This window comes from Marispirochaeta aestuarii (assembly GCF_002087085.1).
In the GTDB taxonomy this organism is placed as follows: Bacteria; Spirochaetota; Spirochaetia; order JC444; family Marispirochaetaceae; genus Marispirochaeta; species Marispirochaeta aestuarii.
This window is the reverse complement of record NZ_MWQY01000028.1, coordinates 1-43292: the sequence shown is the minus strand read 5'-3', so window position 1 is coordinate 43292 and position 43292 is coordinate 1. Positions and strand designations below refer to the sequence as shown.

The 43292-nt window shown below is 53.6% G+C and carries 34 protein-coding genes; 16 read left to right on the top strand and 18 right to left on the bottom strand.

The genetic code is table 11. From position 1 onward, the window contains the following. The first annotated feature begins 137 nt into the window (after window positions 1-137). Window positions 138-1154 carry a quinolinate synthase NadA gene (nadA, locus tag B4O97_RS17765; RefSeq protein ID WP_083052861.1) on the top strand — a complete coding sequence of 339 codons (1017 nt, stop codon included), beginning with the start codon at window positions 138-140 and terminating at the stop codon, window positions 1152-1154. Here the strand turns inward: nadA and B4O97_RS17760 are convergent. The 4 genes from B4O97_RS17760 to B4O97_RS17745 all read right to left on the bottom strand — a co-directional run bounded on the left by B4O97_RS17760 (window position 1135) and on the right by B4O97_RS17745 (window position 4645). Next, complete coding sequence (locus B4O97_RS17760) at window positions 1135-1650, bottom strand: ribonuclease toxin HepT-like protein (RefSeq protein WP_083052860.1); 516 nt, start codon at window positions 1648-1650, stop codon at window positions 1135-1137. The two genes, nadA and B4O97_RS17760, sit on opposite strands and share 20 nt — an antisense overlap. Continuing rightward, complete coding sequence (locus tag B4O97_RS17755) at window positions 1634-2002, bottom strand: nucleotidyltransferase domain-containing protein (protein WP_083052859.1); 369 nt, start codon at window positions 2000-2002, stop codon at window positions 1634-1636. The genes B4O97_RS17760 and B4O97_RS17755 overlap by 17 nt, the downstream gene beginning before the upstream one ends. A 42-nt stretch (window positions 2003-2044) precedes the next feature. Beyond that, window positions 2045-3457 carry an MBL fold metallo-hydrolase RNA specificity domain-containing protein gene (locus tag B4O97_RS17750; RefSeq protein WP_083052858.1) on the bottom strand — a complete coding sequence of 471 codons (1413 nt, stop codon included), beginning with the start codon at window positions 3455-3457 and terminating at the stop codon, window positions 2045-2047. A 75-nt stretch (window positions 3458-3532) separates the two neighbouring features. Continuing rightward, on the bottom strand, window positions 3533-4645 hold the full coding sequence (locus tag B4O97_RS17745) for a PQQ-dependent sugar dehydrogenase (RefSeq protein WP_198947097.1): 1113 nt from the start codon (window positions 4643-4645) through the stop codon (window positions 3533-3535). A 129-nt stretch (window positions 4646-4774) separates the two neighbouring features. Between B4O97_RS17745 and B4O97_RS17740 the strand changes: the two genes are divergently transcribed. After that, a complete protein-coding gene (locus B4O97_RS17740) occupies window positions 4775-6784 on the top strand; it encodes an FAD-dependent oxidoreductase (RefSeq protein ID WP_083052857.1) in 2010 nt (669 codons plus the stop codon). On the opposite strand, the gene B4O97_RS17735 is transcribed toward B4O97_RS17740, so the two are convergent. After that, window positions 6781-7356, bottom strand: coding sequence for a GNAT family N-acetyltransferase (locus B4O97_RS17735; RefSeq protein WP_083052856.1), 576 nt, complete (start codon window positions 7354-7356; stop codon window positions 6781-6783). The two genes, B4O97_RS17740 and B4O97_RS17735, sit on opposite strands and share 4 nt — an antisense overlap. Before the next feature lie 15 nt (window positions 7357-7371). Beyond that, a complete protein-coding gene (speA, locus tag B4O97_RS17730) occupies window positions 7372-9294 on the bottom strand; it encodes a biosynthetic arginine decarboxylase (protein ID WP_332891447.1) in 1923 nt (640 codons plus the stop codon). A gap of 170 nt (window positions 9295-9464) precedes the next feature. On the opposite strand from speA, the gene B4O97_RS17725 reads away from it, so the two are divergent. Together B4O97_RS17725 and B4O97_RS17720 are read left to right on the top strand one after the other, a co-directional pair. Further along, a complete protein-coding gene (locus B4O97_RS17725) occupies window positions 9465-11132 on the top strand; it encodes a FecR family protein (protein ID WP_083052854.1) in 1668 nt (555 codons plus the stop codon). A 39-nt stretch (window positions 11133-11171) separates the two neighbouring features. After that, the gene (locus B4O97_RS17720) at window positions 11172-11420 is read left to right on the top strand and encodes a hypothetical protein (protein WP_083052853.1); all 249 of its coding nucleotides are present in this window, start codon (window positions 11172-11174) and stop codon (window positions 11418-11420) included. Here the strand turns inward: B4O97_RS17720 and B4O97_RS17715 are convergent. After that, window positions 11380-14496, bottom strand: coding sequence for an efflux RND transporter permease subunit (locus B4O97_RS17715; protein ID WP_083052852.1), 3117 nt, complete (start codon window positions 14494-14496; stop codon window positions 11380-11382). The genes B4O97_RS17720 and B4O97_RS17715 overlap by 41 nt on opposite strands. After that, window positions 14493-15599, bottom strand: coding sequence for an efflux RND transporter periplasmic adaptor subunit (locus B4O97_RS17710; protein ID WP_083052851.1), 1107 nt, complete (start codon window positions 15597-15599; stop codon window positions 14493-14495). The genes B4O97_RS17715 and B4O97_RS17710 overlap by 4 nt, the downstream gene beginning before the upstream one ends. Before the next feature lie 89 nt (window positions 15600-15688). Here B4O97_RS17710 and B4O97_RS17705 point away from each other — a divergent pair, with 89 nt between their 5' ends. Then, window positions 15689-16591, top strand: coding sequence for a cobalamin-dependent protein (locus B4O97_RS17705; protein ID WP_083052850.1), 903 nt, complete (start codon window positions 15689-15691; stop codon window positions 16589-16591). Next, complete coding sequence (locus tag B4O97_RS17700) at window positions 16588-18042, top strand: deoxyribodipyrimidine photo-lyase (RefSeq protein ID WP_083052849.1); 1455 nt, start codon at window positions 16588-16590, stop codon at window positions 18040-18042. Before B4O97_RS17705 ends, B4O97_RS17700 begins: the two co-directional genes overlap by 4 nt. A 21-nt stretch (window positions 18043-18063) precedes the next feature. Here the strand turns inward: B4O97_RS17700 and B4O97_RS17695 are convergent, their stop codons facing one another. The 4 genes from B4O97_RS17695 to B4O97_RS17680 form a co-directional block, all read right to left on the bottom strand. Further along, complete coding sequence (locus B4O97_RS17695) at window positions 18064-19305, bottom strand: MFS transporter (protein ID WP_158084383.1); 1242 nt, start codon at window positions 19303-19305, stop codon at window positions 18064-18066. Window positions 19306-19457: 152 nt separating this feature from the next. Further along, the gene (locus B4O97_RS17690) at window positions 19458-19727 is read right to left on the bottom strand and encodes a hypothetical protein (protein ID WP_083052847.1); all 270 of its coding nucleotides are present in this window, start codon (window positions 19725-19727) and stop codon (window positions 19458-19460) included. Next, on the bottom strand, window positions 19721-21109 hold the full coding sequence (locus B4O97_RS17685; RefSeq protein WP_083052846.1) for a TrpB-like pyridoxal phosphate-dependent enzyme: 1389 nt from the start codon (window positions 21107-21109) through the stop codon (window positions 19721-19723). Before B4O97_RS17685 ends, B4O97_RS17690 begins: the two co-directional genes overlap by 7 nt. Before the next feature lie 101 nt (window positions 21110-21210). Beyond that, the gene (locus tag B4O97_RS17680) at window positions 21211-22956 is read right to left on the bottom strand and encodes a sensor histidine kinase (protein WP_158084382.1); all 1746 of its coding nucleotides are present in this window, start codon (window positions 22954-22956) and stop codon (window positions 21211-21213) included. A 207-nt stretch (window positions 22957-23163) separates the two neighbouring features. On the opposite strand from B4O97_RS17680, the gene B4O97_RS17675 reads away from it, so the two are divergent. Next, window positions 23164-24390, top strand: coding sequence for an HD domain-containing phosphohydrolase (locus B4O97_RS17675; RefSeq protein ID WP_083052844.1), 1227 nt, complete (start codon window positions 23164-23166; stop codon window positions 24388-24390). A 6-nt stretch (window positions 24391-24396) separates the two neighbouring features. On the opposite strand, the gene B4O97_RS17670 is transcribed toward B4O97_RS17675, so the two are convergent. Further along, entirely contained in the window at window positions 24397-26103 is a 1707-nt protein-coding gene (locus tag B4O97_RS17670) for a proline--tRNA ligase (protein ID WP_233143113.1), read from the bottom strand. A gap of 136 nt (window positions 26104-26239) precedes the next feature. Here B4O97_RS17670 and B4O97_RS17665 point away from each other — a divergent pair, with 136 nt between their 5' ends. The 5 genes from B4O97_RS17665 (at window position 26240) to B4O97_RS17645 (ending at window position 32274) form a co-directional block, all read left to right on the top strand. Next, window positions 26240-26779 (top strand): DUF2147 domain-containing protein, encoded by a 540-nt coding sequence (locus B4O97_RS17665; protein ID WP_083052842.1) that lies wholly within the window; start codon window positions 26240-26242, stop codon window positions 26777-26779. 14 nt (window positions 26780-26793) lie between these two features. Next, window positions 26794-28875, top strand: coding sequence for a methyl-accepting chemotaxis protein (locus tag B4O97_RS17660; RefSeq protein ID WP_083052841.1), 2082 nt, complete (start codon window positions 26794-26796; stop codon window positions 28873-28875). Window positions 28876-29142: 267 nt separating this feature from the next. Then, window positions 29143-30453 (top strand): lysine 2,3-aminomutase, encoded by a 1311-nt coding sequence (gene kamA / locus B4O97_RS17655; protein ID WP_083052840.1) that lies wholly within the window; start codon window positions 29143-29145, stop codon window positions 30451-30453. Further along, complete coding sequence (gene ablB, locus B4O97_RS17650) at window positions 30453-31310, top strand: putative beta-lysine N-acetyltransferase (RefSeq protein ID WP_083052839.1); 858 nt, start codon at window positions 30453-30455, stop codon at window positions 31308-31310. The genes kamA and ablB overlap by 1 nt, the downstream gene beginning before the upstream one ends. Window positions 31311-31347: 37 nt before the next feature. Next, window positions 31348-32274 (top strand): 2-oxo acid dehydrogenase subunit E2, encoded by a 927-nt coding sequence (locus tag B4O97_RS17645; RefSeq protein ID WP_083052838.1) that lies wholly within the window; start codon window positions 31348-31350, stop codon window positions 32272-32274. Here B4O97_RS17645 and B4O97_RS17640 read toward each other — a convergent pair. From B4O97_RS17640 to B4O97_RS17625, 4 genes are all read right to left on the bottom strand, one after another. After that, window positions 32271-33287 (bottom strand): zinc-binding alcohol dehydrogenase family protein, encoded by a 1017-nt coding sequence (locus B4O97_RS17640; RefSeq protein ID WP_083052837.1) that lies wholly within the window; start codon window positions 33285-33287, stop codon window positions 32271-32273. The two genes, B4O97_RS17645 and B4O97_RS17640, sit on opposite strands and share 4 nt — an antisense overlap. A 30-nt stretch (window positions 33288-33317) precedes the next feature. Next, entirely contained in the window at window positions 33318-34115 is a 798-nt protein-coding gene (locus tag B4O97_RS17635) for a family 1 encapsulin nanocompartment shell protein (protein WP_083052836.1), read from the bottom strand. 17 nt (window positions 34116-34132) lie between these two features. Further along, complete coding sequence (locus B4O97_RS17630; protein ID WP_083052835.1) at window positions 34133-34498, bottom strand: ferritin family protein; 366 nt, start codon at window positions 34496-34498, stop codon at window positions 34133-34135. Window positions 34499-34652: 154 nt separating this feature from the next. Beyond that, entirely contained in the window at window positions 34653-35834 is a 1182-nt protein-coding gene (locus B4O97_RS17625) for an MFS transporter (protein WP_083052834.1), read from the bottom strand. A gap of 96 nt (window positions 35835-35930) precedes the next feature. Between B4O97_RS17625 and B4O97_RS17620 the strand changes: the two genes are divergently transcribed. The 3 genes from B4O97_RS17620 (at window position 35931) to B4O97_RS17610 (ending at window position 40891) form a co-directional block, all read left to right on the top strand. Next, window positions 35931-37013 (top strand): DUF362 domain-containing protein, encoded by a 1083-nt coding sequence (locus B4O97_RS17620; RefSeq protein WP_083052833.1) that lies wholly within the window; start codon window positions 35931-35933, stop codon window positions 37011-37013. 186 nt (window positions 37014-37199) lie between these two features. Beyond that, window positions 37200-39434 (top strand): methyl-accepting chemotaxis protein, encoded by a 2235-nt coding sequence (locus B4O97_RS17615; RefSeq protein WP_083052832.1) that lies wholly within the window; start codon window positions 37200-37202, stop codon window positions 39432-39434. Between the two features lie 248 nt (window positions 39435-39682). After that, a complete protein-coding gene (locus B4O97_RS17610) occupies window positions 39683-40891 on the top strand; it encodes a sensor histidine kinase (protein WP_083052831.1) in 1209 nt (402 codons plus the stop codon). Between the two features lie 778 nt (window positions 40892-41669). Here B4O97_RS17610 and B4O97_RS17600 read toward each other — a convergent pair. Next, the gene (locus tag B4O97_RS17600) at window positions 41670-42854 is read right to left on the bottom strand and encodes an IS256 family transposase (protein ID WP_083052829.1); all 1185 of its coding nucleotides are present in this window, start codon (window positions 42852-42854) and stop codon (window positions 41670-41672) included. A gap of 77 nt (window positions 42855-42931) precedes the next feature. Between B4O97_RS17600 and B4O97_RS17595 the strand changes: the two genes are divergently transcribed. Further along, on the top strand, window positions 42932-43279 hold the full coding sequence (locus B4O97_RS17595) for a PAS domain-containing protein (RefSeq protein ID WP_083052828.1): 348 nt from the start codon (window positions 42932-42934) through the stop codon (window positions 43277-43279). Window positions 43280-43292: the final 13 nt, after the last annotated feature.

Sequence of the window (43292 nt, the reverse complement as noted above, 5' to 3'; positions counted from 1 at the left end):
GACGAGGCTATCGACCGCCGCCTGCCTGGATGAGTTTATGTGCGTTCGCCCTGGGCCTGATGCCATTGAACAGACTTCAGCTTCCGGTATAGATTAGATACGTACTAATCTATTCGCCCATCCGAAAGGGGGTTCCCATGGTAACCGCGGATACGCTTTTTTCCCAGCTCCAGCAGGTAAGATTCTCGAGCATCAGGGACGAGGATCTGAAACAGCACATAGAAAGATCGATGCCCGTAATAGAAGAGATCGAGAGACTCAAAAGAGAGAAAAACGCGGTCATCCTGGCCCACTCCTATGTTACCCCGGACATCATTTACTCCGTGGCGGACTATTCCGGGGACTCCTACGAGCTCTCGAAAAACGCCCTGGAGGCGGAGGCGGACCTGATCGTCTTTGCAGCTGTCCGCTTTATGGGAGAAACCGCCAAAATCCTGAGCCCCCATAAAGAGGTGCTGATTCCCGGGACCGATCCCGCCTGTTCCCTGGCGGACAGTATAAGCGCATCCGACGTACGCAGACTGAAAGAGGAATACCCCGACTACGCCTTTATCTGCTACATCAACACAACCGCGGCGGTAAAGGCGGAATGCGACGTCAGCGTTACCAGTTCGAACGTCTATAAGATCATTGAGAACTACCCGTCGGATAAGATCTATTTTCTGCCCGACAGACTGATGGGCATGAATATCATCGACGAGATGCAGCGCCGGGGGATCAAAAAGGATATACGTCTCTGGAACGGCACCTGCTATGTACATGAGGAGTTCGAACCCAGGATGATCGACGAGTTCCGCTCAGCCCATCCGGACATCTACGTCATGGCCCACCCCGAGTGCAAGCCGGAGGTGATCCGCAAGGTCGATTATGTGGGCTCCACCAGCCAGATGTTCAAGAAGATCCAGGAGCTTCCGGGGGAGAAGGTGATGATGCTCACCGAATGCGGGCTCATCAGCCGCATCGAAGTGGAGAAACCCGGCAAAAAGTTCCTCGGGACCTGCCAGATGTGCAAATATATGAAGTCCAACAGCCTGGAGAATATTCTGCGGGTTCTGAAGGATCCCAGGCCGGAAGACTATGTACAGCTCGATGAAGAGCTACGCCTGCGGGCCATAAAGAGCCTGGAGATGATGTTCAAATACGCCGAGGGCTGAAAGACCTGCTACCCGAGTGCAAGCTTTTGAATTGACTCAACAAAGGTAGAATGGGCATCGGAAAAGCCGCGTCGCAGATCTGGTATTTTTTCTGAATCAGCATAATACGATCCTGATCGAGTCGGTCATCATAAAGACTCAGAAAAACATGGCGGAATCCCCGAAGTTCATCTATTGTTCGGGCAAGAGCCCTGGATAACAAACGTGGACGAATCCCCGGTAATTCAAGCTGCATTTTATCAATAAGATCTTTATGCCAGGAATCAGAGGAAAGGTCATTTTCAAAGGTTTTACTGATAAGAAGAAAATAGTGTTCCATGGCTGTATAAATTGCGTGCAGAGTATAACCCAGAGCCGCCCAATCGAGAGAGTCGTCTGCTCCCTGCTGCAGACGCCCATAAGCCTGCCGGTTCAGATCAAAATTACTTTCTATTGCACCAAATTCGAGTTCCAGTCGGGCAACCAGAGTAATGATAGATTCAGGATTTCGGTTCATATACCACTATCCCTTTACTGTCGATTTCGTTACGAATAAACGGTGCTGCTGCACGATAATCCACTAAATCAACTTTAAAAATGCTGTCAAGAGTCAAAGCAACACAACGATAGTATCCGCTCCCCTCAAAGGAAAGATCAATATCAAAATCAAGTCGATCGGAAACTCCGCTGGCCAGAGATCCAAAGAGTGCAATTCTTCCCAGGGACGGATCTTCGGCACGAAAAGACTCAATCAGACGCCTGATCTCTCTTTTTACTTCGATGGTCCTTTCATGTATCAGTATTAACTGGTCCTTCTTCCAACTGGACTGCCGTTCTCTGACCAGTTGTACAAGTTCCGGATTTATCATGAAATAATTATGCCATACTCCCCAGTCTTTACCCAGGAAGACCTACAACTCGTAAACCTTCCCGGCCTCGACAATCTCCACCGCCTGCACCCCTGCCTCGAGAAGAACCTTCTGAAGGTGGCTCTGGGCTTCGTCCTCCCCGTGGACCAGAAAGACCTTCTTCAGCCGCTTGAGGTCCAGCTGCGTTATGTAATCCTTGATCTCATTGTAGTCCGCATGGGCACTGAAGGCGTCGATCTTCTCAACCCGGGCCCTCCGGACAAAGGTCTCCCCGAAGATCTTCAGCTCCTTCTGTCCTTCGACAATACGTCTTCCCAGGGTGTGCTTCGCCATATAGCCTACCACCAGGATTGTGCTGGCGGGGTCGCCCACATGCTGCACCAGGTGGTGGCGGATTCTGCCGGCCTCGCACATGCCGTCGGCGGAGATGATGATGGCCGGACCCCTGACATCGTTTATGTCCTTGGACTCCTGGACGCTGGCGGTATAGCGCAGATTATTGAAGCCGAAGGGATTCTTGTGGTGCTGAATGAATGCTTCGTGGGTAGCCTCGTCGTAACATTCCGGGTGAACCCGGAAAATGGAAGTCGCGTTGGTAGCCATGGGACTGTCCACGAAAATGGGGATCTCGGGGATTTTTCCCTGGTCGGTCAATAAATGAAGATAGTAGATAATCTCCTGGGTACGCTCGACGGCAAAAGCGGGGATTACAACCTTCCCCCCCTTAGCGGCGGTGGAGCTGACGACCTCCGCCAGTTTCTCCATGGCATCCCGGGTGTTCCCGTGAAGCCTGTCGCCGTAAGTACTCTCCATGATCAGGTAATCCGGATCCGGGATTCTGTCGGGATCCCGTATAATGACCCGGTCTTTTCTACCCAGGTCTCCGGCGTAGACTACCCTCACAGGATCGGAAGAATCCTTGACGGAGACATTCAGTACCGCCGAAGAGGAGCCCAGGATGTGACCGGCGTCGTAAAGGCTGAGTTCTATCTGCGGCGCTATATAGATCGGTCTGCGGTAGCCGATCGTCACAAACTGGTTGACCGCGTCGACGACATTCTGCTCTTCATACAGCACCTCGCCGTCAAACTCCTGGCCGGCTTTCTGAGCCTTCTTTTTGAGGAACTCGATGTCCCGGGCCTGTATCTTGGCGCTGTCCATCATGATCAGGGATGCCAGGTCCCGGGTGGCCGGGGTAGCATAGATATTACCCCTGTAGCCGCCTTTGGACAGGAGGGGCAGCATGCCGCTGTGGTCAAAATGGGCATGGGTCAGTACGACGGCGGATACGTTTTCGATATCCCCGGGGATCGCCCGGTTCTTCTCTTCCGACTCCTTTCTGTGTCCCTGAAAGGCTCCGCAGTCTATCTGGACCCGTGTTCCGTCAACTTCGAGGTAGTGGCGGGAACCTGTAACCTCCCGGGCCGCTCCTCTGGAGTAGATTCGTATGCCCATACAATCTCCTTTGTTGTTCTCTACCCTGTAGCATAACCCATCCGGGATCAGGATGCCAGAGCATCTGTGGATTATTCAGGATTCAGGAGGTTCCAGCCGGTAGAGGCTCCCGTTCCGCTCATCAGTCAGGATACACAGAGCGCCCTCCGGTCCCTGTCGGACATCACGAATCCGGCCGACACGCTTCTCGAGCAGGACCTCCTGGGAGACTATGCGTGTGCCCTCCCGTACAAGGCGTCGCAGATGCTGTCCTGCCAGGGCCCCGACAAAGATGTCCCCCTTCCAGGATGGGAAGGCATCCCCGGTATAGACCGCCATCCCGGAAGGAGCTATGGAGGGATCCCAGTAGACAAGGGGCTGCTCCATGCCCGGAGCGGCCGTACCGATCCCGATCCTGGAACCATCGTAATTCCTGCCGTAACTGATGCGGGGCCAGCCGTAATTAGCACCCCTCTTTATTATATTCACTTCGTCCCCGCCCCGGGCACCGTGTTCATGGGCCCAGACCTCCCGGCTTACAGGATCGAAGACCATCCCCTGCACGTTCCGGTGGCCATAGCTGAAGGCCGCTCCGTAGGGATTATCCCCGGGGATACTACCGTCATCACGAAGACGCAGGAGCGTACCGGCATGGTCAGAGAGATCCTGGGCCCTCCCGGATTCTCCCCGGTCGCCCAGGGAAACATACAGGTAGCCCTCATCGTCAAAAACCAGCCGGGACCCGAAATGACGGGTGGTGCTGCCGGCATTATCTGCAGTAAAGACCCTTTCGAGATCAGTCAGTCTGTTTCCGTCAAGACGGGCGCGGCTGACCGCAGTGGAAGATCCCCCGGAAGAAGAGACAACATGGCTCATATAGATCCAGCCGTTACTGGAATAGCCGGGATGCAGCACAATATCCAGGAGTCCCCCCTGCCCCCCGGCGTCGATCTCCGGAAGCCCGCCGACTTCACTGCGCCGTCCCGAGGCAGCTTCGACCCGCCAGAGTTTTCCGGACCGCTGGGTAATCAGCACATCCCCCCTGGGCAGAAAGGTAAAAGACCAGGGATTGGGGATTCCCTCGGTTACGGTTACAAGCGCGAAAGACTCCTCCATGGAGTCGATTCTTCCTCTTTCCGGCCCCGGTGCCCCGAATCCGGCATATACGAAAATGATCGCAGAAAAAACCAGGAAAAATACTCGTTTCATGTATTGAAGGTAGTAATTGTTGAATTATATAGTCAACTTTTTCCTGGTATCGTGAGTTTATTGAAACTCCTTGACAAAAGTCTTTATATATAATATTCTCTATATATAGATACTTAGAAGGAGTTTTGTATGCAGAAATTGCTTATTATCGGCGGAGTTGCCGCAGGCGCGACTGCCGCTGCACGGGCACGCCGCCTTGACGCGAAGGCTGAGATCACGGTTCTTGAAGCAGGGCCGGATGTCTCGTTTGCAAACTGCGGACTGCCCTACTATATAGGAGGCGATATCGACAGTCGCTCCAAACTGATTCTCCAGAGTCCGGAGAGCTTTAAATCCCAGTACAACGTTACGGTAATCACTGAAACGGAGGCCCTGAGCCTAGATCGGGAAGGAAAGAAGGTACGGGCCCTGCATAAACCCAGTGGAGAAGAAAGGGAATACTCCTACGATTCCCTTATCCTTGCCCAGGGTGGCAAGCCCCTGGTACCGCCTTTGAAGGGTGTCGGGCTGGATCACGTCTTCTCCCTGTGGACCCTTCAGGATATGGACGGTATCGACGATTTTATCCGTACCAGGAATCCGGAAAACGCCGTTGTCGTGGGGGGCGGTTTCATCGGCCTCGAGATGGTGGAAGCCCTTCGCAAACGGGGACTGCAGGTGAGTGTCGTGGAGCGGCTCCCCCATGTCATGCCCGTCATGGAAGGCGAAATCGCGGGCTTCCTTCAGGAGGAACTCCTCTCCTACGGCGTGGGGGTCTATACCTCCCGAAGTGTCGAGGAGATCAGCTCCAGCCAGGTACTGCTGGACGACGGAACGCGTTTGCGGGCGGACATGGTGCTTATGTCCGTGGGGGTTCGCCCCACCCTGAAACTGGCCACCGAAGCCGGCCTGGAGCTCGGGGATGCCGGAGGACTGCTGGTGGACCAGTACCTGAGAACTTCTGATCCCGGTATCTTCGCCGCCGGTGACATGGTGGAAATAGAACACAGGATCAACGGGGCCAAGGTGCGCATTCCCCTGGCGGGGCCCGCCAACCGGCAGGGACGTATCGCCGCCAATAACGCACTGGGGGTTCCCAAGAGTTACTCCGGTTCTCAGGGAACATCCATCGTCCGGGTCTTTGAGGCCGTAGCGGGAAGCACCGGCCTGAATCTGAACCAGGCGCGGCAGGCTGGCTTCCGGGCCGAGGCGGTTACGGTACACAAGGAACACCACACCTCCTACTATCCCGGATCTCAGCAGGTTACGGTGCTGGTTATCTACGACCGGGAAACGGGACGTATCCTGGGCGGCCAGACCGCAGGCTACGCCGGAGCCGACCGGCGTCTCGATGTCCTGGCAACAGCCGCAGCCGCGGGCATGAGGGTGCATGAGCTTGCGGAACTCGACTTGGCCTACTCTCCGCCCCTGGGAAGTGCCAACGATGCCATAAACATGGCCGCCTTTGCCGCAGAGAACCGGATCTCGGGCTACAGCCCCGCCCTTACGGCGGCGGAACTGGACCAGTTTGTCCAGCGGCATAAACCGGCCTTTATCGACGTCCGGGACTATTTCGCCTTCGAACGCTCCCACGTCAACGGAGCCGACCACGTACCCCTCACTCACCTGGCCCAGCGGATCGGTTCCATCGTTAAGGACCGTCCGGTGATTGTCTACGATGATACGGGGAAAAAGGCCCACCAGGCCCTCCGTCAGCTGGTGCAGGCCGGTTTTGACGAGGTGTACAATCTGAGCGGCGGGTACACCAGCCTTGAACGCCACGCCCGGGCCCTTGGCTTCAGCCACCTGCACGTTCCCCTGCTGCAGCCGGAGGAGAAGAGCCTTGAGGGCAACGGTGAAGAGGAAGACGAGCTTGCAGTACAGGAATCCGCCGGCACCCTGAGCGGCCACGGAACCCTTGTAATCGATGTCCGGACTCCAGAGGAGTTCAGTTTTGGAGCCTATCCCGACTCAGTAAATATTCCCCTGGACGCCCTGGGATATCGGGCTGAGGAGATTACCGACAAGAACCGGGAAATCATAGTCTACTGCGCTTCCGGCGCCCGGAGCGCCTACGCATCCCGCATGCTGAGGCAGATGGGCTTCTCCGACGTGAAGAACGGCGGAGGACTCATGGACATGATGGAGAACCTGGCCTAATAGGCGGGACCGCACAGATCGATCTGTCCCGCGGGCCAGTCAAAACCTGCGGGATAGATCATGACCACATCGTCCCAGAATACAGAACGGCGCAGGGCTTCCGGATCCGCCTTGTCCGGGGTCAGGGAGTTGATAAAGGGGTTATCCACCCGGCGGCAGCCGAGACTTTCGTAAAACGGGGCCACCCGGTAACTGGTCTGAAAAAGGCTTACCCTGTACAGGCCCTGGCCGACAAAGGAGAAAGCCTTTCGTACCACCCCAGCCCCCAGGCCCTGCCCCCGCAGATCCGACCTGACACAGACACCGCTTAAAGCCATAAGCGTAAGAGACCCCCGGGGAGTACGAATCTCCCTGGGAAAAATCAGCGCCGCGGCGACAGCGGCATCCTTTACCCGGAAAACCGGATACCCCGCCGGAAGTTCCCCGCTGATCTCAGCGGTGCGGGCCATTTTCTCCCCGTAGTATTCCCGGCTGTGGTCCGGCCAAACCGACAGCCACAAGCCGGTAATGGCATCCCTGTCCGCATCGGTATACGCGTCTGCAGGAATAAAGCTGTAGTCGTAATCCTTCATTATTTTCTCAACACCTTACCATTCGTAGTAGGTGTAGCCCCTCAATCCCGCCTCGTAGGCTTCGACTATCTCCCGGCGTTCCTTGGGAGCGAGCAGCCTGCAGCGTACGGCACGCTCGGCAAGGGAACGGAAGCCCCGGATCAACTCGTTGGGATCGTACTCCACATAGCTCAGGACATCCGCCACCGAATCGCCCTTGGTCTCATGCTCGTAGACCACCGTACCTTCGTCATCCAGACTGATGGAGACGATGTTGGTATCTCCGAAGAGGTTATGAAGGTCCCCCAGGGTCTCCTGATAGGCCCCCACAAGGAAAATCCCCAGAAAATACTCTTCATCCGATTTCAGATCGTGAAGGAGCAGGGAGTTCTTGACCCCCTGCAGATCGATAAACCTGTCGATCTTGCCGTCTGAATCGCAGGTGATGTCCGCCAGAACCGCGGGACGCCGGGGTTCCTCCCGAAGACGATGAATGGGCATGATGGGAAAAAGCTGATCTATGGCCCAGGAATCGGGAAGGGACTGGAAGATGCTGAAATTTCCGTAGTAGGTATCGTGAATGACCCGGTCGATCCCGGTGAGGTCTTCGGGGATATAATCCATTTGCCTGGTGGTCCTGACGATTTTGTTGATTACATGCCAGAAAATCCGGTCCGCCAGGCTCTTTTCCCGCAGACTGATGGTCCCGTGGATGAACAGACTGTGCAGCTCGTCCCGGTAATAGATGGCGTCGTTAAAGGCCTCCTGAGCGTTTTTGGCGGTAATGCTCCGGGCTGTTTCTCTCAGGTTTTTCAGGTAGCTGTGACAGCTCTCCGGCAGCTCTTCGGGGATTTCGTCATGGGCCGCCTTGTTGATGTCCAGGACATTAAAAACCAGTACCGACGAGTAGGCTACAAGGGAGCGTCCGGATTCGGAGACAATGACGGGGTGCTCAACGCCTTCGGCATCAAGGGTGGACATGACAATCTCCACAACATCGTAGCAGAACTCCTCCATGGAGTAGTTTTTGCTGGAGGCGAAGTTGGTCTTGGAGCCGTCATAGTCCACCGCAAGACCGCCGCCTATATCGAGAATGCCCATCCTGGCACCTTCGCGCTTCAGTTCAGCGTAGTAGCGGCAGGCCTCGGTCAGGGCAATACGGATATTCCTGATGTTCGGCAGCTGGGATCCCTGGTGGTAGTGGAGCAGCTCCAGACAGTCAAGCATGTTCCGTTCCCGCAGCAGGTCGACACTTTCGGTAATCTGGAGCGCCGTAAGACCGAAGATGCTCTTGTCTCCCCCGGACTCGGTCCAGTGTCCTTCCGATTTGGCGGTCAGTTTTATCCGCAGGCCCAGGGAGGGTTTGACCCTGGCCTTTTCCGCGCGGCTCAGAACCAGTTCGAGCTCTCCGGGACGCTCGACTACAATGATGACCTTGAGCCCGAGCTTGTTGCCGTAGAGGGCGAGATCGATAAACTCCTCGTCCTTGTAACCGTTACAGACAATGTAGCTTTCCGGATCATGCATGTAACCGAGGGCGGCGATGAGTTCAGCCTTGCTACCCGCCTCCAGACCGTGATGATACTTCCTGCCGGCCCGTACGATCTCGCTGATGACCTCCTGCTGCTGATTCACCTTGACCGGGAACACCCCGCGGTATTCCCCCTTGTAGCCGTACTCCCTGATCGCCTTGGCAAAGCTTTCGTTCAGGAGGATAATACGGGAGTCCAGAATATCCCTGAACCTGAAGAGCACGGGCATGCAGAGGCCGCGCTCCTGTGCCCCCTGGGCCAGGGAGTGAATACTGACGTCACTCCAGGAATCCCCTTTACGCAAACGGACCGTAACATCGCCTTCGGGAGAGACGCCGAAATAGCGGCTCCCCCAGTGATCTATTCCATACAGCTCCCTGGAGTCTTCAAGAGCCCATGGAGCAGCTGTTTCCAGAATTTCTTTCAAGATCAATCCTCGCTTGGAAAAATCTGCACTGAATAAGGGAGGACCCATCCTCCGTAAAATTCAGCCTACCGCCTGTCACGGGGGATGGTCAAGCACCGGAAACCCGGGCTTATATTTCGTTGGGAAAAACTGCTGAAAAAACCTCCCCGCTGCAGTATACTCAATGCGTAATGACTCCCGCATCACCCGCTCACAAGCTTTTCCTCACCGCCGCAGGGCTTCTGCTGGGGATAATTCTCTATCTCTTCTATTTTGTGGGAGGATTTCTTACCCTGGCGGGTTTTCTTGTGGAGCGGGCTACCCAGCCCCTGCCACGGGTGGGAGCAGTACGGGAAACCGCCGGTATGCAGACGGAGCTGCTGAGCTTTATGGAAGCCCTGGAGCTCGGGCAGATCACCATCATCAGGGAAGAAGCCCTGGACCGCATGATCTCCGCCGTTACTGCACGGGAAGAAGCCCCCGACAGGAGCGTGGATATACAGAAGATCAGCCTTGATCTGGAACCCGGAGAGATCAGCCTTTACGCGGACCTCGTGATGGTCCCGCCGGAGTCGCTTACCCCGGGATGGATACGTCTGCGCCCTCTTGCAACAAAGGTCAGAGCGGATCTGGCGCTGCGGCCGGAAGAAGACGGAATCATCCTCTTTTTCAGAAACATGAGCCTTTCCAGACTCAGAGTTCCCGAAAGAATAGCCGAAGGCCTGTTTTCTGCTCTTATTCCGGAAAATACCGGTCTCCCCTTTACCCGGGTTTCCCGAACAGCCCTTTCTCTTCCCTACAGCGAGCTGCAGCAGGTACTGCCTCCGGTACTCAGGCTGGAGGGTCTCGAAGCCAGAAAGGACGCCCTTGCCGCGGAGCTCAGGATAGATCCCGATCTGCGGAAGTCCGTTATGGATGAACTCAGTCTCCTGCTTCGCAAGGAGGGCACTGACTTCGCGGATGCGGTGGCAGCAGCCTTCCCGACAGGACAGGAAACGCTGAAAGAGGCCGCCCGGCGTCTTGCCGGACTAGGTGATCCCGACGCCCTGATTCCGCCGGAACCCACCGCCCTGGTCAGTCGTGTTCTCGGGCGGGTCAGGGTGGAGAACCCGAAGGGGGGAGGTATCCTGCCCGTCACCGGCGACGATCTGTATGCCGATACCAGACTCCGGACCGACGCCGATTCCTCCCTTGAGCTCATACTGAGGGACGGCAGCATACTCAAAATCGGGGAGGAGACAGACTTCAGCCTGCTTCAGCTTCCTGCAGGTCCGGATAAGCCCGCCGCCAGATTCAGCCTGCTGGAAGGCAGTGTCCGGGGCCGCATTGTCGGAAAGAACCGGCCGGATTACCGTTTCAGCACCCCCGGGGCGGAGTACCTGGTAACCGGAACGGACCTGGTGCTGGAGGTGGAAAAACGGCAGATCCTGCTGAGCGTACTTGAAGGCAGCGTTGCCTGTGAACCTGAAAAACGCCCCGCCAGTGAAGTTGGTGCGGAACAGCAGCTGAGCGCCACTCCCAGGGAACTGACCCGAAGGAAAGAGGATGCCCTTCCGGCGATTTCCCTACATGAGGACGAGAAGGAGCGCATCGCCAGGCTTATGCAGATCTTCACCCTTCCGGGAGATCTTGCAGAGATCCGGGAAACAAGACGCTTCTGGGAGAGCCTCGACGCCTTCAAGAATATCACCGGCAGAATCATCGGTATGGACGAGGATTCCCGTGCCCGTCTGGGAACGGAACTCGAAAAGAGGGTCGATCCCGAGGCGATTGACCACAGCTTCAGGGTCATGATGAAAAACCCTGACTTCGCCGCATTAATCGACTCCTACGGGATTGAAGGGATACCCTATCCATGATACATACAGCAGACACAAACAACAGGAGAAGCTCGTACCGTGGGTGATCAACCTTTAGACAACAATTCGATATTTACCCGATACCTGATTCGCCTGCTTCTTTTGGGAATCCCGGTAATCAACGTCATTGCGTCGCTCCTCTGGGGCTTCGCCGGGAGTGACGAAGAGACCCGGAGCTTCGGACGGGCGGCACTGATAGTTATCGTAACCTTCGCGGTTCTCTTTCTCATCGGCGGCCTGGTGGCCTTTACCTTTCTGTCTCAGCGTCTCTTTGAGCTGATTCCCTGAGGGCATCCATCCTGCCGGGACGGTCGTAGAAGATTCCGTAGATCAGCGGAATAACCACCAGGGCCGTCAGGGTGGAAAAGAGGAGTCCGAAGATAATGGTACTGGCCATGGGTGCCCAGACCACCGACCTGCCTCCGATGCCCAGGGCCGCCGGAAGAAGTCCCGCAATGGTGGTTACCGATGTCAGGAGTATCGGCCTCATCCGCGCCGCCGCTGCATCGAGAACAGCCTGCATCACCGGAACATCCTCTTTCCTGTTCTCGTTGATGAAGCTGATCAACACAATACTGTCATTAACGGCAATCCCCGCCAGGGCGACGGCAGCGTAGAGAACCGTTGTGGAGAAGGGGGTTCCCGAAACGGCCAGGAAGGTAATGATCCCCGCGAAGGCAAAGGGAAGAGTCACAAGAATTAGGAAGGGCTGGGTATAGGAAGAAAACTGGGAACCCAGAATCATGTACATCAGGAAAATGCCCAGCAGGAATATCCGCAGGATCTGGAGGAGAAGATCGTCCAGATCAGAAAATTCCCCCCCTACTTTCAGCTCAACTCCGGGATATTCCGGATTGAGTTCTGCATCATAATACTCCCGAATCTCCCGGTTGATCTCCCGGATGTTCTGTTCATCGTAGGCGGAGGCCTCTATGTTTACCTCCCGCTTGCCGTCAAGACGCTTGATGGAAGCCAGAGGCACCGCCTCCTCGAGGACCGCCAGGGAAGAGAGGGGAATCTGTCCGCCCGATGGAAGGGGGATCTTCATCTCGTCGATGGCGCCTATATCGCTGACACCCTCATCCGACGCATACCGTACAATAACCGGGACCTCCTCGTTGCGGATAAAGTAACTTCCCGCCGGTATGCCCTCCAGGGCGGAACGCAGGTAGCTTCCCACGTAGCCTGAAGATATGCCGAATTCAGCGGCCCGATGGGAATTGACGACAATCCGCATCTCCGGGGTTCCCGCCTCGATATTGTCCCGGATATTAAAGAGCTCGGGATACTGCGTAAGCCGTTCACGCATACGGGCGGCGACCCGACGCAATTCCCCGTAGTCATCTCCGAACAGACGATACCCCACCGGCGGCGAAACAGGAGGTCCGTTAACCGCCTTACGAAACGCCACCTCCTCTGCGCCGGCGATGTCGGCTGTGAGGGCCTCGATTTCGCCCATGATGACGCTGATAGGACGGGTCCTGCCTTCCCTCTGCTCCGCCAGGTCCACAATTATCTGGGCCAGGTTGCCCTGCCTGGCATTCGCGTTCTCGCTGCCCCGGAAACCGACGGATGTGGCCAGGCCGGTGATTTCACCGTTTCCAACCAGGGGGAGAATCCGATTCTCGTACCGGACAACAAAATCGGAAGTCCCCTCGGAGGGGGTCCCGACGGGCATTTCGATATCGATATAAAAGAGGGAAAAATCCTCGGCGCTGAAAAGGTCCTGCCGGATAAAGGGGACAAGAGAAAAGGACACGACAAGAAAAAGAAGGGCCCCGGCGAGGGTACGTTTTTTCCGTTTGTACAGAAAGGCCAGCATCCGGGCAAAAGATCTCTGCAGCCCCTCCAGGGGCCCGGCAAGAATTCCGGCTTTCTTTTTCCTGCCTCCCGGCCACTCTGCGTAATGGGCGGGAAGAAAAACCAGCGCCTCCAGGGTGGAAGCGATAAGGGCCACGGAAACAGTAAAGGGTATAACCCGCAAAAATCTGCCGATTGTCCCGGGGAGCAGCATCAGGGGCAGAAAAGCGGCAACGGTCGTTCCCGTGGCCGCGAGCACCGGCCCCACGACCTGGTTGGCCCCGCTCATCGCCGCCTGCAGCCGCGTAAAGCCCTGCTGCTGCAGCCGGTAGGAGTTTTCCACTATGACTATACCATGGTCCACGATCAGCCCCAGGACCAGAACCAGACCGAACAAGGTGTTGGTATTTATGGTCTGCCCGCTGAGCTCCAGTACAATCAGGGTAATGGCAAAGGAGACAGGTATTCCCAGGCCGGTAATAAGGGCGTTCCTGAGACCCACAAAAAGAAAGAGAATCAGCGTCAGCAGAAAGAGGCCGAAGAGGGCATTACTGCTTAATACATCGATGCTGTTGCGAATCTGTACCGTGGAATCGCCGAAGGTATCCACCTGTATTCCCACGGGAATGTAGCGGCTGAAGCGGGAGATCACTTCTCTGACCCCGGAAACAAGCTCCGCGGAATCACCCCCGCTTACCTTGGCCACCCTCAGGATTATCGCCTGGCGTCCGTTAAAGCGGGCCTGAATCCCCGATTCTTCGAAGCCTTCGGAAACCCCGGCCAGATCACCGACCCGGATACTTCTCTGCAATCCGGAGGAGTCCCGGTGGATCGCGAGCTCGGAAATTCCCGTGACGTCCGTGGTATCCCCCTGGGTTCTGACGATATACTCACGGTTGGCCGTAGACGCCGTACCCGCCGGAATCGACAGATTCACCCCGTTTATGGTATCGGCAATCTCCCCGAGAGAGACTCCCAGGGACTCGCTGCTCGCCCGCAGTACATCCACGTGGATGCGGCGTTCCCGGGACCCTACAGAGGTAATCTCCGCCACCTCCGGGATTCCTTCCAGGAGATCCTCGAGCTCATTTGCGGAAGAGCTGAGAAGCTGGTAATCCACATTGCCCGAGAGTACAACTTCGATAACAGGTAGAAAATCAGCCGCGGAAAAATCGTCAAGCTGCGCTTCCAGGGTCCCCTCGGGAAGCTCCACTGATGAGAATCGTGTCCTGGTCTCCTGGAAAAGGCGGGCAAACTCATCCGCATCGATTCCGTCCTCAAACTCCACCCGGACCCGGGAAAGCCCTTCACTGCTTACGGAGCTGACGGATTTAAGGCTTTTGAGCCCCTGCATCACATTTTCAATTTTGATCGTGACAGATCGTTCGATATCCTCAGGGCTGGCCCCCGGATAGGGTACGCTTATGGTAACCCAGAAGAAGGGTACCTCTGAGAACTGCTCCCTGGGCATGCGCTGGAGACTTAAAAGACTCAGCACCAGCAGGGCAAACATGAGAATATTCACCAGGACGTGATTCCTGACCGAGAAGGATCCCAGGTTCATCTGTTCTGCATCCCTTCCCGGACAAGACTGACCTCCGTCGCCCTGACCGGGTCTCCGTCCATAAGCCGCCGGGTTCCTGATACTATTACCCGGTCCCCGTCTTTCAGACCGGATCCGACGGCCGCAAAATCCCCGTGCCGGTCAAGGACCTCCACGGGAACAAGACGGGCATATCCGTCGCGAAGTAAGAATACCTCATTACGTTCTTCACTCCCCTTAAGAAGCGCAATGCCTGGAACAAGGAGAGCCTCCTTCTCAAGGCTGGTTTCCACCACAACCCGGGCGGCCATTCCCGGTTTAATACCGGAATCCGAAGGAGCCGAAAAGGAGAGCTCCACCTGATACGTTGCCGTTGTACCGCCGCTTCCTGCCGCCACTGCCTCCACTGTACCAGAAAAGGACGACGTTCCTGCAGCCTGCACATGAATTTCCGCTCCGGCCCCGGGTCCGACAAGCCCTATCTGTCGTTCACCAAGTTCAAGTATCATCGTAAAACCCGAAATATCCGCCACCAGCGCGATCATGCTGCCGGTATTCAGATAGTTTCCGGGAGAAGCGTTCTCATCAATCCAGATTATATGGCCGTTCATGGGGCTTCGGACTGTTCGGTCTTCCAGAATTCTGAGACTCTGGTCATAGGCAGCCCGGGCGCCGCGTTCACTGCTTCTGGCCCGTTCCAGATCGACCCGGGAAGCGTTTCCCCGCTCATACAGGGAACTCAGAACCTCCAGATCTGCCCTGGCAATCTCCCACCCTGTCCGTGCCTGCTCCGCTGCATAGGAGGCCAGTTCGTCATCCAGACGGAGAATCACATCTCCTTCCCCGACCTCCTGACCAAGACGCACCGGAAAAGACATGACCATTCCCTGGCTTGTGGTCACTATGCGAGCCTCATTCCTGCCCCGCACGGTCCCGGTGGAACCTATGGTGTTGTAGAGTTTTCCCTGTTCCACGGAAACAACCTCAACCGCCGGTGATGGATTTTCGCCGGTACCAGGAACCCAGGTTGCACCGGATACCGAGTCCCGGCCCCGGCACCCCGAGAGCAGTATGAGCAGCAGCAGAGACGGAAAAAGTATTCCTGGAGTTTTCTTCAAAGCCATATAAAAAAAATATATTACATTATGCCATGAAGCAAGATATTTTTTGACACTCTTTCACATTTTGTGTTAATTTATCCTTCGGAGCTTATATGGAACAGCAATTCGGTCAGTGGCTGCGGTACTACCGCAAAAAAAACAGAATGAGTCAGAAGCAGGTTGCCCAGGTATTGGGAGTAGGACAGACAACCATAGCCAACTATGAAAATAACAGCCGTTTTCCGGACCAGCAGAAACTCGTGGCCCTGGCGGAGCTCTTCGACGCATCCCTGGACAGGATACTGGGAGTCCGGGCAAACACAGATGCCATCCCGGATTCTGAAAGACGAGATCCAGAAAAGCCCCTCTCCCCAAAGGAGATGATCAGCTCAATCCTGGGAGGCAGGGATCTGGAAGCCTGGGAAAAGGTGGAGCGGTCAGTTAAATCCGGTGTCCCCATGAAGGAAATCTATCTCCGCAGTCTGGAACCTCTCCTGATCATGACAGGGGAACTCTGGGCCGAAGGCAGTATTTCAGTAGCGGAGGAGCATATAATCAGCCACGCCGTGGAAGGATTCATGGAGCGTCTGCGGACCTGTTACCCCGGGGTTCCGCCATCGGACAAACTGTGCATCTGTGCCACCGTTCCGGGAGAGAGTCACAGCATCGGAATCAGGATGCTCCGGGACCTGCTGGAGCAGGCCGGCTGGCGGGCATTTTTTCTGGGAGACAAGGTCCCGACGGACCAGTTGATATCCCTTCTTCTCTCCGCACGGCCTGATCTGCTGGCATTCTCCGCCACCCTCAGCGAAAACAGGGACTCCGGGGAACTGCTGATCCACAGGCTGCGCCGGGAAGCACCGCTTGCCCGTATTCCGGTTATTCTGGGAGGAAGGGCTTTTGAGGAAGGTCGGGAGGGTCTTAAAGACCTGTCCGCCTGTAAAGTTGCAGGCTCCCTGGCGGAGGGACTCCTTATTGCCGAAGAGCTTGTACAGTATAAGGTATACAGCCCATGAATGCCGCAGATAAAGCAGTAGCCTCATCCGCGAAGTCCCTTCCGACAGAAGAACTGAAGAGAATCTTCGGTTCCAGAATCCGCATAAGCCCGGGCACTGCTCCGCAGAAATCGCGCTTCGTCCTTCTCTGGGTTCAGCAGGCCCTCAGAGTCCGGGACAACCACGCCCTTGCAGCGGCGATCATCACAGCGAACACCATGAACCTTCCCCTCTACGCCTGTTTCTGCCTGGTGCCGGACTATCCCGGAGCAAACAGCCGGCATTTCACTTTTCTGCTCCAGGGTCTGATCGATCTTGAGACTTCCCTTGCAAAGCTGGGTATACCTCTTATCCTGGATCTTGCACATCCGGAGGAAGGGATCCCCCGGGCCGCAAAGGAAGCGGCCTGTGTGGTCTGTGACACCGGCTATACAGCAGTACAAAGAAAATGGCGCCGGGAGATCGTCAATAGTCTTTCACGGCCGATGATTCAACTGGAAAGCGATGTTGTTGTGCCCCCGATGCAGGCGAGCGACAAGGAGGAGTATGCCGCCGCGACCCTGCGGCGGAAGCTCACCCGCCTTATCGACCTCTACCTCGCTCCTGTGGGCACCCTGCCGGATTTGAAAAATCCCCGAAAATCATTAAAGGATCTGCCCTTCAGGCCCCTTCATTCGGAAAAACCGGAATCGGTGCTGAAAAACATGACTGCCTTCGGCATACAAGAGGCAGCAGCACCTCTTGCGAGTGTACCCGGAGGCGAGAGGGAAGCCTGGAAGAGACTGGAGAATTTTCTCGCCGGGAATCTCTCCCATTATCATGATTCCCGTAACGATCCGGGGCTAAATATTCAGTCGGAACTCTCCCCCTACCTCCACTTCGGCAACCTTTCTCCGGTAAGTGCGGCCCTGGCGGTCATGGCTTCTTCCCGGGATGATCCCCGGCTGACGGAAGGGGCCGCCGCATTCCTGGAGCAGCTGATTGTGCGCCGGGAACTGGCGATCAACTTCTGTCTGCATAACCCGGCCTGTGACAGTCCCGATGCCGTCCCCGCCTGGGCACAGGAGAGCCTCGACAGCCACGCCGGTGACGAAAGACCCGAGGTCTACGCCAGGGAGCAGCTGATCGCAGGGGAGACCGGCGACCCCTTCTGGAACGCAGCACAGAAGGAACTCCTGCTTACCGGAAAGATGCACGGTTATATGCGCATGTACTGGGGAAAACGGCTTATTCAGTGGATGCCGGACTGGCGGGAGGCCTACAGGCTGCTCATCGAACTGAACGATACCTACAGTATCGACGGCAGGGACTGTAACGGATACACCGGTATCGCCTGGGTTTTCGGCAGGCACGACCGCCCCTTCCCGGAACGACCGCTGTTCGGAAAGATCCGTCCCATGGGAGCGAAGGGACTGAAGCGAAAATTCGAGATGGACCTGTACCTGGAGAGGATATCCAAGCTTCAGATATAAGGCGTTATCAGGACTCAGAACCTAGAGAACTTCCCGCTCTCTTACCGGCGGCTTGGCGATAAATGCCAGTCCGAGGATCAGCATTCCCAGGATTCCTGAGCCCCAGCATATCGGAGAGTAGCTGCCGAAGAGTGAAAGGGACAGACTGAAGAGGTAGGGTCCGGCGGCGGATCCCGCAACGGTCATTCCCATGGCGAAACCCGAGATTGATCCCAGATGTCGTATGCCGAAAAACCGTGGCCAGGTAACGGTACTTAAAAGATTCATGATCCCGCCGCTTATTCCATGCCCCAGAATCATCAGGAAAAAGAACAAGCCGTCCTTTAAGAGGGCCACGGCAACAAGTTCAATAAGCAGACCTGCGAGCAGCATAAAGAGAAATATTTTCAGGGGCATCCGGTCACTGGCCCAGCTGGCACCAACATTGAACACCAGGGAGATCAGCGCCGCAGGAAGGAAAATCGAGACTGCTTTTTCCGCTCCCATGCCCGCTTCATCGAAGATGGAGATAATGTGGAAGGTGACGGCGGTTATTACCAGACTGAAAAGGACCAGAGACATGGCATACACCCAGAAGGTGAGGGTTCTTCTTGCCTCCGGCAGGGTGTAGTCGGGACCGGTCCGGGTTGAAGGATCGGAATCATCCGCGTCATCCGCCGGGGCCGGGGATCCGTCCGGACGTAAACCGCAGATAAAGGGATTGTCCCGTGCGAAGAGAAGAAATACGCCGGAAAAACCGAAGAGCAGGACCATCCCCATGACCCGCATGGCTCCGCGCCACCCGAAATCCTCGATAAGGGAATGGAGCAGCATGGGGGCGGCGGAAAAACCGAAGCTCACGACAATTCCGATAACCGCGTTGGCAAGGCCCCTGCGGCGGTCAAACCACTTCATGGCCATGTTTCGGCTCAAGAGGGTGAGAACCCCCTGGCCGAGAAAGCGCATGAAAAAGAAGCCCCCGGATATAAGCAGAAAACCGATGAAGACATCGCCGGCGAAGGGAAAAATCCGGAAGATGAAGGAACGGATTCCGTCGACGGCGGAAACTCCGAAAAGGGTCAGCCCCAGGAGCAGAACAACCACTGTGCCCATAAGCCGGGCTCCGACACGGTCCAGGAGCTTACCCGCCTGAGCAAGGATAAGGGCGCTTCCCACCGTCCCCAGCAGGTATGCAAGGCTCAAGTTTACCCGGCTCAAGCTCAGGGCTTCCATAAGGTGGTCCGTGAAAACCGAGACACCCATGGTCTGTCCGGGTATGCTCATCAGCATCCCCAGGGACGAGAGACTGAGGATTATCCAACCGTAAAAAAAAGAAAAACGGCGCGGGTGAAAAGGGACACCAGCGCCTCGTGATTCAAATCGCATAATAGGAAGGGAGTATATCCCCGGAGCATCCCTTCATTCAAGGGCGAAAACTATTCGGCAGTTCCGGATCTCACTTCCCTGGCCCGGCGTATCAGCTCGTAAAGCTGGGCCGATTTGGGGGGCGCGGAGCTTCCGGGGAGGGATTCCGCCAGTTCTGCGGCAAGTTCCCGAACCCCGGGGTCTCCGACCCAGCACTCCCTGATACTGCTGCAGGGTGTGCCGTCGGCGGTAAGCCGGCAGTATCGGAAAGGTACCGAATGACCCAGGCGCCGGCAATAGCGCTCCTTCCCATCCGGATACCCGGTCCGTTCTTCTACCATCGTCCGCTCTTGACGGTCTCGGCTCGTGGAAATCCCTCCAGGGCCTTCAGGTTCTCATCCAGTTCTTCCTGGGGAAACTCGTAATCGTGGAGTTCACCGTTCATGTAGGCCTCATAGCCCTTGAGGTCAACCAGACCGTGGCCGCTCAGGTTAAAGACAATCACCTTCTCTTTGCCCTCTTCCCTGGCGCGCGTTGCCTCCTGAATGGCCCCTGCAACAGCGTGGCTCGTTTCCGGAGCCACGATGATCCCCTCTGTCCGGGCAAAGGTCATGGCCGCTTCGTAGCATTCAAGCTGATGGATGGACCGGGGATTCAGAAGCCCCTCCACAACCGCCTGGGAGACGAGGGGCGCCATTCCATGGTAACGGAGGCCTCCGGCGTGTATCGGCGGGGCCACAAAGTTATGCCCCAGGGTGTGCATCGGCAGAAGGGGGGTCATACCGGAGAAATCCCCCAGGTCGTAAGCAAAGGGCCCTCTGGTCAGGGTGGGACAACTGGAGGGTTCCACCGGAATAATCTCTATGTCCGCGCCGTTGATCTTTTCGTGGGCGAAGGGAAAGGCCAGTCCCGCAAAGTTACTGCCTCCGCCGGCGCAGCCGATAACGATATCCGGGAGTTTCTCCCCGAATTTCTCCAGCTGTTTCCGGGTTTCAAGGCCGATTACCGTCTGGTGAAGCATGACGTGGTTCAGTACGCTTCCCAGGCTGTACTTCGTTTCTCCCCTGGGATCGGTAACCGCGGCTTCAACGGCCTCGCTGATGGCAATACCGAGGCTGCCGGGGGTATCGGGATATTTTGCAAGGACGTCCCTGCCCGCCTGGGTTTCCGTACTGGGGCTGGGAACACAGTCGGCACCCCAGGTCTGCATCATCAGTTTCCGGTAGGGCTTCTGGTCGAAACTTATGCGCACCATGAAGACCTTGCACTCCAGGCCGAACTGGGCGGAGGCAAAGGCAAGGGCGCTGCCCCACTGGCCGGCTCCGGTCTCGGTGGTGAGCCGTTTAACCCCGGCCTGCTTGTTGTAATACGCCTGAGCCACTGCAGTGTTGGGTTTGTGGCTGCCCGCGGGAGAGACGCTTTCGTTCTTGTAGTAGATTCGCGCGGGGGTTCCAAGGAACTTCTCCAGTGAGTATGCCCGGTGCAGAGGAGAGGGCCGCCACTTGGCCAGGATGCTCAGAACCTCCTCCGGAATATCGATCCACCGCTCCTGACTCACCTCCTGCTCTATCAGGGACATGGGAAATATGGGGGCGAGCATTTCCGGGGTTACGGGGTTTCCGTCGGGCCCGAGGGGCGGCTGCAGCGGGGACGGCAGATCTGCCGCGATGTTGTACCACTGCCTGGGCATCTCATCTTCACTCAAAAATACACGGGTAGCCATGGTTCCTCCTTAAAGCGGCCACAATGTTACTATACGCAGTAACATTAGAACATCACCGCCGGCGTTCTGTCAAGTAGAAACAGCCAAAAAGAGAGGTTCTGCTATACTTCCTCCAGATCCCCCAGCTCGTCGTCGCTTCCAAGTCCCAGGAGGGGCAGCATTACGGTGAATATCGCACCCCCCAGGGAGGAATCTCCCACCAGAATCCTGCCGTGGTGCTTGTGGACCACAATATCATAGGAGATACTCAAGCCCAGCCCGGTCCCCGAGCCGACATCCTTGGTGGTAAAGAAGGGATCGAAAATCTTCGATCGAATTTCAGAGGGAATACCGTGGCCTGAATCTTCAATGGAAAAGCAGGCAAAGGAGTCGCCGCTGAAGGTGGAAATAAGAATCCTGCCCTTCTCGCCTTTTTTTACTCTGTCCCTCACAGCCTGGGCTGCATTTACAATCAAGTTCAGCATAATCTGCTTGATCTCCCCCGGCCTGCAGCGTATTACCGGCAGATCGCTGAGCTCCAAGGAGACGGAGGCGTGGTATTTGATTTCGTTCCGTGCAATTACCAGGCTGCTTTTCAGGGCCTTGTTCAGATCCAGTTCTCCCACATCTCCCGAACGGCTGTCGTGGGAGAAATTCCTCAGATTCTGGACAATATCCATCATGCGGTTCATTCCCTCCTCCGTTTCGGTAAAAACGGCCCCCAGATCCGCCTTGATCTCATCGATTCTGTACTTTTGCCGCAGCTTCTGCAGAGCTGCAATCTTCTCCGGGGTAATGCGTCCTGAAACATCGTCAGCAAAGCTGATCAGAAATTCATTGTAGCGTTTGAGTGTGGAGAAATTGCTGCGTACGAACCCCAGGGGATTGTTGATTTCATGGGCCAGTCCGGCGGCGAGCTGCCCGATGGAGGCCATCTTTTCGGTCTGCACCATCTGTGTCTGGACCTTCTTCAGCTGATTATTGGCTTCGCTCAGCTCGATATTGGCGTTGAAGAGCTCCTTCTCAAGTTCGATACGCTCGCTTATATCCTTGATTATTCCGGTATACGATTTGACCTCTCCCAGGCTGTCGAAGGAGGCGCTGGCACTTTCCAGACAGAAGATCTTTTTTCCTTCCCGGTTGACGAGAATGACCTCCATGTCCCGGATCTCTCTCTGGGATCTGATCATTTCAAAGTAGAAATCCCGCTGTTCATCATTGCTGAAAAACTCGTGAAAGCGCCGGCCCCGGAGTTCCGACTCCGTATTATAGCCAAGGAGTTCAAGTCCCGCCGGATTCAATGCAAGGATCCGCCCCCCGGCGTCGGTATGATACACAAGATCCATGGACTCTTCGAAAATAAGCCGGTACAGCTCTTCCGAACTGCGCAGGGCGGTCTCCGCCTTTCGTCGTTTTTCCGTTTGAATGTGGTCGATATAAAAATGCTGGGTCACGGCATTCAGGGTTTTCAGCAGTGTCGGGTTTTCCAAGGCTTCCCGGCCGCAAAAAGACCGGTCCCTGTCCACGAACTGAAAAACGGCGTACACCCGCCCCTGATAGGAGAAGCCCAGAAGAAGCGCGTTTTTTCCTTCAAGACCGCCGTACAGTGAACGGTAGTGCCCATCACGGCAGACAATCTGCTTTTCCCGCAACTCATCCAAAACACCAAACACATGTCTATCCGGCGGTCCGGCAAATTTTTCCTGTTCCGGCACCTTGATCCGGAGGGCCGGATCCCTGCTGAAGAAATGAAAATCAATGGGAATAGTATTTTCAAAAAAGACAAGGATAAGGCTTTTCGACCCCATGGCGCTGTTCACAACCCGCAGAAAGGAGTTGAAACCCTTGCCATGTACAAGATCCAGCATGCCTTCTGCCAGAAGTTCGCTGGTATCCTTGAGGGATCTCTTTTTACGTCTGCAGGTTCTGAACAGAATAACAGATAATATGAAAACCAGGCACAATCCAGGAACTGCCCAGAGATATAGAATGCTCATGTATACAATATATGGAGAAAATAGATTTATTGTAAATAGCACTTGATCTTTTCTTAACACAAATTGTAATATTTATTTATGAGTTCCTATACAATCCTGTTTGTCGACGACGAGTACAACATTCTCCAGTCCCTGAAGCGGCTGTTCTTCGATTACCCCGAGTTCGAGATCCTGACCGCCCTGAGCGCCGAGGAGGGGGCCGGGATTCTGGCGACCCGCGAGGTGGATGTTCTGATCTCCGACGAAAAGATGCCCAAGATAGCAGGGAGCCAGTTTGTTCACTATGTAAAAGAGCGCTTTCCCGATGTGGTCCGCTGCATTCTGACCGGCTATGCAAATCCGGAGAATATTCTGAAGGCGGTAAACAAGGGAGAGGTCTACCGCTACCTGGTTAAACCCTGGAACGACGGGGACCTTATTAGCACTGTGCGCAGTGCCGCGGAATACGGAAGGCTCAAGCGCTACAACAGGGAGCTGGAAACCCAGCTGAAGGCCCAGAACGAGTCCCTGAAAAAGGAGGTCGCCCGGCGGACCGCGTACCTGCAGAAGGCTTTGACCACCGTCAAATCGGAGCAGGCTAAGGCAGAGGAGACCCTGGGAGGCATCGTCACACTCCTGTCACACATGATCGGTCTGGTACATCCCGATATGCAGGAATTCTCCTCACGGGCCGCGCGCCTGGCGGAACGGATCGCCGTGGCCATGGAGCTTGAGCAGGATGAGCTCTACAATATCCGTACCGCCGCCCTTCTGCAGGAAATAGGCCTTTTTGAGGCAAACAGCGGAGACCACCTGAATGCCGACCACGCTGAAGACGGGGCCAGGCTTCTGAACAAGCTCTCGGCACTGGGCCCAATAGCGATTCTGATAAAGCACCACCACGAACGTTTCGACGGAAAGGGAGAACCCGGCGGTCTCAGCGGTGAGGAGATCCCCCTGGGCTCCCGGATTATCCGGACCGCGGCGGATTATGTACGGCTGATCTATGAAGAACGGATGGAACGTTCGGCGGCCCTTGAAAAGATGACCCGGGGAGTACAGACAATCTATGACCCGCAGGTCATCCGGATCCTCAGGGATCAGGAAGCCGCCGTAAAGGACAGCAAAGATTCCGGGATCCCCATCCAGATCAAGAACCTTGCCGCCGGAATGGTACTGAAGAACGACCTGATACTGAAGAACGGCGTCCTGGTGCTCCCCAAGAATACGGCCCTGACCCAGAGCATGGTGGAGCACCTGCCGAACTACCGCTTCCTGAATCCCGAAGAGACGGTCTATCTCCGGGCTGTTCCGGAAACAGAATAGAACATACTAACCGAAAACAGCCTCCCTGGCGGCGGTTACCACCTCCGCCAGGGGGACCCGGTAGTTGTCACCATTACCGCGGCGGGAGAACTCCACCTCACCGTCCTTGAGGGCCTTGTTGCCCAGGGTTATGCGAAGGGGCATTCCCAGGAGGTCGGCGTCGTTGAATTTTACCCCCGCAGTCTCCTTGCGGTCGTCGAGGATGACCTCCAGCCCGCCTTCAATCAGATCGGCGTAGATTTTCTCCGCCTCCTCGCTGGTTTTCAGCAGATTAACTATATGCACGTGGAAGGGAGCTACGGAAGCAGGCAGCTTGAGCCCCTTGTCGTCGTTGTACTCCTCCGCCAGGCATGCCAGAAGACGGCCCACGCCGATACCGTAGGACCCCATGACCACAGGCTGTGCCCTGCCGTTTTCATCCTGGAAGGTACAGCCCATGCTTTCCGAATAGCGGGTTCCCAGCTGAAAGATGTTTCCGACCTCCACGCCCCGTTTGGCTTCGAGCTTCTTGCCGCATTTGGGACAGGCCATTCCGTCCCGGGCAGAGGCAATATCGGCGATGGTGCCGCTGTAATCCCGGCCGAAATTGGTATTCAGCAGGTGGTAGCCGTCCCTGTTCGCGCCGCCTACGAGGTTGTTGGAGCCTGCGGCGGAATCGTCGACAATTATCATGCAGTCCCTGATTCCCACCGGTGAGGCATACCCCGGTACCAGCCCGCAGGCGCGGATCTCTTCTTCGTGGGCGGGCCTGAGGCTCAGGGCTCCGCTGGCTTTCTGAAGTTTCGCTTCCTCGATCTCCATGTCTCCCCGGATTATGGCGAGGATAAGCTTTTCCCGGGTCTCCTCTTCGTTCTTCTCGTCAACGAAGCGTCCCATCACCATGACCGCTTTGGCGGTTTTACGGGTGGGGATATTCAGAAAATTCGCCAGTTCTTCGATGGTGGCGCAGTTCGGGGTTTCCACCTCTTCCAGAGCCGCCAGGTCCTCCGGGTAAAGCTGTTTATGAACCTCCGCGACCTGGCGGTTGGCGCTGTAATCACAGTCGCTGCAGAGGATGAGGGTGTCCTCGCCGATGGGATTCAGGTACATGTACTCATGACTCACCTTTCCTCCCATCATGCCGGTATCGGAGGCTACCGCGATAACAGGAAGGCCACAGCGCTTGAAAATACGGAAGTAGGCGTGATAATGGGCGTCATACTGCTTTTCCAGGCCTGCATAGTCCCGGTCAAAGCTGTAGCTGTCCTTCATGGTGAACTCCCGCACCCGGATCAGTCCCGCCCGGGGACGGGGATCGTCCCGCCATTTGGTCTGAATATGGTACACCATGCAGGGAAGCTGCCGATAGGTCTGAATCTCGTCCCGCATTATATCCGTTACCGCCTCTTCATGTGTCATGGCCAGGACCATGTCACGGTCATTGCGGTCCTTGAAGCGGGAAAGCTCCGCATCGATGGTAAACCAGCGGCCGGTCTCCTTCCAGATTTCCGCGGGATTCACCACGGGCATCAGCATCTCGAGACCGCCTATGGCGTTCATCTCGTCCCGGATTATCTGTTCTATCTTTCGCAGACTGCGAAACGCAAGAGGCAGGGCGGTATAGATACCCGCAGCGCTCTGGCGGATATACCCGGCCCTGAGCAGATACTCGTGCCCTTTGGATTCAGTCTTGCCCGGGGTCTCCCGGAGGGTCCGCGAAAACAGCTTTGTCATTCTCATGGTCGTAAAACTATCAGGGCTCACAAATCAGGTCAAGTCGAGGAAAAAATTTGCGAAAAAGGGCAAAATTAACAATACTATCAAAAGGCAGTACTTTGTGTTACATACACATCTGTTTTGAGGAGTAAAAATGAGAAAATATAGTATCTTGAGTACAATTATCCTGCTGCTTCTGATAGCCGCACCGCTCTTCGCGGAAAAAGATGTTACGGGTTTCTGGAAAACCATCGACGACGAAACCGGTCTGCCGAAGTCGGTAGTTGCGGTCTACACCCACAACGACATGCTCTATGGACGGGTAGTGCTGATCTATGGCGATGACGGCAGGACTGTGGAAGACCATATCTATCAGCAGACAAAGCGCAGCCCCTACCTGAAGGGAAATCCTCCTTTCGCCGGACTGGATATATTCTGGGACCTGGAATACAACAGCCGGAAAGATGAGTGGACAGGGGGCAGAATAATGGATCCAGGAGATGATGAGGGCAAGGAACCCAAGGTCTACGGAGCAGCCATCTGGAAAGAGGGAAGCGACCTGATTGTACGGGGAAAAATCGCCTTTCTCGGTAGAAACCAGACCTGGAAAACCTTCTCTCCCGGGGATTTTCCCGCAGGATTCAAGGTCCCGGATTACCGGAAGTTCAGCCCCAGTATTCCGGAAAAGGAGTAAAAGGAGTAGTAGAGGTGAAGTTGAAACTGCGCGAAAAGGTAATGATTCCGGCGCTGCTGGTCATGATTCTAGGACTGACGGCCCTGACGGTGATCTCATACCTGCGTTCCGCCCAGATCATCGAGGACGTTCACCACAACGAAACGATACAGCTTACCCAGGTGATGGCGAGTCAGACCAATGAATGGGTTTCAGACCGGGTAAAAAACGTCCAGGCCGTGGCAGCTGCTCCCATAATGTCCGAGGTTCTCAGACCAGGGAGTAATTCAGGACTGACCGGGGCTGCCAACACCTACCTTAAGGAGGTCAAGGATTCCTATACGATCTTCTCCACAGTCGGTCTCCTGGACAGAAACGGCATAGCCCGGGCCAACAACAATCCGGCCCAGGTCGGGGTACTGAACCTGAGTACCCGGGCTCATTTCAGGCAGGCCATGCAGGGCCGGCCGGCGATTTCCAATATCATCATCAGCCAGATAAACGGAGAACCGATCTTTGTCGTGGCCGCCCCGGTGTATGATGACGGAGAAGTTGTCGGAGTTGCCCATGCTTCGGTGGAACTGGCCCGGTTTACAGAACACTTTGTCGATACCGTAAAGCTTGGAGAAACCGGCTACGGATACATGATAGACTCGGAAGGTACAGTAATCGCCCACCCAATAAAAGAAAACATCATGCAGCTCAACATTGCCGGGGAGGATTTCGGAGCGACCATGCTTGCCGAACGCAACGGACTCGTGGATTATCCCTGGGAGGGAGAGCGGATCATCGCCGCCTTTCATGAAGTCCCCGTAACCGGCTGGATCTTCGCCACCCGGGTCGAGCACGCCGAATTGTTCCAGGACCTTGTTGCAATGAGAATCATGAATATCGTGACCGCGGTAATTGTCCTGTTTGCCATGGCGACTCTCCTGCTTGTTTCCATACGCTCCATAACCAGGCGCGTCGGCGCCACGGCCGCCGGCCTGCGGGACATTTCGGAAGGAGAAGGCGACCTTACCCGGAGACTGGTGACGACGGGAGGAGACGAGATCGACCTGCTTTCTCATTACATGAACGTAACCTTCGAAAAGCTGACGGGTCTGGTAAAATCCATACAACATGAAACCTCCTCCCTGCAGGAGTCCGGGGTGAACCTTGCCTCCAACATGACCGAGACAGCTTCTGCGATGAATCAGATTACCGCCAATATAGAGAGCATCAAGGAACGTATCGTCAACCAGTCCGCCAGCGTCGAAGAGACCCGTGCCACGGTTTCCACCATTGCACTGGGCATCAAATCCCTGGACGAGAGTCTGTCGGAACAGGCCTCGGAAGTAACCGAGTCATCCGCGTCCATAGAGGAGATGGTGGCCAACATAAAATCCGTTACCGAGAGCCTTGAACGCAACACCGCGTCCATGAAGGAGCTGCAGGACGCCTCTGAAGCCGGCCGCCGGGGCATGGAGGAGCTTGCACAGATTTCCCGCACCGTTATGGCCCACTCGGAGGGACTGGAAGAGGCGAGCGAAATGATTCAGAAGATCTCTTCCCAGACCAACCTGCTGGCCATGAATGCCGCCATCGAGGCCGCCCACGCCGGAGAATTCGGCAAGGGTTTTGCCGTTGTGGCGGATGAAATACGAAAACTGGCGGAGGAAGCGGGCAGTCAGGGTACAGCCATCGGCAGCGCCCTTACGACCCTGAAGGACTCGATCGACCATATCGGAACCTCCCTGGCCCAGGCCAGACAGCGTTTCGACCGGCAGTATGAACTGAGTAAGCTTGTTTCCGAACAGGAAGCTCTTATCAAGAGCGCCATGAACGAACAGGTTGTCGGGAGCAGACAGGTCCTGGACGCCCTGGCGGAAATTCAGGAGATCTCCCGCAAAGTGGCGGATTCCTCCGGTGAAATGAGCGCCGGCAGTTCCGAGGTTATCAACGAGATGACCCGCCTGGCCCAGATAAGCGAGGAGATAAGCCAGAGTATCAATGAAATGGCCAGTGGAGCGGTACAGATAAATCAGTCGGTGGTACATATTTCCGACCTGACCCAGCAGAACAATCGCAGCATCGAGATCCTCTCCAGGGAAGTCGGGAAATTAAAAACCGAATAGACATATTCTGCCGGAAGAGGAAAATTTTCAGGCTCCCCGGTTGCCGAAAAGCGACCGGGGAGCTTTTTATTCCCCGGGACGAGACCTGTCATCATTATTATTTTGTACACTAAGTTTGTTGACAAGGCATGGAAATAGGTATATCCTGTACTCAGATGCCCGAGATCACATCCTTATTAATATTTGATTACAATCAAACAATTTCCTTACCATACTTATAATCTCTACTTTTTTAACAAAGAATAAACCCAAAGGAGCTGTAATTATATGCTTACTGTACAACAGAAAAATATCGCCGAGAAGATAGAGAATAATGCAAACCGGAGACTCTGGCGGGACTGGAAATGGCAGCTGAAACACTCTATTCAGGATATCCAGACCTTTGAGCGTCTTACGGGAATACAGTTCACCGAGATGGAGCGCCTGGAAATCCAGGAAACCCTGGCACGCTTTCCCCTGTCCATTACCCCCTACTACCTGTCCCTGATTGAAACCGGTGATTATAAAAACGACCCGATCTTCAAGCAGTCCTTTCCTTCGGTGAACGAACTCACCATCCAGAAATGCGAGACCGCGGACCCCCTGCACGAGGACCATGACAGCCCGGCCCCGGGAATTACCCACAGATACCCCGACCGGGTCCTGTTTCATATTAGCAATGTCTGCTCCATGTACTGCCGGCACTGCACACGAAAGCGCAAGGTGGGAGACAAGGATTTTATTCCCGACAGAGAGACCCTTATGCAGGGTGTGGAATATATACGCAATACTCCCCAGATCCGGGATGTTCTCCTGTCCGGAGGGGATCCCCTGATGCTCTCCGATGATTACCTGGAATGGATACTGAAAGAGATCAGTTGCATCGCCCATGTGGAGGTCATCCGCATCGGCAGCCGCATGCCCGTGGTGCTGCCCTACCGGATTACCGACAAACTGGTTGAGATGCTGAAAAAGTATCATCCCGTCTGGTTGAATACCCACTTCAACCACCCCCGGGAGCTCACCGATTCATCCCGGGAGGCCCTGAAAAAGCTCGCCGACGCCGGTATTCCCCTGGGAAACCAGTCGGTACTGCTGCGGGACGTCAACGACTGCCCCCGGATAATGCGCAGCCTGGTCCACAAGCTGGTGGCCAACCGGGTGCGCCCCTATTACCTGTATCAGTGCGACCTTTCGGAAGGACTGTCGCATTTCCGCACCCCCGTCGGGAAGGGAGTGGAGATACTCGAAAGCCTGATAGGCCACACCAGCGGTTTTTCAGTACCCACCTACGTCATAGATGCACCGGGAGGAGGGGGCAAGATTCCCATCATGCCCAATTACCTGATTTCCTGGTCCGCCAACAAGGTGGTCCTGAGAAACTACGAGGGGGTAATCAGCGTCTACCACGAACCGGAGGCATATCCGGCCACCTACTGCGACCGGCAGTGTGACGGCTGCCATCTGCAGCTCAAGCTGGATGACGCCATAGAAACCCAGGCTATCGGTATAGAGCAGCTGCTTGCCGACTGGGACGAGGTATCATCCCTGATACCCGCCGACAATGCCAGATTAGAACGAAGAGAGGAGGAAGAATAATGGCACAGAATACAATAAAACACGATCGAATCGAGACATTGGGATCCAGCAGGATCCAGCACGGACCGTACAACAACCGGCTCTATTTAATGGAGCTCGCCGAGGAAGACTACCCCGGCATAGTCGAAAAGATCGACAAGATATGTACCGAAAAGTCCTACGCCAAATCCTTTGTGATTGTACCGGAGCACTGCGGGTCCGCTTTTACGGACAACGGATACCGGGAGGAGGCACGGATACCGGGATTCTTTGACGGGACCGAGGACGGCCTCTTTATGGGGAAATTCTTCGATGAAGAACGGGATGCTCCTCCGAAAAAGAAGGTGGAACAGTTTCGCCGGGTAATGAGCTTCTACCGGCCGATTCTCCCCGGACGACTGGGAAGAAATCTTCAGTTCAGCAGAATGAAGGAGGCTGATATCCCGGAAATGGCCAGGCTCTACGGCGAGATTTTTCCGGATTACCCTTTTCCCATCGATGATCCCGATTTTCTCATGGAGAACATGGGCACCAAGACCCTCTACTACGGTATCCGGGACGGGAAAAAACTGATTGCCCTGGCCTCCGCCGAGATCAACCACAGTGCCGGAGCCGCCGAAATGACCGATTTCGCCGTCCTTCCCAAATACCGGGGTCAGCGCCTGGGAGTCAAGCTGCTGCGGGTACTTGAGCAGGCGGCCATACAGAAGGGGCTTCCCACGGCCTATACAATCGCCCGCCTCGATTCCATGGGTATGAATACCGTTTTCAAGCGTTCCGGCTACAAGTATGCCGGTACCCTGGTGAAAAATACCCGCATCTCCACAGGCATCGAGTCGATGAATGTCTGGTACAAAAGATTGATATCGAAAACATAGTACCCCCCTTTACTGCATTCCATGATATTATTTTCCCATGGGAACGCGAAAACGATATGACGGAGTCCTCATAAGAGGGCTCCCGTCCTTCCGGATAATCAATCCCTTTGTTATGCGGAAACGGAACGAGTCGGCCATCTACTTTTCCCAGACCCTTGAGGTGGAGAGCACCAGGGAGTTCCTCAAACGGCGGAACCGTTCGAGGGGACCGGAAGAGCGGATATCCCTTTTTCATGTTCTTCTGGCGGCGGCGGTCAGGACCATATCCCTCCGTCCCCAGCTGAACCGTTTCGTCTCCGGACAGAGGATCTACCAGCGCAACCGGCTGCAGATCTCCTTTATCGTAAAGAAGGATATGGGAGACGACGGGCCGGAAACCAATGCCAAGATAAGCTTTTCTCCCTTCGATACCCTGGAGGATGTACGCCGCAGGGTCAACCGGGACGTCACCGAAGCCCGGGACTGGGAGGGCAATATCAGCGATCACGAAGTGGATTTTTTTGCGAAGATGCCCAGGTTTATCGTTAACGGCGTTGTCAAGATATTCCGATTTCTCGACTACTTCGGTATAGCTCCGAAGGGAATGATCGAGATAGATCCCCTGTATACCAGCCTGTATGTGGCAAACCTTGGAAGTGTGGGACTGGATGCGGCGTATCATCACCTGTACGAATGGGGAAACGCCTCGGTATTCATGGTAATCGGCCGCATGCACAGGGCCCTTGTTCTTGACGATAAGGGCAAGCCCGTTACCAGGCTGGTAATCAGGATCAAATATACCATGGACGACCGCATATCAGAGGGTGTCTACGCGGCAAAGGCACTTCAGCTGTTCAAAAGCTTTGTGCAGAACCCGGAGCTCCTGGAGGAGGCTCCGGATCTGGATGAGAGAATCCTCGGGGAACTGGCTCTACTGCCGATGGAACGGGAAGAGTACGAGCCGGCGTCGCAAGGGCGGCGTTAAAACTCCAGGAGTACCTTTAACAGGGCCCCACCGTTTTTATCGAGCTCAGTCAAAGCCTCGGCAGCCCGCTGAAAAGGATAGACCTTCGAGATGACCTTCTCAACATCGATCTTCCCCGCCTGAACAAGATCGATAAGAGTCATGAACTCCTCCTTCAGGGCATTCCGGGAGCCGTATACATTCAGCTCCTTTTTCTGGATTAGCGTAAAATCAAAGTCCAGATGCTGTCTGCTTATGCCGATCAGGACGACCCGTCCGCCAAAGGCCGCCGCATCGATGCAGAACTGAAAGGTAGCCGCCAGGCCCACCGCTTCAATGGCGACATCGAAGCCGTTCCCGCCGGTAATGTTTTCAACCGCGTCAGCAAGGGCATGTTCACTGTCGTTCAGAACAGTCCCGTTCACCCCGAGGGTTTCGGCATACTTGAGTCTTTCCGGGGCAATGTCGCTTATATAAACCTCCGCCCCGAAGTACCTGGCCGATAGAGCAGCCAGTATGCCTATGGTTCCGGAACCTATAACCAGCACCTTCTCCCCGGGCTTGATGGATGCCCTCCGGGCACCATGAAAACTGATGCACAGGGGTTCGATGAGGGCAAGGGTTTTGGCGGGGAGCCCTTTGCCGTGGTAGATCCGATCCACGGGCATGACGAAATACTCTCCGTATGCGCCGTCCCTTTGAGCCCCCATGGTCTCATTGTGCATGCAGCAGTTGACAAGTCCCCTCTGACAGGAGTAGCAGCTGCCGCAGTTCATGTAGGGGTTGGCGGTAACAATCATTCCCTCCTCGAGCCCAAGGTCATTCTCGCCGATTTGTACGATCTCGGCGGAAAACTCGTGTCCGGGAATTCTGGGATAGGAACCGTAGGCGAATTTTCCCCGATAAATACTCAAATCGGTACCGCAGATACCTCCATAGAGCATCTTCAGGAGGGCTTCACCCTTCTTCGGTTCCGGCAGCTCATTTTCCTTGATTTCAACCTCATAGGGCCCTTTGATGGAAATATATTTCATGTCGACTCCCGGGTTATTCGCTGCACGGTTTTACAGGGAAAAGCAGACCAGGGCTTCCGGTGTCAGAATCCGGAAGGTGAAGGACTCGGTAAAGAAGAGGGAAACATCCCGGGCCGTGTGGTTGTGGTATCCCACGGAGATATCCTGTCCAAGAATCAGTTCGGCATCTCCGCCCCTGTTGGCGTAAAGCAGCGCCCCGTCCAGTTGCTCCGAACGGATAACCGAACCCTCGATCTGTCGCTCAACCAGTTTCTTCAGGGATCCCCCCGGGCTTACGCGGTTCAGGAATTTCCAGAGGTCGGGGCTTACAATAAGATCAGCCCCCCCTTCGACACCTGCGGCCTGCATCCGTTCCTGGGCCTCCGCAAGGGAATCGATGACCGAATCATTGTTCATCTTGATAGGTACAGTTTCTCCCGAGGCGGCTTCCTTTAAGCCGGTAATTCCGCCGGCCTTCAGGCCGTTGTATATAGCGTTCTCTTCGAAAGCAGCCATCTTTGCGGCGGCTGCAACAAGGGAATCCATTTCGATGTCCCTGGCACCCCGTTCAATATTATCCAGTTCCCAGATGTTGAGGGTAAACCCAATCCGGGCTTCCACCAGGGGCTGGACTTTGTAGGTACCGTATCCCAGGTCTCCATCCTTCGAGTCCTGAACCAGCTCCAGCCGTCCCAGGTCGACACTTGTAAAGCTCAGTCCATGGGGACCGGAAACATCGACAAAGCGCCGGGCGGACAGATTGGCTGTCAGGGTTTCCCTGGCAAGGGTATCAATCTCTTCCCAGGCGGCATCAGTTATGGGGGCAAGACTGCGTTTAAGAATACTCATACAATTACCTCTTTTCGTTATTTTTTCAGACTGCCGATGCCCAGACCACCGGAAGCATTTCCGCCGCCTTCGGATTTTCCAGCGGCTTTTCCCAGAAACTCCTCCTCCACCTCCTGGGCTCCTTCCCTGTAAAAGTCCATTTCTTTGGGATCCAGTTCCTGCAGCAGGCGCAGAAACTCTCCGGCATGGACCTTTTCTTCATCGGCTATATCGTTCAATACCTTTTTCGCCAGCTCGTTGTCCGTTGAATCGGCAAGCTGCTGATACAGCTGTATTGCCTCGTACTCCGCAGCTACCATAAAGCGAATGGACCTTACAAGCTCATCGGGTGTCAGCTTCCTGTCGTTTGCATTTCCACTGAAGGGATTTCCAAAATCCGGCATATCTTTTTCCTCCTGATAATAGGTCTCCCTACAGTATTGGTGCTAAGGCCTGATTATGTCAACTGCGGTTTTTAGGAATCGTTATGACTTTTAGAGGGTGAAAAAAAAGAGGGTATACCTCTGAAAACGTGGTATTTTCAGAGCAGTCCGGGAATTATCGTACCTGGGTCTTCATAAAGGGTACGAGCACTGCCCCCGTTGCCATAAGTATTCCCGCGAAAACGAATCCTGCGCCGAAGGCCCCCTGCTCAGCCAGGCGCCCGATAAGCGCCGGGATCATCCCGCCTCCGAAGAGATACGCAAGGGGAATGGTCAGGGAAACGGGAAGGTTTCGCTGACGGGAACCGCTGACCCCCGACATGGCGATAAACCCCGCCGGAAAGAATGCGCACACCAGCATGGGCTGAAGATACACCGCGGCGATCAGGGGAACCCCGGTTGCAATACCGAGGACGGCGGTGACCGTCCCGCAGCTCAGCAGCACGGCCGCAATTACCCGCTTGTATCCGAAACGGTCGGCCAGGTAGCCGGAGGTAAAGATCATCAGGAGGGCGGTCAGACGGGACGTACCGACCATGGAGTTCACGAAAGCCCGGTCAATCCCCTTCTCCACAATCAGATAACTGGGAAGCATGGAGTATATTCCGGCCTCGGCTCCCAGGGCCAGAATAAAAAAGAAGGCGATAATCCAGAAATCCCGCTGCCGGATGATGAGGGCCAGTTCGGACCAGAGGGGCGGAGTACCATGAAAGCTTCCTCCCCTTCCAAACCGGGCATAGATAATACCGGAACTGATGGTCACCGTCCCCAGAATAAGCAGAAAGCTGCGCCAGTCGGCGAAACGGAGGGCCAACTCAGCGAAAAACGGCGCAGAAGCGAAGCCCAGGATCGGCCCCACCTCGTGAAAGGCGATCCCCATACCCCGCTGACGGGCAGGGACTATCTCGGTGATCGTTACGACGCCGGAAGGAAGATAGAGCCCCGAGGCCGCACCCAGAAAAAAGAGCCCCAGCCGGAAGAGAGCGGGATCCTTTGCCATGGAGAGCAGATACAGGGCGGAGCCGGAAAGACACGCCGCAAGGGCTATGTTCACATGGTGGGTGATGAATTTGAGAATAAAACCGGACAGGAGCATGCTGGTCATCAGGCCTGCGGAAATTACCAGAAAAAGCCCGCCCCCTTCAGCATGGGACAGTCCCATCTCCTCCTGGACTGTCAAAAGCAGGGGTGAGAGGATGGCACGGGCGACAAAGGTCATGAAAAACACGTTTACCACCAGCAGGGTGGAACCCAGAGGAAAGCGGGTGGGAACAGCGGGGGATTGGCCGGTACTCATAACGAAGCAGATAATAGGACAATTCCAGGGGAAAGAACAGCCCCCGGTGGACGGAAAAAAGCATCCTCTGTACACTGGAAGCAAGGAGTTACAGCTATGCGGGAAAACGAGATTCTACACTGGTTCGGCACCGATCCCTTCGAAGCGGGCCGGGAACTGATACGCCAGTCCCGGCAGTGGCAGAACTGGGACAGGGAAGAGCTGATCGGCCTCAAGCCCAATCTGGTGGTGGCCAAAAAGGCCTCCTCCGGTGCGACGACCCATCCAGCCTTTGTGGCGGGGGTAATCTCCTTTTTACAGGAACAGGGCTTCCGCCGTCTCCAGATTCTGGAGGGATCCTGGGTGGGAGACAGCACCCGGCGGGCCTTCAAGGTCTGCGGATATACAAAACTATCCGAAAAATACGGTGTTCCCCTGGTGGACCTGCAGAAGGACTCCTCCGTTGAAATGGAGGCCAGCAGGGGCGAATACCGGATCTGCAGCTCCATCCTTCAGCTGGACCGGCTGATCAATATGCCCGTCCTGAAGGGCCACTGTCAGACCCTGCTGACCTGCGCCCTGAAAAACATGAAGGGCTGTATTCCCGACAGCGAAAAGCGCCGCTACCACAGAATGGGGCTTCACCAGCCCATTGCGGACCTTAACGAGATAATCCGGGCAGACCTGATCCTGGTGGACGGCCTTGAAGGAGACCCCGACTACGAGGAGGGAGGAAACCCCGTCCCCATGAACATCTTTTTTGCCGGGATCGATCCGGTTCTCATCGACTCCTACGCCGCAGGGCTCCTGGGGCTTCAGCCGGAGGAGGTGGCCTATATTGGTAAGGCGGCTGAGCTGGGAATCGGGAGCCTCCTTTCCGACGATACGGGGCTCCGCTACCTGAACAAGGGAGAAGCGGTGGAAGGAATCCAGCGCAGCGTACCCGCCTGGCGCCTCAAGGAGCACATAAACGAGAAAGGCGCCTGCAGCGCCTGCTACGCCTCCCTCATGCGGGCCCTCTCCTTCCTGGAAAAGGAGGATAATCTGCCGCACAGCCCGGTTCACATCGGCCAGGGCTACCGGGATACACGGGTCTCCGGAATCGGTGTCGGCATCTGCCTCAAGGGAGCCGATTCCTTTGCAAAGGGCTGCCCCCCGGAACCTGACGAGATCTACCGCTTTTTAAAGAACGGGGCATGAACGAATGGTTAGTAGGTAATTTGATTTCCCCAGCGAAGATACAGACAAGAAACGATATCATGTTTACCTGTTTCAGGCAAAGAATCTCGGAAGTTATTTCCGATTTAACAGTGCAGAGGATCTTGCGTTAAATATGTACACCGATTATACTGCTGCAGATCATAATGATTATTATTAAGGATTAATATGGTATTCGTACAGCATAAAGCGGGACAACGCAGGTCATTCTGGAATCTGAGAAACAAGCTTACCATCCTTCTTTCCCTATCCGTAATAGTTGTGTTTACACTGACCGCGACTGTAATGACGACCCTGGTATATAACAACGACAAAAAAAGCGCCCTGTTATACATGGAATCCCTCGCAGCAGAGAAAGCTAATATCGCCAAACTTGAAATGGAAACTGCTCTGGAAACCGCCAGAACCCTCGCGAGCGTATTCTCCACCTGGGAAAATATTCCGGTTGAAGAAAGGCGAACGTTGTTTTCGGGAATACTTAAAACGGTTGTCGAAAAGAACGAAGACTTTCAAGGGGCATGGACCTGCTGGGAAGAAAACACCCTGGACGCAAGCGACTCATTCTACAAAGGATTACCAGGCTACGACGAAACGGGGCGTTTTATACCGTACTGGTACAGATCCGATTCCGGTAGAATTGAATATGAGCCACTGACGGGGTACACACAGCCGGGAGAGGGGAACTACTACCTGGTCCCGCTAAACAACAAAAAAGAAGCCGCCGCGGAACCCTACATATATGAGCTTAAAGGAAAGCCGAGATGGCTGACGAGTCTTTCCGTACCGATATACGATAATGCCAATCGAGTTGCAGGTATTGTGGGGATTAATCTCTCCCTCGATCATCTTCAATCTCATCTGTCCGACCTTGTCTTTTTCGACACTGGCTTCGGACGCCTTGTCTCAGCAGAAGGGCTTGTGGTAACACATCCCGATCGCGATCGGATAGGTAAAATTATTGGTGAGTTTGTTAAGGATACAGGTCAGGCGCTGATTAATTCCATCAAAGGGGGAGAGGCTACTTCCGGTGAAGCCTGGTCCGAATCACTTGAATCAATGACAACAAAAACTAACGTACCTTTTTCCATTGGTCGAACTGAGACAAACTGGTTTTACGGAACAGTCGTACCTTCGCATGAACTCTACGCAAACGCTCTCGGGTTCGCAAAAATAATAATATCGATCTTTATATCCGGAACCTTCCTGTTTATTCTAATACTTCTGTTTGTAAGCACATCCATCACTGTTCCTCTTCGTCGGGCAGTGACTGCACTTCAGGACATATCTGAAGGAGAAGGAGATCTTACCCGGCGGCTCAACAGCCGGAGTAAAGATGAAATAGGTCAACTATCCAGATATTTTAATCTGACCATATCCTCAATAGCCGAGATGGTCGGCGCATTCAGGCGGGAAACAATCGCGATGAATGAGATCGGGTCAGAACTTTCATCAAGCATGATTCAAACCGCAGCGTCTATCACCCAGATCGCTGCCAATGTTAACGGCGTGAAAAGCCAGACTGCACTACAATCCGACAGGGTAAGCGAAGCACATGAAACCTTTAAACTGATTGCTGAAAGCATTGCCAATCTCAACTCCCTGATTGAAGAACAATCTGCAAACGTTATTGAATCGTCTTCATCAATAGAAGAGATGGTCGCGAACATTACATCCGTCACAGGTATTCTGGAGAAAAACGATCGTTCAGTCTCCGAACTTAAGGATGCCGCAGAAAACGGCAAATACGAAATGGATGGTGTAGCCTCGCTGATACAGAAAATTGAAAACAATTCGGAAACCCTTATAGAAGCCGGCGAAATAATTCAGAATATTGCCAACCAGACAAACCTTCTTTCTATGAATGCTGCGATTGAAGCCGCTCACGCCGGAGAAGCAGGTAAAGGATTCGCAGTTGTAGCAGACGAGATCCGTAAACTCTCAGAGCAGTCTGATCAACAGGGGAAAGCAATAATCCGTATGCTAAATTCCGTTAAAGAATCTATAGAGATGGTAAGTCAGACGTCTATGGAAGCGCAAAGAAAGTTCGAGAAAGTTGTCGATTTAACTGATATTGTACATGATCAGGAATCAGTAATAATGAGGGCGATGGCTGAACAGAATACAGGAGGAACCCAGATTCTCGAGGCTATTGAACAGATCAACGAAATAACTTCTAACGTCAAGGAGGCCTCCAATTATATCAGGGAGGGGGTAACAGGTGTGGGAGAAAAATTACAAATTCTTGATAACATTGCTGATCAGATAGCTTCAAGCATGATTGAGATGGCAAGCGGATCGGAGCAGATAAACAAAGCAGTTAATCATGTTAACGACATAAGCCGTACCAACAAGGAGAGCATTGAAACTCTTCGCAAAAAAATCGATCGATTCAAACTGGAATAGCTATCTGTCGATTAACCAGGTAGATCTTCTTCAAAAAATAATATGCCATTACTTTCCCAATCTCATTCCGTACATCGTAATCGCGATGCAGTAATGTTTATTGCCCCTGTAGAACACAAGAGAAAAAAAGCGTCCCATTTTTGAAAATCAGAGAAATATACAGAAAAAAGATAATAGATACATTAGATAAAATGTGTTAAAATTAATCTCTGTGTATAAAACGCACGGTTTTATGCTGGGAGGCAAAAGTGAAATTAGGTAGTATCTGGAATGATCTGGCGCGAAATGTCTTTTCCTCTTATGCGGATATTGACGAAATTGACAAGCGACGAATTGAAGCCTGTTTGTCGCTGGCATTAGTATTTTTTCTAACGACAATAATTTACATGTCCTTTTCTCTTGCAAGAGCAGATTTTATGGTTTTACCTGTTACAAGTTTATGGGCAGGGATTTCATTAGGGTCATTCCTTCTGATACTTAAGGGTAAGTATGACGCGGGGGTTTTATTGGAGGTCACTGTATTGGGAATACTATTGCAGTGCAGGATGATCCTCTTTCCTGGTATCAACGAACATCTTCCCTATGATGCTGATCTATTCTTAACGATTTTGGTGTTTTTTGCATTTCTGTCTGGACTTACTGTACGATGGATTGTTTTACTCCATAGCTATGCACTCGTTTCATTGATCAATGTTATAACGTTCTCCTTTCTGTACTATCAGAAGGATCTCCTTGTATCTCTAGCATTATCCACTACTTTCTTCCATATCTTTCCAATGGGAATCGCATATCTCCTGCATTTCAACATAAAACGGCTTCAGAGATTAAGCCAGCTCGATAAATTGTTGCTCAAGGAATCTAATCATCGCATTAAGAATAATTTGATCATCCTCAGCTCGATCATCAACCTTGAAAAAAAACATGACAATAGTCCCCAAAATCATATTCTTGACGATCTGAGAGCGAAGGTTGATGCAATCATGTATCTTCATGAGGCACTGTATACTGAAGGTGCCTATAGATTTGTCGAGCTATCGTACTATTTTGACAATCTATTCCAAAATACCATGCGGATAGAACCTGAGGTTACAATTAATTCTACCGTTGAAGGCCTACGCCTGGATACAAAGCCGGCACTGGAAATTGGTTTAGTCCTGGTAGAGCTGATAAATAATAGTCTGAAGCATGCTGTACCAAGAGATTCGAACATTGTTATAAATATTGATGTTTTCTTAAAAAATAGGGACCTTTATATAGTTTATCGAGACAACGGAGAGGCTCTGCATACAATTCATAGCATCGAAGACCTTTCAGCAAGGACAGGTCTTCTCATTATCACCCGGGTGGTAAGTGGACTAGGAGGAACTATACAGGTGGATAGTAACTATGGATTAAAGTTCACAATTGTATTGCCAATAGAGCATAATTTATATTACGGGGATCTTAATCCCTATTGAGATCAATACGTTTCTAATGCGCAAGATAGTGACATAGTTCAATCTCCCGTGGTAGATTCCGGTTGTCTTCACCGTTTAGGATGGGTCAGAGATGAATACGGGAACACAGTTCATACATTTGTATCTCCGTTTTTACGGCCACCGTCTGGTCTTTTGTGTAGATCAATAAACCTGTTGTATTCAGATGAATCTTATCCGATAAAATTGAATTCTACTGCCGGAGCAAGAATATACAGAAAATCGCAGAACCTATTCATCAACCCACTTTGATTTTACAAATTTCTTCTTACCCGGTCCGATTCGGGTGACGATACTAGGATAAAACGGAAGTATCGATAGGTAACTCTCAGAACAAGATGAATTAAGTCAGACGGAGATGGATGGTGATTTGTTTAATAGATACCGTAGATAAATATAAGAAAATACTATTTGTAATATTTTCTACTCTCTATCTGGTTGGAATTTTCCTCATTATACAAATAGATGTTTTTTCTCCTGCTCATATGTTGTTTATAGCAATCCCTTCAGTTCTGTTTGCATTTCTCTATACTCTCGCAGGTTTAATCATTGGGTTTGTATCGATACTAATTGTATTTCCGACAATTGCTGACAAGTATATGATTGTGGTAACCGCCAATCCATTTTTTTTACTATCCATCAGTATTGCGCTCAATTGTTCCATTGCCTATATAATAGGTTCATTTAAGGACCTACTGATAAAAAAGGTAGTGTCAATAATCTTGCGCAAATTCTTTATGCCTCAATCTGAAGAATTTACTTATGAGACTTGCTCCTCTTGATCGAAATCAATCATCAGGTCCATATTCAAATATTTCCGTTCACTCCAGGTTGAGCCTGAGATGTGACGCAGCCGGGCCGCGACCAGCATCAGGGCAGATTCTCCATCCGGAAATGAACCTATTACTCTGGTCCTCCTTCTGATCTCTCGCATGATTCTCTCAAGACCATTATTAGTCCTGATACGCTTCCAGTGCTCCACCGGGAAATGATAATACGAAAAGGTCTCGATGGATCCTTCCCGAACCAAAGCAGCTGCTTTATGAAGTTTCATGTCTGTCAGCTTCTGGACAATGAGGTCCTTTTTCCGTACAGCCTCTTCTTTATTTTCCTGGGCGTGGATAGCCTTCAGCATTGTCGCGACTTCTTTCACTTTGCCATGAGGAACAAAGCTGAAGACATTCCGGTAGAAGTGCACAACACAGCGCTGCCAACGTGCCTCGGGATAAAACTCTGGTATCGACTCAACCAGACCTAGGGATTTGTCAGAGATGAACATGTCAACAGTCTCCAGGCCTCGCTCCTTGAGATACCGCAGGAACCGTTGCCAGCTGTCCTTATCCTCCTTGGTTCCTTCAGCAACCCCGATAATCTCCCGGAATCCCTCCTCATTGACTCCTATTGCAACCAGAACAGAGACATTGCGTACTTCACCAGCCCAGGAACGCTTCATCCAGATTCCGTCGAGATACACATAAGAGTAATGACTCTTGAGTGGCATCTTTCGCCATTTCTCGATCTCCTCGTATATTTTCTTGTTAAGATTACTGATCGTTCCCGGTGACACCTTTGCTCCCCAGAGTGCTTCCGTGATGTCTTCGACTCTCCGTACTGACACTCCTGCTAAGTACATTTCCACCATCGCTTCCTCAACGGAAATCTCTCGGCGCTTGTAACGTTCAATGATGGCTGTTTCGAAGGTGACCTTTTTTAGCTTCGGCATCTGAAGGGTAACTTCGCCGGCTTTGGTCAACAGTTTTCGGTCATAATGGCCGGCACGATATCCCTTCCGTTCAGCGCTTCTCTCATGCTTCTGGGCATTGAGCAATTGCTCAGCTTCAGCATCTAACATAGCATTCAACGTCTCTTCGACTGTTTCCCGTACAAATTCTCCCAAATGATTTTTGACTTCTTCCTCATTTATCTCGATAATCTTACTGTTCATATAGTCCTCTTTCTGACTTGGTTTTGGTGGTACTTAATCAATCGTCAGATTGAGGACTTTTTTTATCTCAATTCAATTTGCGCAAGTTATTGTACGTTATCATAAAAAATAAGCAAACTCTCAAAATAATTGAGCAATCAAAGGCGAAATATCAGAAAGTTGTAGATAATATGAAAGAAGGTATGATAATCCTTAATTCAAAGGGAAAAGTCGTTTTTATCAATCAATCTGCTTCTAAAATTCTAGGTATTCCTATCAATAAGATTGGTTTTTATATTTTTGATATTGTCGACGATGAAAATACATTATTGCTAAAAAGTGAATTATCAAAACGGAATGCCGGACGCACATCAGAATATAGGATTGAATACAAGCATCCCGAATTAGCCCGCATTTCTCACAAACCAGCGAGGACCCTGCATTAAATCAGTATCAGAC

What these genes read in the sequence shown, in the direction of transcription:
- B4O97_RS17710 (WP_083052851.1), bottom strand. Translation starts at nt 15,599, where the DNA reads ATGGCTTTGAAGAAAACTCCAGGAATACTTTTTCCGTCTCTGCTGCTG.
- B4O97_RS17675 (WP_083052844.1), top strand. Translation starts at nt 23,164, where the DNA reads ATGAGTTCCTATACAATCCTGTTTGTCGACGACGAGTACAACATTCTC.
- B4O97_RS17680 (WP_158084382.1), bottom strand. Translation starts at nt 22,956, where the DNA reads ATGCTGGATCTTGTACATGGCAAGGGTTTCAACTCCTTTCTGCGGGTT.
- B4O97_RS17630 (WP_083052835.1), bottom strand. Translation starts at nt 34,498, where the DNA reads ATGCCGGATTTTGGAAATCCCTTCAGTGGAAATGCAAACGACAGGAAG.
- B4O97_RS17635 (WP_083052836.1), bottom strand. Translation starts at nt 34,115, where the DNA reads ATGAGTATTCTTAAACGCAGTCTTGCCCCCATAACTGATGCCGCCTGG.
- B4O97_RS17695 (WP_158084383.1), bottom strand. Translation starts at nt 19,305, where the DNA reads ATGAGCATACCCGGACAGACCATGGGTGTCTCGGTTTTCACGGACCAC.
- B4O97_RS17670 (WP_233143113.1), bottom strand. Translation starts at nt 26,103, where the DNA reads ATGACAAAGCTGTTTTCGCGGACCCTCCGGGAGACCCCGGGCAAGACT.
- B4O97_RS17690 (WP_083052847.1), bottom strand. Translation starts at nt 19,727, where the DNA reads ATGGTAGAAGAACGGACCGGGTATCCGGATGGGAAGGAGCGCTATTGC.
- B4O97_RS17760 (WP_083052860.1), bottom strand. Translation starts at nt 1,650, where the DNA reads ATGAACCGAAATCCTGAATCTATCATTACTCTGGTTGCCCGACTGGAA.
- B4O97_RS17755 (WP_083052859.1), bottom strand. Translation starts at nt 2,002, where the DNA reads ATGATAAATCCGGAACTTGTACAACTGGTCAGAGAACGGCAGTCCAGT.
- B4O97_RS17600 (WP_083052829.1), bottom strand. Translation starts at nt 42,854, where the DNA reads ATGAACAGTAAGATTATCGAGATAAATGAGGAAGAAGTCAAAAATCAT.
- B4O97_RS17750 (WP_083052858.1), bottom strand. Translation starts at nt 3,457, where the DNA reads ATGGGCATACGAATCTACTCCAGAGGAGCGGCCCGGGAGGTTACAGGT.
- kamA (WP_083052840.1), top strand. Translation starts at nt 29,143, where the DNA reads ATGCTTACTGTACAACAGAAAAATATCGCCGAGAAGATAGAGAATAAT.
- B4O97_RS17645 (WP_083052838.1), top strand. Translation starts at nt 31,348, where the DNA reads ATGGGAACGCGAAAACGATATGACGGAGTCCTCATAAGAGGGCTCCCG.
- B4O97_RS17725 (WP_083052854.1), top strand. Translation starts at nt 9,465, where the DNA reads ATGACTCCCGCATCACCCGCTCACAAGCTTTTCCTCACCGCCGCAGGG.
- B4O97_RS17625 (WP_083052834.1), bottom strand. Translation starts at nt 35,834, where the DNA reads ATGAGTACCGGCCAATCCCCCGCTGTTCCCACCCGCTTTCCTCTGGGT.
- B4O97_RS17665 (WP_083052842.1), top strand. Translation starts at nt 26,240, where the DNA reads ATGAGAAAATATAGTATCTTGAGTACAATTATCCTGCTGCTTCTGATA.
- B4O97_RS17735 (WP_083052856.1), bottom strand. Translation starts at nt 7,356, where the DNA reads ATGAAGGATTACGACTACAGCTTTATTCCTGCAGACGCGTATACCGAT.
- B4O97_RS17715 (WP_083052852.1), bottom strand. Translation starts at nt 14,496, where the DNA reads ATGAACCTGGGATCCTTCTCGGTCAGGAATCACGTCCTGGTGAATATT.
- nadA (WP_083052861.1), top strand. Translation starts at nt 138, where the DNA reads ATGGTAACCGCGGATACGCTTTTTTCCCAGCTCCAGCAGGTAAGATTC.
- B4O97_RS17700 (WP_083052849.1), top strand. Translation starts at nt 16,588, where the DNA reads ATGAATGCCGCAGATAAAGCAGTAGCCTCATCCGCGAAGTCCCTTCCG.
- B4O97_RS17615 (WP_083052832.1), top strand. Translation starts at nt 37,200, where the DNA reads ATGGTATTCGTACAGCATAAAGCGGGACAACGCAGGTCATTCTGGAAT.
- B4O97_RS17685 (WP_083052846.1), bottom strand. Translation starts at nt 21,109, where the DNA reads ATGGCTACCCGTGTATTTTTGAGTGAAGATGAGATGCCCAGGCAGTGG.
- B4O97_RS17640 (WP_083052837.1), bottom strand. Translation starts at nt 33,287, where the DNA reads ATGAAATATATTTCCATCAAAGGGCCCTATGAGGTTGAAATCAAGGAA.
- B4O97_RS17745 (WP_198947097.1), bottom strand. Translation starts at nt 4,645, where the DNA reads ATGAAACGAGTATTTTTCCTGGTTTTTTCTGCGATCATTTTCGTATAT.
- B4O97_RS17620 (WP_083052833.1), top strand. Translation starts at nt 35,931, where the DNA reads ATGCGGGAAAACGAGATTCTACACTGGTTCGGCACCGATCCCTTCGAA.
- B4O97_RS17705 (WP_083052850.1), top strand. Translation starts at nt 15,689, where the DNA reads ATGGAACAGCAATTCGGTCAGTGGCTGCGGTACTACCGCAAAAAAAAC.
- ablB (WP_083052839.1), top strand. Translation starts at nt 30,453, where the DNA reads ATGGCACAGAATACAATAAAACACGATCGAATCGAGACATTGGGATCC.
- B4O97_RS17740 (WP_083052857.1), top strand. Translation starts at nt 4,775, where the DNA reads ATGCAGAAATTGCTTATTATCGGCGGAGTTGCCGCAGGCGCGACTGCC.